This window comes from Streptomyces sp. NPDC041796, from assembly GCF_055590785.1.
This window is the reverse complement of record NZ_JBVJAH010000010.1, coordinates 1-56,164: the sequence shown is the minus strand read 5'-3', so window position 1 is coordinate 56,164 and position 56,164 is coordinate 1. Positions and strand designations below refer to the sequence as shown.

At 72.1% G+C, this 56,164-nt stretch carries 51 protein-coding genes and 1 tRNA gene (1 of these 52 cut by a window edge); 32 read left to right on the top strand and 20 right to left on the bottom strand.

Translation table 11 applies throughout. The features are described from left to right. Window positions 1-351, bottom strand: the beginning of a protein-coding gene (locus ACZ6C1_RS21255; protein WP_469242693.1) for an ABC transporter ATP-binding protein. 420 nt of this gene lie to the left of the window's left edge; the window shows 351 of its 771 coding nt (coding positions 1-351); it begins with the start codon at window positions 349-351; its stop codon lies off the left edge, out of view. Window positions 352-733: 382 nt separating this feature from the next. On the opposite strand from ACZ6C1_RS21255, the gene ACZ6C1_RS21250 reads away from it, so the two are divergent. After that, window positions 734-815 (top strand) — tRNA-Leu (locus tag ACZ6C1_RS21250). 174 nt (window positions 816-989) lie between these two features. Next, a complete protein-coding gene (locus ACZ6C1_RS21245) occupies window positions 990-1,868 on the top strand; it encodes a Bax inhibitor-1/YccA family protein (protein WP_469242691.1) in 879 nt (292 codons plus the stop codon). Window positions 1,869-1,946: 78 nt separating this feature from the next. Here the strand turns inward: ACZ6C1_RS21245 and ACZ6C1_RS21240 are convergent, their stop codons facing one another. Beyond that, a complete protein-coding gene (locus ACZ6C1_RS21240; protein ID WP_469242690.1) occupies window positions 1,947-2,177 on the bottom strand; it encodes a DUF4287 domain-containing protein in 231 nt (76 codons plus the stop codon). Between the two features lie 99 nt (window positions 2,178-2,276). Here ACZ6C1_RS21240 and ACZ6C1_RS21235 point away from each other — a divergent pair, with 99 nt between their 5' ends. Continuing rightward, a complete protein-coding gene (locus ACZ6C1_RS21235) occupies window positions 2,277-2,624 on the top strand; it encodes a hypothetical protein (protein WP_469242689.1) in 348 nt (115 codons plus the stop codon). Here the strand turns inward: ACZ6C1_RS21235 and ACZ6C1_RS21230 are convergent. The 3 genes from ACZ6C1_RS21230 to ACZ6C1_RS21220 form a co-directional block, all read right to left on the bottom strand. Beyond that, entirely contained in the window at window positions 2,608-3,516 is a 909-nt protein-coding gene (locus tag ACZ6C1_RS21230) for a hypothetical protein (RefSeq protein WP_469242987.1), read from the bottom strand. The genes ACZ6C1_RS21235 and ACZ6C1_RS21230 overlap by 17 nt on opposite strands. Before the next feature lie 221 nt (window positions 3,517-3,737). Further along, complete coding sequence (locus ACZ6C1_RS21225; RefSeq protein ID WP_469242688.1) at window positions 3,738-4,958, bottom strand: acetyl-CoA C-acetyltransferase; 1,221 nt, start codon at window positions 4,956-4,958, stop codon at window positions 3,738-3,740. A 375-nt stretch (window positions 4,959-5,333) separates the two neighbouring features. Continuing rightward, entirely contained in the window at window positions 5,334-6,320 is a 987-nt protein-coding gene (locus ACZ6C1_RS21220) for an SGNH/GDSL hydrolase family protein (protein WP_469242986.1), read from the bottom strand. Between the two features lie 119 nt (window positions 6,321-6,439). Here ACZ6C1_RS21220 and ACZ6C1_RS21215 point away from each other — a divergent pair, with 119 nt between their 5' ends. Then, a complete protein-coding gene (locus ACZ6C1_RS21215) occupies window positions 6,440-7,825 on the top strand; it encodes a cystathionine beta-synthase (RefSeq protein ID WP_469242687.1) in 1,386 nt (461 codons plus the stop codon). Between the two features lie 292 nt (window positions 7,826-8,117). On the opposite strand, the gene ACZ6C1_RS21210 is transcribed toward ACZ6C1_RS21215, so the two are convergent. After that, entirely contained in the window at window positions 8,118-8,537 is a 420-nt protein-coding gene (locus ACZ6C1_RS21210; protein WP_469242686.1) for a hypothetical protein, read from the bottom strand. A gap of 161 nt (window positions 8,538-8,698) precedes the next feature. Between ACZ6C1_RS21210 and ACZ6C1_RS21205 the strand changes: the two genes are divergently transcribed. Together ACZ6C1_RS21205 and ACZ6C1_RS21200 are read left to right on the top strand one after the other, a co-directional pair. Continuing rightward, window positions 8,699-9,544: a MurR/RpiR family transcriptional regulator gene (locus ACZ6C1_RS21205; RefSeq protein WP_469242685.1), complete on the top strand. Its 846-nt coding sequence runs from the start codon at window positions 8,699-8,701 to the stop codon at window positions 9,542-9,544. A 100-nt stretch (window positions 9,545-9,644) separates the two neighbouring features. After that, window positions 9,645-10,205: a hypothetical protein gene (locus tag ACZ6C1_RS21200; RefSeq protein ID WP_469242684.1), complete on the top strand. Its 561-nt coding sequence runs from the start codon at window positions 9,645-9,647 to the stop codon at window positions 10,203-10,205. Between the two features lie 7 nt (window positions 10,206-10,212). Here ACZ6C1_RS21200 and ACZ6C1_RS21195 read toward each other — a convergent pair whose 3' ends face one another. The 6 genes from ACZ6C1_RS21195 to ACZ6C1_RS21170 form a co-directional block, all read right to left on the bottom strand. Then, window positions 10,213-10,587, bottom strand: a complete 375-nt coding sequence (locus ACZ6C1_RS21195; RefSeq protein ID WP_469242683.1) for a hypothetical protein — start codon at window positions 10,585-10,587, stop codon at window positions 10,213-10,215. Window positions 10,588-10,592: 5 nt separating this feature from the next. Beyond that, entirely contained in the window at window positions 10,593-11,144 is a 552-nt protein-coding gene (locus ACZ6C1_RS21190; protein ID WP_469242682.1) for a roadblock/LC7 domain-containing protein, read from the bottom strand. Between the two features lie 25 nt (window positions 11,145-11,169). Then, complete coding sequence (locus ACZ6C1_RS21185) at window positions 11,170-12,015, bottom strand: transcriptional regulator (protein WP_469242681.1); 846 nt, start codon at window positions 12,013-12,015, stop codon at window positions 11,170-11,172. Next, the gene (locus ACZ6C1_RS21180) at window positions 12,012-12,578 is read right to left on the bottom strand and encodes a hypothetical protein (RefSeq protein ID WP_469242680.1); all 567 of its coding nucleotides are present in this window, start codon (window positions 12,576-12,578) and stop codon (window positions 12,012-12,014) included. The genes ACZ6C1_RS21185 and ACZ6C1_RS21180 overlap by 4 nt, the downstream gene beginning before the upstream one ends. Before the next feature lie 127 nt (window positions 12,579-12,705). Then, window positions 12,706-14,061: an APC family permease gene (locus tag ACZ6C1_RS21175; protein WP_469242679.1), complete on the bottom strand. Its 1,356-nt coding sequence runs from the start codon at window positions 14,059-14,061 to the stop codon at window positions 12,706-12,708. 38 nt (window positions 14,062-14,099) lie between these two features. Further along, window positions 14,100-15,422, bottom strand: a complete 1,323-nt coding sequence (locus ACZ6C1_RS21170) for a type III PLP-dependent enzyme domain-containing protein (protein ID WP_469242678.1) — start codon at window positions 15,420-15,422, stop codon at window positions 14,100-14,102. 124 nt (window positions 15,423-15,546) lie between these two features. On the opposite strand from ACZ6C1_RS21170, the gene hutU reads away from it, so the two are divergent. From hutU to hutI, 4 genes are read left to right on the top strand one after another with little or no spacing between them, the layout of a single operon-like run. Beyond that, a complete protein-coding gene (gene hutU, locus ACZ6C1_RS21165) occupies window positions 15,547-17,211 on the top strand; it encodes a urocanate hydratase (protein ID WP_469242677.1) in 1,665 nt (554 codons plus the stop codon). Between the two features lie 56 nt (window positions 17,212-17,267). Further along, the gene (locus ACZ6C1_RS21160; RefSeq protein ID WP_469242985.1) at window positions 17,268-18,458 is read left to right on the top strand and encodes an allantoate amidohydrolase; all 1,191 of its coding nucleotides are present in this window, start codon (window positions 17,268-17,270) and stop codon (window positions 18,456-18,458) included. After that, window positions 18,449-19,783 carry a formimidoylglutamate deiminase gene (locus tag ACZ6C1_RS21155; RefSeq protein WP_469242676.1) on the top strand — a complete coding sequence of 445 codons (1,335 nt, stop codon included), beginning with the start codon at window positions 18,449-18,451 and terminating at the stop codon, window positions 19,781-19,783. The genes ACZ6C1_RS21160 and ACZ6C1_RS21155 overlap by 10 nt, the downstream gene beginning before the upstream one ends. Before the next feature lie 17 nt (window positions 19,784-19,800). Continuing rightward, window positions 19,801-21,048, top strand: coding sequence for an imidazolonepropionase (hutI, locus tag ACZ6C1_RS21150; protein ID WP_469242675.1), 1,248 nt, complete (start codon window positions 19,801-19,803; stop codon window positions 21,046-21,048). 7 nt (window positions 21,049-21,055) lie between these two features. Here hutI and ACZ6C1_RS21145 read toward each other — a convergent pair whose 3' ends face one another. The 3 genes from ACZ6C1_RS21145 to ACZ6C1_RS21135 all read right to left on the bottom strand — a co-directional run bounded on the left by ACZ6C1_RS21145 (window position 21,056) and on the right by ACZ6C1_RS21135 (window position 25,220). Further along, window positions 21,056-21,265 carry a hypothetical protein gene (locus ACZ6C1_RS21145; protein WP_469242674.1) on the bottom strand — a complete coding sequence of 70 codons (210 nt, stop codon included), beginning with the start codon at window positions 21,263-21,265 and terminating at the stop codon, window positions 21,056-21,058. Window positions 21,266-21,459: 194 nt separating this feature from the next. Next, entirely contained in the window at window positions 21,460-22,320 is an 861-nt protein-coding gene (locus ACZ6C1_RS21140; protein ID WP_469242673.1) for an immunity 49 family protein, read from the bottom strand. Next, window positions 22,320-25,220 carry a hypothetical protein gene (locus ACZ6C1_RS21135; RefSeq protein ID WP_469242672.1) on the bottom strand — a complete coding sequence of 967 codons (2,901 nt, stop codon included), beginning with the start codon at window positions 25,218-25,220 and terminating at the stop codon, window positions 22,320-22,322. Before ACZ6C1_RS21135 ends, ACZ6C1_RS21140 begins: the two co-directional genes overlap by 1 nt. Window positions 25,221-25,353: 133 nt before the next feature. Between ACZ6C1_RS21135 and ACZ6C1_RS21130 the strand changes: the two genes are divergently transcribed. The 11 genes from ACZ6C1_RS21130 (at window position 25,354) to ACZ6C1_RS21080 (ending at window position 38,714) form a co-directional block, all read left to right on the top strand. Continuing rightward, window positions 25,354-26,466 carry a CapA family protein gene (locus ACZ6C1_RS21130; RefSeq protein WP_469242671.1) on the top strand — a complete coding sequence of 371 codons (1,113 nt, stop codon included), beginning with the start codon at window positions 25,354-25,356 and terminating at the stop codon, window positions 26,464-26,466. Between the two features lie 79 nt (window positions 26,467-26,545). Beyond that, the gene (locus tag ACZ6C1_RS21125) at window positions 26,546-27,409 is read left to right on the top strand and encodes an LLM class F420-dependent oxidoreductase (protein ID WP_469242670.1); all 864 of its coding nucleotides are present in this window, start codon (window positions 26,546-26,548) and stop codon (window positions 27,407-27,409) included. A gap of 121 nt (window positions 27,410-27,530) precedes the next feature. Continuing rightward, window positions 27,531-29,174, top strand: a complete 1,644-nt coding sequence (locus ACZ6C1_RS21120; protein WP_469242669.1) for an ABC-F family ATP-binding cassette domain-containing protein — start codon at window positions 27,531-27,533, stop codon at window positions 29,172-29,174. Window positions 29,175-29,695: 521 nt separating this feature from the next. Further along, window positions 29,696-30,574: a ribonuclease BN gene (locus ACZ6C1_RS21115; RefSeq protein WP_469242668.1), complete on the top strand. Its 879-nt coding sequence runs from the start codon at window positions 29,696-29,698 to the stop codon at window positions 30,572-30,574. Continuing rightward, entirely contained in the window at window positions 30,571-31,263 is a 693-nt protein-coding gene (locus ACZ6C1_RS21110) for an aspartate/glutamate racemase family protein (protein ID WP_469242667.1), read from the top strand. Before ACZ6C1_RS21115 ends, ACZ6C1_RS21110 begins: the two co-directional genes overlap by 4 nt. Window positions 31,264-31,398: 135 nt before the next feature. Beyond that, window positions 31,399-32,469 (top strand): GNAT family N-acetyltransferase, encoded by a 1,071-nt coding sequence (locus tag ACZ6C1_RS21105; RefSeq protein ID WP_469242666.1) that lies wholly within the window; start codon window positions 31,399-31,401, stop codon window positions 32,467-32,469. Window positions 32,470-32,479: 10 nt separating this feature from the next. Next, window positions 32,480-33,727, top strand: a complete 1,248-nt coding sequence (locus ACZ6C1_RS21100; protein WP_469242665.1) for a glycosyltransferase family 2 protein — start codon at window positions 32,480-32,482, stop codon at window positions 33,725-33,727. After that, window positions 33,724-34,521 (top strand): polysaccharide deacetylase family protein, encoded by a 798-nt coding sequence (locus ACZ6C1_RS21095; protein WP_469242664.1) that lies wholly within the window; start codon window positions 33,724-33,726, stop codon window positions 34,519-34,521. Before ACZ6C1_RS21100 ends, ACZ6C1_RS21095 begins: the two co-directional genes overlap by 4 nt. A gap of 154 nt (window positions 34,522-34,675) precedes the next feature. Further along, on the top strand, window positions 34,676-36,628 hold the full coding sequence (locus tag ACZ6C1_RS21090) for a hypothetical protein (RefSeq protein ID WP_469242663.1): 1,953 nt from the start codon (window positions 34,676-34,678) through the stop codon (window positions 36,626-36,628). Between the two features lie 581 nt (window positions 36,629-37,209). Continuing rightward, entirely contained in the window at window positions 37,210-37,605 is a 396-nt protein-coding gene (locus tag ACZ6C1_RS21085) for a hypothetical protein (protein WP_469242662.1), read from the top strand. After that, a complete protein-coding gene (locus ACZ6C1_RS21080; RefSeq protein ID WP_469242661.1) occupies window positions 37,602-38,714 on the top strand; it encodes a glycoside hydrolase family 26 protein in 1,113 nt (370 codons plus the stop codon). Before ACZ6C1_RS21085 ends, ACZ6C1_RS21080 begins: the two co-directional genes overlap by 4 nt. A 41-nt stretch (window positions 38,715-38,755) precedes the next feature. Here the strand turns inward: ACZ6C1_RS21080 and ACZ6C1_RS21075 are convergent, their stop codons facing one another. The 3 genes from ACZ6C1_RS21075 to ACZ6C1_RS21065 all read right to left on the bottom strand — a co-directional run bounded on the left by ACZ6C1_RS21075 (window position 38,756) and on the right by ACZ6C1_RS21065 (window position 43,050). Next, a complete protein-coding gene (locus tag ACZ6C1_RS21075) occupies window positions 38,756-40,870 on the bottom strand; it encodes a lipopolysaccharide biosynthesis protein (protein WP_469242660.1) in 2,115 nt (704 codons plus the stop codon). Then, window positions 40,863-41,999: a DegT/DnrJ/EryC1/StrS family aminotransferase gene (locus tag ACZ6C1_RS21070; RefSeq protein ID WP_469242984.1), complete on the bottom strand. Its 1,137-nt coding sequence runs from the start codon at window positions 41,997-41,999 to the stop codon at window positions 40,863-40,865. Before ACZ6C1_RS21070 ends, ACZ6C1_RS21075 begins: the two co-directional genes overlap by 8 nt. Before the next feature lie 154 nt (window positions 42,000-42,153). Then, on the bottom strand, window positions 42,154-43,050 hold the full coding sequence (locus tag ACZ6C1_RS21065) for an RNA polymerase sigma factor SigF (protein ID WP_469242983.1): 897 nt from the start codon (window positions 43,048-43,050) through the stop codon (window positions 42,154-42,156). A 240-nt stretch (window positions 43,051-43,290) separates the two neighbouring features. Here ACZ6C1_RS21065 and ACZ6C1_RS21060 point away from each other — a divergent pair, with 240 nt between their 5' ends. From ACZ6C1_RS21060 to ACZ6C1_RS21035, 6 genes are all read left to right on the top strand, one after another. Continuing rightward, complete coding sequence (locus tag ACZ6C1_RS21060) at window positions 43,291-43,659, top strand: STAS domain-containing protein (protein ID WP_469242659.1); 369 nt, start codon at window positions 43,291-43,293, stop codon at window positions 43,657-43,659. Between the two features lie 149 nt (window positions 43,660-43,808). Continuing rightward, the gene (locus ACZ6C1_RS21055) at window positions 43,809-44,390 is read left to right on the top strand and encodes an ATP-binding protein (RefSeq protein ID WP_469242658.1); all 582 of its coding nucleotides are present in this window, start codon (window positions 43,809-43,811) and stop codon (window positions 44,388-44,390) included. A gap of 129 nt (window positions 44,391-44,519) precedes the next feature. After that, entirely contained in the window at window positions 44,520-45,236 is a 717-nt protein-coding gene (locus tag ACZ6C1_RS21050) for a peptidase (protein WP_469242657.1), read from the top strand. Window positions 45,237-45,240: 4 nt separating this feature from the next. Next, a complete protein-coding gene (locus ACZ6C1_RS21045) occupies window positions 45,241-46,011 on the top strand; it encodes a COG1470 family protein (RefSeq protein ID WP_469242656.1) in 771 nt (256 codons plus the stop codon). Beyond that, a complete protein-coding gene (locus ACZ6C1_RS21040) occupies window positions 46,008-46,997 on the top strand; it encodes a hypothetical protein (RefSeq protein WP_469242655.1) in 990 nt (329 codons plus the stop codon). Before ACZ6C1_RS21045 ends, ACZ6C1_RS21040 begins: the two co-directional genes overlap by 4 nt. A 14-nt stretch (window positions 46,998-47,011) precedes the next feature. Next, window positions 47,012-48,334: a hypothetical protein gene (locus ACZ6C1_RS21035; RefSeq protein WP_469242982.1), complete on the top strand. Its 1,323-nt coding sequence runs from the start codon at window positions 47,012-47,014 to the stop codon at window positions 48,332-48,334. A 65-nt stretch (window positions 48,335-48,399) separates the two neighbouring features. Here the strand turns inward: ACZ6C1_RS21035 and ACZ6C1_RS21030 are convergent, their stop codons facing one another. Beyond that, window positions 48,400-49,905, bottom strand: a complete 1,506-nt coding sequence (locus tag ACZ6C1_RS21030) for a peptide MFS transporter (protein ID WP_469242654.1) — start codon at window positions 49,903-49,905, stop codon at window positions 48,400-48,402. A gap of 487 nt (window positions 49,906-50,392) precedes the next feature. Between ACZ6C1_RS21030 and ACZ6C1_RS21025 the strand changes: the two genes are divergently transcribed. Both ACZ6C1_RS21025 and ACZ6C1_RS21020 read left to right on the top strand, forming a co-directional pair. Further along, a complete protein-coding gene (locus tag ACZ6C1_RS21025; protein ID WP_351812876.1) occupies window positions 50,393-51,070 on the top strand; it encodes a response regulator transcription factor in 678 nt (225 codons plus the stop codon). A gap of 42 nt (window positions 51,071-51,112) precedes the next feature. Further along, window positions 51,113-52,390, top strand: coding sequence for an ATP-binding protein (locus ACZ6C1_RS21020; protein WP_469242653.1), 1,278 nt, complete (start codon window positions 51,113-51,115; stop codon window positions 52,388-52,390). 12 nt (window positions 52,391-52,402) lie between these two features. Here ACZ6C1_RS21020 and ACZ6C1_RS21015 read toward each other — a convergent pair whose 3' ends face one another. Further along, window positions 52,403-52,927, bottom strand: a complete 525-nt coding sequence (locus ACZ6C1_RS21015) for a GtrA family protein (RefSeq protein WP_469242652.1) — start codon at window positions 52,925-52,927, stop codon at window positions 52,403-52,405. A 60-nt stretch (window positions 52,928-52,987) separates the two neighbouring features. On the opposite strand from ACZ6C1_RS21015, the gene ACZ6C1_RS21010 reads away from it, so the two are divergent. The 3 genes from ACZ6C1_RS21010 to ACZ6C1_RS21000 are packed head-to-tail and all read left to right on the top strand — an operon-like array spanning window position 52,988 to window position 55,900. Then, window positions 52,988-54,184, top strand: a complete 1,197-nt coding sequence (locus tag ACZ6C1_RS21010) for a 5-(carboxyamino)imidazole ribonucleotide synthase (RefSeq protein WP_469242651.1) — start codon at window positions 52,988-52,990, stop codon at window positions 54,182-54,184. Window positions 54,185-54,188: 4 nt separating this feature from the next. Continuing rightward, complete coding sequence (purE, locus tag ACZ6C1_RS21005) at window positions 54,189-54,713, top strand: 5-(carboxyamino)imidazole ribonucleotide mutase (protein ID WP_469242981.1); 525 nt, start codon at window positions 54,189-54,191, stop codon at window positions 54,711-54,713. Beyond that, window positions 54,710-55,900: a dipeptidase gene (locus ACZ6C1_RS21000; RefSeq protein ID WP_469242650.1), complete on the top strand. Its 1,191-nt coding sequence runs from the start codon at window positions 54,710-54,712 to the stop codon at window positions 55,898-55,900. Before purE ends, ACZ6C1_RS21000 begins: the two co-directional genes overlap by 4 nt. Window positions 55,901-56,164: the final 264 nt, after the last annotated feature.

Genomic DNA, 56,164 nt, shown 5'->3' with positions numbered 1-56,164 from the left:
GATGTTCTCCTGCGCGGTCAGCGTCGGCAGCAGGTTGAAGGCCTGGAATATGAAGCCGATCTTGTCGCGCCGCAGCTGGGTGAGCTGCTTGTCCTTGAGGGAGCCCAGCTCCGTGTCACCGATGCGCACCGAGCCGCTGCTGAAGGTGTCGAGCCCGGCCACGCAGTGCATCAGCGTCGACTTGCCGGAGCCCGAGGGGCCCATGATCGCGGTGAACTCGCCCTGGTGGAAGTCCACCGTGACCCGGTCCAGGGCGACCACCTGGGTCTCGCCGTGTCCGTAGACCTTGGACAGATCCATGGCGCGGGCGGCTACCGCGGTGGCGCGGTAAGCGGTGGGTGTGGTGGTCACGAGGGGCTCCTGTCGAGGACTGTTCTTCGAGGACCTCTCCATCGTCATCGTCGAGCACCCGCCGGGCGTCCGCCCGCATGCCCGTATCCGGGGCCGCCTGGAGTCGGACCCGGCGGGCCCGCCCCTCCTCCTGAGGTATGACGGGACCCCTGAGACGCGCCCCCGGAATCACCGACCGGGTGACACGGGGCGACGACTTTCCGTCATTCCTTTGCGTACGTCTTTGCGGCCGCTAGCCGCGGGAGTCTGCTGTGCAACGCCGCTCACCAGCGCTGACGCTCACTCAGACGTCAATAAAATAAGACAACATCGTGCCACCGTTCCGCTGTTCGGGGGACGCGCCCCGATAGGCTCCTGTGCCAACGCGGAGCCGCGGGGTAACGCCCGGATGGTGGAATGCAGACACGGCGAGCTTAAACCTCGCTGGCCTTCGGGCCGTACCGGTTCGAGTCCGGTTCCGGGCACTCCCGACCCTCCTGACGGGAGCGGTCCCACAAAAAACCGGACGACCGGCAGGATCTGGCCACGGACGAGTGGCGGGGGAGAGGGAAAGATCCTCCCCGAGCACTAGGGTGTTTCTTTTGCTTGCCCATTACTCTTGTTCTCAAGGCCGCGCACGGCGGCCATGGAGGAGTGAGATGAGGAGCAGCAACCCGGTCTTCTCGCGACGGGGGTTCAGCCGCGACAACGGCTATGCGGGCTTCAACGCGCAGCAGCCGCAGGCCGGGGGCCCCGCCGCTGGAACGAACCCGTACGCGACGAACCCGTACGCGACCAACCCGTACGCCCAGGACGCCCAGCTCGGCGCCCCCGCACAGGCCCCGGCGCGCCCGGGTGCGATGACCATCGACGACGTGGTGTCGCGCACCGCGATGACGCTCGGTACGGTCTTCGTCACCGCGACGCTCGCCTGGTTCCTGCTGCCGGTCGACCCCGAGAACCTCGGCAAGTCGTACGGCATCGGCATCGGCGCGGCCCTCGTGGCCTTCGTCTTCGCGATGATCCAGTCCTTCAAGCGCAAGGCGTCCCCGGCGCTGATCCTGCTGTACGCGGCGTTCGAGGGCGTCTTCCTGGGCGTGATCTCCAACGCCGTCTCGACGTACGTCTCGCCCGGCGTCGTCCCGCAGGCGGTGCTCGGCACCATGGCGGTCTTCGCCGGTGTGCTGATCGCGTACAAGATGCGCTGGATCCGCGTCACCCGCCGCTTCTACGGCTTCGTGATGGCGGCCGCGCTCGGCTTCGTCCTGCTGATGGCGGTGAACCTGCTGTTCGCCGTGTTCGGCGGCGGTGACGGCCTCGGCTTCCGCAGTGGTGGCCTCGGTATCCTGTTCGGTGTCATCGGCATCATCCTCGGTGCCTGCTTCCTGGCCCTCGACTTCAAGCAGGTCGAGGACGGTGTCACCTACGGCGCTCCCCGAGAGGAGTCGTGGCTGGCCGCCTTCGGCCTCACCATGACGCTGGTGTGGATCTACCTGGAGTTCCTGCGACTGCTGTCGATCCTGCAGGGCGACGACTGATCGCTGTGACCGTACGAAGGGCCCGCCCGGCGATCGCCGGGCGGGCCCTTCGGCGTTGTCGGCGTTGTCGGCCGGCCGTCAGAGCAGCTTCCGGGCGGCCCGCCTCAGGTCGTACTCGTGGATGATCGCTTTGGCGTGTCCGTAACTGAGGTTGTGCTCGCCCCGGAGCCAGCTCACCTTCTCCTCGAAACGGACGAGGGAGGGGCCTTCCTCGACGGTGCGAAGCCAATCGGACACTTGCCGGCCTGTGCAGTGGGGAATGCGGGAGAGCAGATTTCGATGGGTCTCTTCGGAGAAGACTTGGGACATCGGCGCCTCCGGACGCTTTGCGCGTGTGCTCCTTCACGTCACCGTGCCTGAGCGTTCGCCCGTTGGCAACAGTTCCGTCGCGGCGCGTAGGGTCGCGGCGTGCTCGATACGACAGAACTGACCGCCGCCGTCGAACGCTTCGCCGACCGGCTGCGGGCCGCGCCGCAGAGCCGGCTCCAGCGGGGGGCGGCGGCCGAGGGACTGGCCCTGGCCAGGGAGTTGGCGCTGCGGGCCCAGCGGCTGGAGGCTCCGGACGCGCCGCCGCGGACCGTGCCGGACGCGGGGGTGTTCGTGGTCGCGGATCAGCTTGTGGTGGCCTGCAACGATTTGGCGGAAATTCTGCGAACGGCCCCGGCCGGCTCCCCGCTTCGGCAAGAGCTGCTGCGGCGGGAGCTGGACGAGGCCGTGGCGGCGGTGCGGCGGGCGGCGGCTACAGCGACGCTATGACGCGGTCGGCGAGGATGTAGACGTTCTCGGCGTCGGCGTCGCTGCCGCACGAGAAGGTCAGCGCGTACGCGCCGGACACCCCCGAACCACCCAGCAGGACGGGCGTCTCGCCCCTGCGCAGCGCCTCCGCGAGGCGCTCGGCGGTCTCCCGGTGGCCCGGCGTCATGCACAGGGTCGTGCCGTCGGCGAAGACGTACACGTCCAGGGTGCCGAGGGGGCCGGGCCGTACGTCGGTGAGCGCCGTGCGGGTCTCGGCGAGCTCCTCCAGGCGGGCCACGGTCCGCTCGTGGTCGGTGACGACCGGCGTCTGGACCGGGACGAAGTCGGGGTGCGAGGGGTGCCGGCGGCGGGCCGCGGCCAGCTCGGGGGAGTCTTCGGGGTAGGGGTTGTCGGTGATGCCGGGGATGTCGGGCAGCTCGGCGAGGGCGTCGAGGTCGTCGAGCCCGTCGGCGTACTCCGCGTACTCCGCGCTCAGGTCCATCGCGTCCATCGCCTCCAGGCCGGCGAAGTCCGCCTGCCGCGGGACGAAGAACGGGCCGTCCTCGCCCGGTCCGCCGGCCGTGGCGGCGCCGCCCAGCCCGGTCAGGCCACCCAGCCCGCCCAGCAGCGTCCCCGGCCCGTCGGTGGCGTCCCGCGCCTCCTGGGCGGCCCAGAACGCCCGCGCCTCGGCCAGCTCGCGCTCCCGCTCCTCGGCGAGGGCCTCGGCGACGGCCGTGCGTATGTCCTCGTTGGTGCGGGCATGGGGCACGGCGGGGGTGCGCTCGGCGGTGTTCGCGGCGGCGAGCTCCGTGCGCAGCGCGGTGACCTGCTTGCGCAGCCCGTGTGCGGCGTGCAGAGCAGCGGCGCCCACGGCCGTGGCGGTGGCCGTGGTCATCAGCAGGGCGAGAGACATGGCGCTCACTGACTTACTCCCGGTTTCAATCGATCCCCCGCACTTCCTACATCAGCTTGTCGTGCGCCCGCGCCCCCTGTCAGTGCATTACGTCACGAAATGGACAGGTCTTTTGTCTCGTGGTTTCCCGGGATCCACACGCTGACCTGCACAAACGAATCTCCCCCGGGAGATAGGTCACATCCTGGGGGAGATTCGGTCACGGCTGGGACGCGGTGCGGTTAGGAGAGCCGCTCGATGACCATGGCCATGCCCTGGCCGCCGCCGACGCACATGGTCTCCAGGCCGAACTGCTTGTCGTGGAACTGGAGGCTGTTGATCAGGGTGCCGGTGATACGGGCGCCGGTCATACCGAAGGGGTGGCCGACGGCGATGGCGCCACCGTTGACGTTCAGCTTCTCCAGCGGGATGTCCAGGTCGCGGTAGGACGGGATGACCTGGGCGGCGAACGCCTCGTTGATCTCGACCAGGTCGATGTCGCCGATGGTCAGCCCCGCGCGCCGCAGCGCCTGCTTGCTGGCCTCGACCGGACCGTAGCCCATGATCTCGGGGGAGAGGCCCGAGACACCCGTGGACACGATCCGGGCGAGCGGGGTCAGGCCCAGCTCCCGCGCCTTGGTGTCACTCATGATGACCAGCGCGGCGGCGCCGTCGTTGAGCGGGCAGCAGTTGCCGGCGGTGACGAGGCCGTCGGGGCGGAAGACCGGCTTCAGGCCCTGGACGCCCTCCATCGTCACGCCCGCACGCGGGCCGTCGTCCTTGGAGACGACGGTGCCGTCCGGGGTGGTGACCGGGGTGATCTCGCGCTCCCAGAAGCCGTTCTTGATGGCTTCCTCGGCGAGGTTCTGCGACCGGACGCCGAACTCGTCCATGTCCTGGCGGGTGACGCCCTTGAGGCGCGCCAGGTTCTCGGCGGTCTGGCCCATGGCGATGTACGCGTCCGGGATCAGCCCGTCCTCGCGCGGGTCGTGCCAGTCGGTGCCCTCCTGCTCGGCGCGGGCGGCGGTGCGGGCCTCGGCCTCGGCGAAGAGCGGGTTGTGGGTGTCGGGCAGGCTGTCGCTGTTGCCCTTCACGCTGCGGGACACCATCTCGACACCGGCGGAGATGAAGACGTCGCCCTCGCCCGCCTTGATGGCGTGCAGGGCCATGCGGGACGTCTGGAGCGACGAGGAGCAGTACCGGGTGATGGTGCAGCCCGGCAGGTGGTCCATGCCCATCTGCACGGCGACGATACGGCCCATGTTGTGCCCCTGCTCGCCGCCGGGCAGGCCACAGCCGAGCATCAGGTCGTCGATGTCACGCGGGTCGAGCTCGGGCACCTTGGCGAGCGCGGCCTGGATGATCGTGGCGGTCAGGTCGTCCGGCCGCAGGTCCTTGAGGGAGCCCTTGAAGGCCCGGCCGATGGGGGAGCGGGCGGCTGAGACGATCACGGCTTCGGGCATCACGGCTCCAGAGGGGCGAGGGGCAGGACTGAAAGGGAAGTTACCCGTACGTATGGCCTGGGTCATCGGGGCGGGCGTGTGATGCGGACCGCATTTCTAAGCGCTCGCTCAGCCCCCGGTCCGCCGCCCGCACCCGGTTCCTTCCCGAATCGAACGGTTTGACCCGTGGGGCCGCCGGGACGCACGGTTCCCCCGCCGGGGCCGCCGGGACGCGGCTCCCCGCCGGGGCCGTCCCGCACGCCACGGACCGGACCGGCGTCCGGTGCGGTGCGGCCACCGCCGGGGGCGCGGGCCGGACGCCGGCTGCGGGCCGGGAACGGGGGCTCGGGGCGGAGCCCACGGCCCCCGCGCGGGGCGTACCGCCCGGCGCGAGGGTCAGGGGCGGGCGTCCCGGAGGGGGGCGGGGTCCTGCACGGAGGGGAGGCGGCGACGCCGGCGGTGCTTGAGCAGGGCCCACGGGGCACGGGCGCCCGTGACCTCCGTACCGGCCTCCTCCACCGCCTCGGCCGCGGCCTTGGCGACCGGCAGCATGCCCTCCCGGCGGTCCGCCTCCAGCCGGTCCTGCTCCGGCCACAGGCCCAGGACGGCGCACAGGGTCGGGAGCACCGCCATCGCCGCCGTCGCGTACCCCTCGGCCGACGGGTGGTAGTTGTCGGCGCCGAACATCTCCCGAGGGTTCGCCGCGAACTCCGGCCCCAGCAGGTCACCCAGCGAGACCGTCCGGCCACCCTGCTCCACGACCACGATGGTCTGCGCCGCCGCCAGCTGGCGTGACACCCGCCGCGCCAGCCACCGCAGCGGCTGGTAGACCGGCTCGATGGTGCCCAGGTCGGGGCAGGTGCCGACCACCACCTCCGCACCCGCCGTACGGAGGCGGCGCACGGCCGTCGCGAGGTACCGCACCGACTGCGTCGCCGACATCCGGTGCGTCACGTCATTCGCACCGATCATGATCACGCACACATCGGGAATCCGCCCCGGATGGGCCAGCAGCAGCGCGACCTGCCGCTCCAGGTCGTCCGACCGGGCCCCCGGCAGCGCGACGTTCCGAAGCTCCACCGGGCGCTCGGCGACCGCGGCGAGCCCCGAGGCCAGCAACGCGCCGGGCGTCTGGCCCGCCCGGCGCACGCCCTGGCCCGCCGCCGTCGAATCACCCAGGAGAGCTAACCGCAGGGGCTCGGCGGCCCCCTCGTACCCCCGCCCGTACAGCCCGTCGGCCGCCGGTGGGAGGGGCGCCACCCCACCGCCCACCGAGCGTTTCGCCAGTCGCACCTCGGCCAGCAGCACCCCGACGGCCGCTGCCCCCAGCAGGCCGATGCTGCCGCCCCCGTACGCCGCACCGGCGGCGATCCGCCGTGCCACCCTCGCCCTCGACATAGGGGCAGCCACCTCCTTGTTGCCGTACACGAGTTAACTGCCCCGTACTCGACTCCGACTACGCATACGCTGGCGGCACCATTACGGAGACCCCGGAGATTACGGTGCAATACCACGACTCGATGATCAGCCTCGTCGGCAATACCCCGCTGGTGAAGCTCAACAGTGTGACCGAGGGCCTGCAGGCCACCGTCCTGGCCAAGGTCGAGTACTTCAACCCCGGCGGTTCGGTCAAGGACCGCATCGCCCTGCGCATGATCGAGGCTGCCGAGGAGAGCGGCGCCCTGAAGCCCGGCGGCACGATCGTCGAGCCCACGTCCGGCAACACGGGCGTCGGCCTGGCCATCGTGGCGCAGCAGAAGGGCTACAAGTGCATCTTCGTCTGCCCCGACAAGGTCTCGACCGACAAGATCAACGTGCTGCGGGCCTACGGCGCCGAGGTCGTCGTCTGCCCCACGGCCGTGGACCCCGAGCACCCGGACTCGTACTACAACGTCTCCGACCGCCTGGTGCGTGAGACGCCGGGCGCCTGGAAGCCGGACCAGTACTCCAACCCGAACAATCCCCGTTCGCACTACGAGACCACCGGTCCCGAGCTGTGGGACCAGACGGACGGGAAGATCACCCACTTCGTCGCGGGCGTCGGCACCGGCGGCACGATCACCGGCACCGGCCGTTACCTGAAGGAGGTCAGCGGCGGCAAGGTCCGCATCGTCGGCGCCGACCCCGAGGGCTCCGTGTACTCCGGCGGCTCCGGCCGCCCCTACCTGGTCGAGGGCGTCGGCGAGGACTTCTGGCCCAGCGCCTACGACCGGACCGTCACCGACGAGATCGTCGCCGTGTCGGACAAGGACTCCTTCCAGATGACCCGCCGCCTCGCCAAGGAGGAGGGCCTCCTCGTCGGCGGCTCCTGCGGCATGGCCGTCGTCGCGGCGCTCCGGGTCGCCGAGGGCCTGGGCCCCGACGACGTCGTGGTCGTCCTCCTGCCCGACAGCGGCAAGGGCTACCTGTCGAAGATCTTCAACGACGAGTGGATGGCCGACTACGGCTTCCTGGAGGAGGCCGGCCCGTCCGCCAGCGTGGGTGACGTCCTGCGCCACAAGGAGGGCGACATCCCCAAGCTCGTCCACATGCACCCCGAGGAGACGGTCGGCGAGGCCATCGACGTCCTGCGCGAGTACGGCGTCTCCCAGATGCCCATCGTGAAGCCCGGCGCCGGTCACCCCGACGTCATGGCCGCCGAGGTCGTCGGCTCGGTCGTCGAACGCGAGCTGCTGGACGCCCTGTTCACCAAGCGCGCCTCCCTCGACGACCCGCTCGACAAGCACATGAGCCCGCCGCTGCCCCAGGTCGGCTCGGGCGAGCCGGTCGCCGACCTCATGTCCGTCCTGGGCACGGCCGACGCGGCGATCGTGCTGGTCGAGGGCAAGCCGACCGGTGTGGTGAGCCGTCAGGACCTGCTCGCCTTCCTCGCGAAGGACGGCAAGTAGCCACAAGGGAACGGGGCTTCGTGCAATCGGTACGAGCACGACATGTAGTGGCAGCACCCGCTTAACACGTGTCGGGCATGGTGGTCTGTGTCGGCGTCACGGACCTCCGGAGCGGCTCCCGGAACCTCCTGATACGCCGCGGACGCGGAGACCGGCCCTGACCCGGGCCCGTGTCCCTCGCGGGGACCGCCGTCGTCCCGCCCCCCGGCAACGGGGGTGCGGCGGTCCCCGCGCACGATCCCCCGTCGCCCGGACGGCCCCCGTCCGCGTACCCCCGGCCGGCCGTACCGGGTCAGGTGTCCAGGACCCCGTCCCCGCCGCGCCGCAGCCGGGACACGCCCCGCAGCGAGTGCGCCGCGTTGACGCCGACTATGCCCGCCCAGGTGACTATCAGACCCTCCAGACCGGCGTTCGCGACACCGATCGCCGACAGCGGGACCGCGAGGATCAGCGAGACGATGGCGAAGCCGAAGCGCTCGCCGAAGTTCTCCCCGACCGCGGGGCCGCCGCCCGGGCGGGCGCCGCGGGCGACGATCATCTGCTGCTCGGCGATCTGGCGGCGGACACGGCGGTCGACCGTGGCGTCCAGGCGCTGCTCCACCTTCTCCAGGAACGACTCGACGAGGGCCGACTCGTACTCCGTCCCCAGTTCGCGGCGGGCCTGGAGGGTGGCGTCGAGCTCCTTTTCGAGCTCCGTGTCGCGGGCTTCCATGCCCCCAACGGTACGGATTCGGAGCCGTTGTGTCGGTGGGGCTAACCCCCGTCTCCGACCCCCTGGGCGCCCCCGGATTTCCCGTGCGGCTTGCCCGGCTGCATATCCTCATGCAGAGTCTTGGTTGACTGAATATTCGGGTCGGGAACGAGGGGGACGGGATGAGCGACAGCCCTGCCGCACGGCTGCAGGCGCTCTTCGAGGGGCACCGGCTGACGCCCACGCAGCGCCGGATCGCCCACTCGATGGTGCGGCGCGCCGGTGACGTACCGTTCCTGTCGAGCGTGGAGCTGGCCGAGCTGGCCGGCGTCAGCCAGCCGTCCGTCACCCGGTTCGCCGTGGCGCTCGGCTTCGACGGCTACCCGGCGCTGCGCAAGCACCTGCGCGAGGTCGCGCCCGCCGAGCCGGCCGGCGGCGCGGCCGACGACTCCACGTACAACGAGTACCAGCAGGCCGTGCTGGGCGAGATCGAGAACCTGCGCCACCTCGCCGAACTGCTCGCCGACCCCGAGCCGGTGGAGCGCGCCGGGCGGCTCCTGGCCTCCTCCCGGCCGCTGCCCGTGCTGGGACTGCGCGCCGCCTCCTCCCAGGCGCGCGGCTTCGCGTACTTCGCCGCCAAGGTCCACCCCGACGTACGGCTGCTCGACGAGGGCGGCACGATGCTCACCGACCGGATCGACGCGGCCGTGCGCGCGGGCGCCACCGTGCTGCTGTGCTTCGCGCTGCCCCGGCACCCCCGGGAAGTCGTGGACGCCCTCGCGTACGCGCGCGACGCCGGGCTGACCGTCGTGACGGTCGCCGACTCCGCGTTCGCCCCGGTCGCCAAGCACAGCGACCTGCTGCTCCCGGCGGCGGTCGGCACCGGACTCGCCTTCGACACGGCGTGCGCGCCGATGCTGCTGGGCCGGGTGCTGCTGGAGGCCATGTGCGACGGACTGCCCGACGCTCAGGCGCGGCTGGAGGAGTTCGACGCGGCGGCCGCGGCGCGGGGCCTGTTCGTGGAGTGACCCGCCGCACCGAGTCCTTTCCGGGCTTCTCAGGAGACTTTAAGGAAAGGGCGTTACCCTCCCGCCGCACCAAGACGGCCGTGAGACAGGGAGGCGGAAAGTGGCGCGTGGAGGGCAGGCGCTGGCGAGAGTTGCCGTGGTCGTACGGGCGGGGGCCGCGCCCCTGTGGTGGCCGGGACTGCTGGCCGCCGGGGCGGGGGCGCTGCTGCCCGGGCTCACCGGGCGGCGCATCGGACTGCTGACCGGGGCCGCGCTGTTCCTGGTGACCGCCGCCGTAGTGGCCCTGGCGCGGCGCGGGCGCTACACACGGCTCGCCGCACAGGCCACCAGGGCGGCGCGGGCGGACTTCCTCCAGGACCGGGCCGTGACGCTACGGGTGTGGCGGCGGGCCCACCGCTGGTGGCTGCTGGGCGCGTTCCTCACCGCCGTCGGCTCGTCGTTCGCGCTGCCCGGCGCGGGCGGGCTGTGGCTGGCGGGCGCGGGGGCCGGGCTGTGGCTGAAGGCCCTGTGGATCGGTCACCGGGAGCGTACCGAGGAGACCCTGTGGTGGGTGCGTACCGACTGGCTCGCCAAGGGGCCGGCCGGAAAGCCCGTCACGGCGTACCGGTCGACCGGGATCGCGGCGGGCGACGCCGCACCGGGCGGGGCGCGGCGTCGCTGAGCGCGCGTCAGACCTCCAGGTCCGCCTCGATCTTGCGGAGCTGGTGGCGTGCCATCGCCAGGTTCGCCCGGTCCTTGTCCAGTGCCAGGTAGAGGAACAGGCCGTTCTGGCCCCGCCCCTTCAGGAGCCGGATCAGGTGGTACTGCGTGCCCAGGGTGATCAGGACGTCCTCGATCTCCTCCTTCAGGCCGAGCATCTCCATGGTGCGCAGTTTGGCGCGTACGACGTCGGTGTTCCCCGCGGCGGCGACCGTCAGGTCGAGGTCCTTGCCGCCGCCGATCGTCCCGAGGGCCATGCCGCTGGTGTAGTCGACGAGGGCGGCGCCCAGGGCACCGTCGATGATCGTGGTGGCTTCCTTGAGGGCGGTCTCGGTGTTGGCCATGAGTGTCACGCTTCCTTCGGTTTGTGGGACGGGACGGGTGGAATGGCTTGTCGTGCGGGGGTGAGGGCGGACGCGGAGGCGGGCCCGTGCCGAGCCTCGCCGTCCGCCGTACGCCGGCGCAGGGCGCCGTCGACCAGTTCGCCGATGCGGGCGCTGGACCGCCGGGCCTCCAGGTGGAGCCGCCCCACGTTGATGCGGGGTTCGGCGAGGAGCGTCAGGACGGCGGACGTGCCGGCCGCGTACGTCGCGACGTAACCGTGTTCGCCACGGACCAGCAGCTCGCGGAAGCCGCCCTGCCCGGTGGCGTCGGTGAGCCGGAGCGCCACGCCGAGCGCGGCCGCGGTGAGCGCGGCGACACCCTCCGCGGCGTCCGCGTCCGCCGTGTCGCGGGCCAGGACCAGGCCGTCCGCGCTGGCGGCGAGCGCCCCGGTCACCTGCGGGACGCGGGCCCGCAGGCGTCTGAGCTCGCCGAGCACCTCGGCTTCGGCCGCCGTCATCAACTGTCTCCTCTCGCTCCTCTCGCTTCTTTCGGCGAGCTGTCGCAAGGCGCGCCTCATGAGCGTGTACGGGGCGTACGGGCGGTCACAGATGGGCCTCCAGGGCGTCACGGAGCCGGCGGAGCAGGGCGATGTCCGGGTCGGAAGCGGAGCCGACGGGGTAGTAGGGGGAGGTCTGGTACGGCGGCGGGTTCCGCGGGAGCACATCCGGTACGACCGTGCCCCGCACGACCGGTCCCGGCGCGACCGTGCCCCGCATGACGGGCTCCTGCGGCATCGGGTCCCGCACGACCGGCAGCGGCATCGGTTCCGGCGGGGTCGTCACCAGTCCGGCCGCGGCCAGCCGGCGGATCTCCAGCAGTGTGTGGAACGCGGGCCTGCCGACCGCCCAGGCGAGCTCCGCGGGGGTGCGGCGGCCGTCGGCGTGGGCCAGCAGGGCGCGTTGGCGGGCGGTGACCGACTGCCCGGGGGCGGCGGGCCGTGGGACGACGGGGGCGGCGTCGACGGCCGGGTAGGGCCACACGCTGTCGAGCAGCTCGCGCCGTCGCAGCGTCTCCCGCTCCACGTCGGCGGCGGACACGGGGCGTACGGCCTGCGCCCCGTCGACGGCGCCGTACTGGAAGCGGGCGGGGCCACGGCCGGGGGCGAGCGCGAAGAACGCCGCGTCGAACAGGGCGCCCAGGTGGCAGATCTCCAGTTCGCCCGGCGATATCCGGTCCTGGCGCCGCTGCCGGCCGCCCGCGGTCAGCAGGACGTCCGGTCCTGGCGCGATGGGGCTCTCCGCGTGCACGACCCGGCCGTCGACGAGGTAGAGCGTCCCGTGGTCCCGCAGCAGTGCCCCGGTGGCACGCTCGCGGGCGAGCCGCAGCAGCATCGGTGACACGACGGACCTGGTGGGGGCGGCGCCCGCCCCGGCGGTACGGGTGCTCATACCAGCACCAGCCGCTCGGCCAACTCCCGCAGCCGCAGCCGCGCGAGGGCGAGGTTCCCCGTGGACCGGTCCAGCCACAGGTGGAGGAACACACTGCTGTCGAACGTCGTCTCGACGAACCGCAGGACGTGGTAGCCGGTACGGGTGGTGACGATGACGTCCTCGACCGGCGGGGCATGGGGGTCCACGCCACCCGGCACCGCCGGGAGCAGGGCCGCCTCGCCGCTCGGCGCCGGTCTGCCGACGGGCACGCCCGTGGACGGGGCACCTGACCGCCCCGGCGCGTCCAGGGCCGCCGGGGCCGGGGCCGGCGGAAGGGCCAGGGGGAGGGCCTGGGGGGCCGGTACCCGGGGGTCCGCCGGTAAGGCGACGGGGGCGAACGACTCGTACTCCGCGGCCGCCCGGGCCAGTTCCGCCGTCTCCGCCGCCGTCGTCTCGTGGTCGCCCACGGGGGAATGGCCGGCCGTGCCGAGTGCGAGGCCACTGGTCCAGTCGACGAGTGCCGCCCCCAGCGCGCCCGGCAGGCTCATCGCTTCGCGCAGGCACTCGTCGATTCCGGGCACGCCGGCTCCCCTCCCAGATCCCCGTGGCGTCCAAGCTGTGACGGCGAGGTTACGCAACGTTCGCCCGCCTGGCGGGAGTTCTGGCATTTTCCAGAGGAACGTGCCCCTGAGGGGATAGGGTCGCCGGTTACGCCTCTCCGCGGGCGCGCATCACCACCTTGTTGAGCGCCCAGAGGACGATGCCGATCGCCACCAGCACCCCGGCCCGGATGTACACGTCCGCGTCCCGGTCGGCGAGCGGGCTGGCCAGGATCAGGGACGTGAGGGCACCGAGGACCGGCAGGGCCGTCGGCGTACGGAAGTGCTTGTGGGCGACCGGGTCGCGGCGCAGTACGAGCACCGCGATGTTGACCACCGCGAAGACGCACAGCAGCAGGAACGCCGTCGTGTCGCCCAGTCCCTCGATCTCCCCGGTCGAGACCAGTCCGATCGCCAGGAGCGACACGAAGACGATGCCGACGACGGGCGTGCGGCGCCGGGGCAGGACGCGGCCCATGGCCCGCGGCAGGATCCGTTCGTTGGCCATGCCGTAGCAGAGGCGCGAGGCCATCATGATGTTGATGAGCGCGGAGTTGGTGACGGCGAACAGCGCGATGAGCGCGAAGGCCTTGGGCGGGAAGTCGAGCCCGCCGGCCTTGACGACTTCCAGGAGCGGCCCGCTGGACTTCTCCAGGGTGCGGTGGTCGACCAGGAGCGACGAGACCAGCGCCACCAGGACGTAGATGGTGCCGGTGACCGCGACGCCCGTGAAGATCGCCCGGGGGAAGGTGCGGACCGGGTCCCGTGTCTCCTCGGCCATGTTGACCGAGTCCTCGAAGCCGACGAACGCGAAGAAGCCGAGCGCCGTGGCCCCCAATACGCTGGTGAGCAGCGCGTATCCGGTGCCGGTCGCCTGGAACTCGCCCAGCCGCGAGGGCTCACCGCCGCCCGTGAGGACCGCCCAGGCGCCGACGGCGAGGATGATCGCCAGACCCGTCAGTTCGACGACGGTGAGGACGACGTTCGTCTTCACGGACTCCGACACGCCCCGGAGGTTGAGCGCGGCGAGGGCGAGGATGAACAGAATCGCGACCAGGGTGGGCGGAATCACTCCTTCCGTGAACTCGGTGAGGTAGTCCCCGCTGAACGCGCGGGCGGCGGCGCTCGCGGACGACAGGCCCGAGCACATGACCATGAAGGCGACGATGAAGGTCAGGAAGGGGACCTTGAACGCCTTCTGGGTGTACAGGGCCGCCCCGGCGGCCTTGGGGTACTTGCCGACCAGTTCGACGTACGACGCCGCCGTCAGAACCGCGACGACGAAGCCGATCACGAACGGCAGCCAGAGCGCGCCCCCGACCTTTCCCGCCACCTTGCCGGTGGTGGCGTAGATACCGGTGCCCAGAATGTCGCCGATGACGAAGAGGATGAGCAGTTTCGGCCCGATGACCCGTTTGAGGGCCGGCTCCTCGTGAGCTCCCGCGGGCTGTTCCGTGGTGGTCATGGGAGGGTTCTGCCCTGGCGGCCCGGAGGAATGCCGGTTCAGGGCATGAGCAGGACGTCCGGGCGTCCGCCGCCTGCCTCGGCGACGATCTCGGCGACGGTCTGGGGCGGGCGTACGGTCGCGAAGGAGACCGACCCGTCGTCGTGGGTGACGAAGCCGTACACGCCCGGCCGGGCGAGGGAGTTGTACGCGTAGTGGTGCGCGAAGTAGTACGCCCCGGTGTCCAGCGCGGCCACGATGTCGCCCGGTTCGAGGAGCGGCAGCGGGCGGTTCACGGCCAGGAGGTCGCCGGCGAAGCAGGCCGGCCCGGCCACGTCCTGGTCGACGAGCGGGCCGCCCGTCCTGGGCATCCCCTTGGCGTCGTACGCGGCGATCCGCAGCGGCCAGGAGACGGGGTCGTAGACGGTACGGGTGGCGACCTGGACGCCCGCGTGGGTGACGGCGATGGGGCGGGACCCGGACGTCTTGGTGTACTCCACGCGGGCCAGCACGGTGCCGTGCTTGGCCAGCAGTGACCGGCCGAACTCGGTGACCAGGCCGTAGCGTCCGTCGAACAGCCCCGGTACCTCGGCGGCGAGCAGCCGGGCGTACTCCGCGTACGTCGGGGTCTCGTCGTCGGAGGCGAAGTTCACCGGCAGCCCGCCGCCGATGTCGATGGTGTCGATCTGGTGGCGCCCGGCGGCCGTGTTGATCTCCTCGGCCAGCTCGTACACCTCCCTGATGCCGGTGACGAGGAGGGACAGCGGCAGTCCCTGCGAGCCGGAGTGGGTGTGCAGCCGGGTCAGCCAGGGCCGGTCGAGATACGCCCGTACGACGCGGTCGCGGGCGCCCTCGTCGCGGATCGCGATGCCGAACTTGGAGGTGGCGGTGGCGGTGGACAGGGCGTCGATGGTGCCGCCGCCGATCTGCGGGTTGACGCGCAGCCCGAGCGGGGAGCGGGTGGGGGTCTGCTGGAGCAGGGCGTCGAGGCGGGCCAGCTCCTGCGGGTTGTCGGCGTTGACGGCGATCCCGAGGGCGAGGGCCTCGCTCAGCTCGGCGGGTGTCTTGGCGGGCGAGTCGAGCACGATCCGCGTCGGGTCGATCCCGGCCGCGCCGGCCAGGGCCAGCTCGCCGGGGCTGGCGACCTCGGCGCCCAGGCCCGCCGCGTACAGCAGGCGCAGGACGGGGACGAGCGGGGACGCCTTGACGGCGAAGGCGTGCAGCACGGGCGCGTCGGTGACCTCCGCGAAGGCGGTGTGGAGGGCGGCGGCGGAGGCACGGACTCCGGCGACGTCGAGGAGGGCGGCGACGGGTGCGGACTCGGTGAGGAGGGCTTGGTCGACTGCTGCTCGTACGGCCTGATCGCGACGGTCTGAAGCCATGTTCTCCAGCCAATCATCCGGCGGCGGGCACCGCAGCCGTTGACTACATCTATTCATCCGGTCAAGATGTGAATAACTGAATCTGCAACCGCAGCCGACCAACTGCGACCGAGGAGGCATCCCCATGTCAGGACCCCGCCCCGTACGGGCCCCGCGCGGTACGGAACTGAGCGCCCTGGGATGGCAGCAGGAAGCCGCCCTGCGGATGCTGCAGAACAACCTCGACCCCGAGGTCGCCGAGCACCCCGACAAGCTCGTCGTCTACGGCGGCACCGGCAAGGCCGCCCGCGACTGGCGCTCCTTCGACGCCATGGTCCGTACGCTGCGGACGCTCAAGCAGGACGAGACGATGCTCGTCCAGTCCGGCCGCCCCGTCGGCGTCATGCAGACCCACGAATGGGCACCGCGGGTCCTGATCGCCAACTCCAACCTCGTCGGCGACTGGGCGAACTGGGAGGAGTTCCGGCGGCTGGAACAGCTCGGTCTGACCATGTACGGCCAGATGACGGCCGGGTCGTGGATCTACATCGGCACCCAGGGGATCCTCCAGGGCACCTACGAGACCTTCGCCGCCGTCGCCGCCAAGAAGTTCAACGGCACCCTCGCCGGGACCATCACCCTCACCGCCGGCCTCGGCGGCATGGGCGGCGCCCAGCCGCTCGCCGTGACCATGAACGACGGCGTCGCCATCTGCATCGACTGCGACCCCCGCGCCATCGAACGCCGCATCGAGCACCGGTACCTGGACGTCAAGGCCGACTCCCTGCAGCACGCCCTCCAGCTCGCCGTCGAGGCCCGCGACGCCCGCCGCCCCCTCTCCATCGGCCTCCTCGGCAACGCCGCCGAGCTGCTGCCGCGCATGCTGGCCGAGGGCGCGCCCATCGACATCGTCACCGACCAGACCTCCGCCCACGACCCGCTCTCCTACCTGCCGCTCGGCGTCGACTTCGACGACATGGCCGACTACGCGGCCAAGGACCCGGCCGGGTTCACCACCCGCGCCCGGGAGTCGATGGCCCGGCACGTCGAAGCCATGGTCGGCTTCATGGACGCGGGCGCCGAGGTCTTCGACTACGGCAACTCCATCCGCGGCGAGGCCCAGCTCGCCGGCTACGACCGGGCGTTCGCCTTCCCCGGCTTCGTGCCCGCCTACATCCGCCCCCTGTTCTGCGAGGGCAAGGGCCCCTTCCGCTGGGCCGCCCTGTCCGGCGACGCCGCCGACATCCACAAGACCGACAAGGCCATCCTCGACCTCTTCCCCGAGAACGAGTCGCTGGCCCGCTGGATCAAGATGGCCGGCGAACGCGTCCACTTCCAGGGCCTGCCCGCCCGCATCTGCTGGCTGGGTTACGGCGAACGCGACCGCGCCGGCGAGCGCTTCAACGACATGGTCGCCTCCGGCGAGCTGTCCGCCCCCCTCGCCATCGGCCGCGACCACCTCGACTGCGGCTCCGTCGCCTCCCCGTACCGCGAGACCGAGGCCATGCTGGACGGCTCCGACGCCATCGCCGACTGGCCGCTCCTCAACGCCATGGTGAACGTCGCCTCCGGCGCCTCCTGGGTGTCCATCCACCACGGCGGCGGCGTCGGCATGGGCCGCTCCATCCACGCCGGCCAGGTCACCGTCGCCGACGGCACCCCGCTCGCGGGCGAGAAGATCCGCCGCGTCCTCACCAACGACCCCGGCATGGGCGTCATCCGCCACGTCGACGCCGGCTACGACATCGCCGAGTCCGTCGCGGACGAGCGCGGCGTCCGCGTCCCGATGCGGGAGGGCGACCAGTCGTGACCGGCTCCACGGGCGCACCCCCACCCACCGGTGTGCAGCCGCCCTCGTTCCACACCATGTGGGCCGACCTCGCCCCCATCGGCCGCCACGCCGGGAGCGGTGGCTACCGCCGCCACGCCTGGACCGGCGCCGACGCCGACTGCCGCACCTGGTTCCAGGAGCAGGCCGAGGCACGCGGGCTCACCTACGAGACCGACCGCAACGGCAACCAGTGGGCCTGGCTCGGCGACCCCCTCGGCCCGGACGCGGTCGTCACCGGCTCGCACCTCGACTCCGTCCCGGACGGCGGCGCCTTCGACGGCCCGCTCGGCGTCGTCTCCTCCTTCGCCGCGCTCGACGAACTCCGCCGCAGGGGGGCCACGTTCCACCGGCCGCTGGCCATCACCAACTTCGGTGACGAGGAGGGCGCCCGCTTCGGGCTCGCCTGCGTCGGCTCCCGCCTCACGGCCGGACAGCTGACGAAGGAGGCCGCGTACCAGCTCCGCGACGGTGACGGCGTCACCCTCCCCCAGGCCATGGAGGCCGCCGGATACGACCCGGAGGCCATCGGCCCGGACCCGGAGCGGCTGGCCCGGATCGGCGCGTTCGTCGAACTGCACGTCGAGCAGGGCCGCGCCCTCGACCTCACCGGCGACGCGGTCGGTATCGCCTCCGCGATCTGGCCGCACGGCCGCTGGCGGTACGACTTCCACGGCGAGGCCAACCACGCCGGCACCACCCGGCTCGCCGACCGGCGCGACCCGATGCTGACGTACGCCGAGACCGTCATCGCGGCCCGCCGCGAGGCGGAGCTGGCGGGCGCCGTCGCCACCTTCGGCAAGATCGCGGTCGAGCCGAACGGCGTCAACGCCATCCCCTCGCTCGTACGCGGCTGGCTGGACTCCCGCGCGGCCGACCAGGCGACGCTGGACGCTGTCGTGTCGGCCGTCGAGGCAGCCGCCCACGAGGCGGCCACCCGCCAGGGCGTCGACCTCACCGTCGTACGCGAATCCTTCACCCCCGTCGTCGAGTTCGAGCACGCGCTCAGGGACGAACTCGCCAAGATCCTCGGCGGCCAGGTCCCCGTACTCGGCACCGGCGCCGGGCACGACGCGGGCATCCTGTCGGCCTCCGTCCCCACCGCGATGCTGTTCGTCCGCAACCCCACGGGCGTCTCCCACTCCCCGGCCGAACACGCGGCCGAGGACGACTGCGTGGCCGGCGTCCTCGCACTCGCCGACGTGCTGGAGGGCCTGGCGTGCAGCTGACCTACTGGTGCGAACACGCCTGGCTCGGCACCCACGTCGAGCCGGGCGTCACCCTCGACGTGACCGACGGCCGCATCACCGCCGTACGCACCGGCGCCGACACCCCGCCGCCGGGCACCGTGCCCCTGCGCGGCCTGACGATCCCCGGCCTCGCCAACGCCCACAGCCACGCCTTCCACCGGGCGCTGCGCGGCACCGTCCAGGTGGGATCCGGCACCTTCTGGACCTGGCGCGAGGTGATGTACCAGGTCGCCTCCCGCCTGACACCCGACACCTACTTCGCGCTCGCCCGCGCCGTGTACGCGGAGATGGCGCTCGCCGGCATCACGGCCGTCGGCGAATTCCACTACCTGCACCACGCGCCCGGAGGCACCCCGTACGCCGACCCCAACGCCATGGGTGAGGCGCTGGCCGCGGCGGCCGGCGAGGCGGGAATCCGCATCACCCTGCTCGACACGGCATACCTCTCCTCCGGCTTCGGCGCCGCCCCCGACCGGCACCAGCAGCGCTTCTCCGACGGCACGGCGGACGCGTGGGCCGAGCGGGCCTCCCTCCTCAAGGACCGGGACGGCGTCCGCATCGGCGCGGCCATCCACTCCGTACGCGCCGTCCCCGCCGATCAGCTGTCCACGGTCGCCCAATGGGCCGCCGACCGGCAGGCGCCCCTGCACGTCCACCTCTCCGAGCAGACGGCGGAGAACGACGCCTGCCTGGCCGCCCACGGACGCACACCGGCCGAGCTGCTCGCCGACCACGGCGTACTCGGCCCGCGCACCACGGGCGTGCACAACACCCACCTCACGGACAAGGACATCGCCCTGCTCGGCGGCACCGGCACCGGCACCTGCATGTGCCCCACGACGGAACGGGACCTCGCCGACGGCATCGGCCCGGCCGTCGCCCTCCAACGGGCCGGCTCGCCGCTGTCGCTGGGCAGCGACAGCCACGCGGTGATCGACCTGCTGGAAGAGGCACGGGCGATGGAGCTCGACGAGCGCCTCCGCTCCCGCACCCGTGGCCACTGGACGGCCGCCGCACTGCTGCACGCCGCCACCGCCGACGGGCACGCCGCCCTCGGATGGCCGGACGCCGGCCGCCTCGAAACCGGGGCGCTCGCCGACTTCACGACGATCGCCCTCGACACGGTCAGGACAGCGGGACCGGTGCCGCGTCTGGCAGCTGAGACAGCGGTATTCGCCGCGTCGGCAGCGGATGTGCGCCATACGGTCGTGGGCGGTCGCCATGTCGTACGGGACGGGGTCCACGCCCTGGTCCACGATGTGCCCCGAGCGCTGACGGACTCGATCGCCGCGCTGCACGGCTGAAGGAGACATCTCGCACCATGAACAGCGGCAACGAGACGACGAACAACCCCCCGGCGACAGCCGCCCCCCCGACCGCGAACAACACGGTCGCGGCGACGGCCACCGTCATCACCAACATCGCCAGCCTGGTCACCAACGACCCCTCCCTCGGTGACGGATCCCCCCTCGGACTGATCCAGGACGCGGCCGTCGTCATCGAAGGCGACCGCGTGGTCTGGATCGGTGAATCAAGCAAAGCACCCGCCACTGACAATCGGGTCGACGCAGACGGCAGGGCCGTGATCCCCGGGTTCGTCGACTCCCACTCCCATCTGGTCTTCGCGGGAGACCGCACCGCCGAGTTCAACGCCCGCATGTCCGGGCAGCCGTACGCCGCCGGCGGCATCCGCACCACCGTCGCCGCGACCCGCGCCGCCACCGAAGAGGCCCTCGAAGCCAACGTCACCCACTACCTGCGCGAGGCGCTCCGCCAGGGCACGACCACCTTCGAGACCAAGTCCGGCTACGGACTCACCGTCGAGGACGAGGCCCGCGCACTGCGCATCGCCGCCCGCCACACCGACGAGGTCACCTACCTCGGCGCGCACATCGTCTCCCCCGACTTCGCCGACGACCCGGCCTCCTACGTCGCCCTGGTCACCGGCGAGATGCTGGACGCCTGCGCCCCGCACGCCCGCTGGATCGACGTCTTCTGCGAGAAGGGCGCCTTCGACGGCGACCAGGCCCGCGAGATCCTGACCGCCGGCAAGGCGCGGGGCCTGCACCCGCGCATCCACGCCAACCAGCTCTCGTACGGGCCCGGCGTCCAGCTCGCCGTCGAACTCGACGCGGCGTCGGCCGACCACTGCACGCATCTCACCCAGGCCGACGTGGACGCCCTCGCCGGTGGCCGTACCGTCGCGACACTCCTCCCCGGGGCCGAGTTCTCCACCCGCGCCGAGTGGCCCGACGCCCGCCGACTGCTCGACGCGGGCGTGACGGTGGCCCTGTCGACGGACTGCAACCCGGGCTCGTCGTTCACGTCCTCGGTGCCGTTCTGCATCGCCCTCGCCGTACGGGACATGGGCATGACCCCGGACGAGGCCCTCTGGTCCGCCACGGCCGGCGGCGCGGCCGCCCTCCGCCGCACCGACATCGGCCGCCTCACCCCCGGCGCCCGCGCCGACCTCGCGCTCCTCGACGCCCCCTCCCACGTCCACCTCGCCTACCGCCCGGGCGTGCCGCTGGTGTCGGCGGTCTGGCGGCGCGGTGAACGGGTCGTCTGACGACAGGTCACACGTTGTCGCCCTCCCGGTCGTGCCGACCGGTGGCGACCAGGTCGAGTGCGCCCGGCGGCTCCGGAAGGAGCGGGGCGCACTCGGTGCAGGCGTGGACGGTGACACCGGGTCCCCAACCGGCGTGCACCTCGGCCACGAGGACCGGGGAGGTCGCGCAGCGGTCACCCCGCACGCACATCCGCCGCGGCATTCGGGCGGCCGTCATGCCGGGCCCGGGCGCCGACGAGGTGCGCATCGAGGTCGCGCCCGAAGTCCGCCGCCATCACCGGTACGCGCCATGTGGTCTGTTTTTCTCCACCGGTTCAGGTGGATCACTGGACAGGTACTCCACCCCGGTACTGGACTGCCTGGTGGACAGCCTGCGTGCTCACCTTCCCCGACCGCCGGCCTGAGGACTCATCACGTTTCGAACTCGCCGGTCCATGAACGCTCCAGAAGGTGCTTGGGCAGGTACTCCGACTCGACCTCGATCGGGAACCCGGCATCGTAGGCGAAGCAGGCCATGGCCAGAGGACCGATAGCCACAAGGCCGTCACTGTCCTGTGCGCGCTCAGCATCAGCAGTCCAGAACTCTCTGTGCGATCTGAGGGCGTCGGCAAGCGAGTTGTTGAAGCCCTCGTGGTCGCCTGTGACGAACCGATGGAACAGGTCGATCGGCGGCCAGATGATCTTCGACAGCAACTCGGATCCCGCAATCTCGGTGGCTCCGGGGGCGGCGCCCCGAGCTGCCTCAACCAGCTTCTGGCTGAAGTCCTGGCGCCCCAGCCAATAGGACTGCAGTGCTTCCACCCAGGAGTAGATGTACTCGTCGTAGACCGAGCCGGACTCGCGCAGCAGCGAAACCGGCACCTGGCACAGTGCCGTCATGCGGTCCTGATCACGGCAGATGACGGCCAGCCAGAACGCCGTGACCCAGTTTCCCGCGTCCACCCAAGGCTTTGGACCTGTCGCCGGAATCGTACGCATCTCGTGGTGGATGCGGCATTCCACGCTCTCCCCCGACGTCGTAGCGGCAGCGAACATGGCGGAGCCGGACTGCATGGCTGTCACCCACGCCTCCCACGTCTCGATCCATTCTGCCGTGGGGTCCGCGGCCGCTCTGGCCCGAGCCAAGATCATCGACGAGCTCATGGCGTCCGCGACGGCCTGGGGCGACTTGTGGAGATCCTCCAGCGCCCAGATGGTGCCTCGGTCGAGTACCGGATCGCGCCCCGGGGCGTGGTCCGTGCGGAAACCATGGCGGGGGACGACGGCAGCCACTAGCGCTCTTCCCTGTAGAGGTCGAAGTACTGGAGTTCCGCCCCAGCATAGGTTCCGGGGTGCTCGTTCGCCCTCACCAGGACGTACTGCACCTCTTTGTTGCGGAGCCCCCGCAGCATTTCCTCGGCAGTACTCTTATCCGGGTCACCGCGTTTGGTCATTTCGTGGAGGATTGTCCGGACGTACTCAAGGGTTCCTTGCTTAACCATTTTCTGGCTCTCCGGACCGGCTCCCTTTCGCCAGTCCAGTCTGCCGTCAGGCGCCTTCGCTTCGACGATGACGAAGTCGCCCTTCCCCTCGTTGAGACGGTACAGTTGATCAAATCTCCTGGATCCGTTGCCGGTCTCCATGAGGTGTATTTCCTGGGCGTTGTCGAAAATCTCCGGAACCGCGTGAAGTCGTGCCGCTCCTTCGCCGAGGTTCTCCCCGATCTTGGAGTTGTTGGGTCGCCCCTCCATGGACTTTCGCGCCTCTTTGAGCGCTTCCAGTTTCTCAGGGGTCGGGTTCTTGTCATAGGCCCGCTGGGCGCTGCCGAGGTCCAGAAAATCTCTGTGCGCCCTTGCCAAATCGTCGAGTTCCCCACTGACTTCACGTTTCACCGAATCCAAGTCGAGCGCGACCGGCTTCAATCGGTAGTACTCGCGGTCCGCGTACGGGAGTTCATCAGTGGCGACAAGTCGTCCATCGGTGAGTTCCGTCAGCTTGGGCAGAAGTTGCCCATCGACGTATTCATTGGCTCTCCTGCGGTGCACCCGGGCATCGTAATGCGCCTTTCGCCATTCTGGATCCTCGTTGGCCAGGCGGACATGCTCGTCCCGGATGCGCTTCATCTCCTCCGGAGACCGGCTCACAGGCTGATCACCGGCATTACCCCCCGCGCCGTCGTCGGCGCCGTCCGCGCCACGGGAGGTCTCGTCCGGGCTGCCCGTGACCCGGTCCCGGGCTTCGTGGGGGGCGCTCACCGGTATGCCACTGTCGGCGGAGGAGCCACCAGGGTGGCTGTTGTCGGCCGTCGCGCCGCCGGGCACGTCATGTGCGCCACCGCTTGTACTTGCGCTGCTGGAGCGACCGCCGCCCGTCGGACTGCTGTCCATGTTGTTGGTCGGCATGTGGTTGCCCGCGCCGCCGCCCGGGCGGTTGTCACCCGCCTGGGCCGCCGGCTCCGACGGCGTCTCCGGGGCGCCGTTGGGGGTGTCGTCGCCGAGGCGGCCCATGTCGCCCGGGCCGGTGCCCAGGCTGTCGCCCACCCGCAGGACGTCGTCCGAGGCCGCGGCGCCCGCGCCGACCAGGGCCGGCTGCCTGGCCGGGGTGTCGGCGCGGGAGGGGGCCGCCGGAGAGGTGGCCGCTCCCGAGGTGGCGGGAGGATTCTCCTTCTGGGCCTTCTCGGCGTGCTGGACGAGGTTGCCGTCGGAGTCGTACAGATGGCCCTCGGGGTCGACGTAGACGGCCTGGCCGTTCTCGTCGGTGAGCCGGACCGTGCCTTCGGGGAGGGCGATCGTGCCGTCGGTGACCTTGAGGGTGCCCTCCCGCACGGGTACCGCTCCGGCCGGGGCCGGCGTGTCGGCGGGAAGGCGGACCATGCCGTCGCCGAAGTCGATGGAGCCCGGGGGGATCGGGGTGCCGTCCGGGAGGCGGACCGTGCCCGGGGGGACCTCCACGACACCCGGGGGGACCTCCGCCCCGTCAGGGAGGTGCAACGTTCCGTCTGGCAGGAGGGAGGCCCCGGAGGGCAGCTCGACCGTACCGGGCGGGAGGCTGACGTCGACGTGGCCCATGCCTCGCAGGCCGGTCATGACGTCACCGAGCTTGGACATGCTCGCGGTGCCGCCCTTGAAGAGGTACGTCGTGGGGTCGAGCGCCCGGTTCGCCTTGCCCGCGAAGGAGAGGGCCCTGGCGGCCACGCCGGCTTTGCCCGCGCCCGACACCGCGCCTCCTGCACCGGCCGTGAAGACGGTGCTGAGCACGTTGAAAGTCACCGTGCCGCCGGCCCGGGCGGGGTTCTCCTCCCACTGATCCCAGGCGACGAACGCCTTGCCCGCCTCCTTCATCGCGGTACGCGAGTCCCGCAGCCAAGGCGGGAGCTGGTCGTCGGATGCCGAGCCGTACCACCCACCCACGACCGGAATCGAGCTGATGGCCACTCCCGTGGCGACCATCCCCAGGCCCTTCCACGCCTGCCCCGCCTCGTCCCAGCCGTGGATGCCGACGAGGGTGCCCAAGCTCGTGACGGTGCCCCACACGCCGTCGACGAAGAAGCCCTCGAAGAAGTCGCCGGCGTGTTCCCACACCTGCCACCCCGGGGTGGACTCGGCGACCGCGTCGCCCCACGGCAGGCTCTCGGCCTGCTTGAGCATCTCGGCGTCGTACCCGTACATGCCAGGTTGGTGGGACCCGTCGTCGACCTTGAGCGGCGTGCCGTCGACAAGGGCAATGATCTTGTCGTGGCAGGCCCTTTCCGCGGCCTGGAACTGGGTCCAGACCTCGGCGATCTCGTTGCGGCGGTCGAGGTTCTCATCCGTCAGGTCGCCGTCCTCGCGCCACTTCTCGTCGTCGGCGACCTTGTTGCGGAAGTCGGCCGCGGCCTGGCGCAGGTCGTTCAATCGCTTCACCAGGGGACGGATGTCGTTGGCGTACGTCCCCAGCGCACCCGCGATCACACACAGGTCCGAGCCGACCTCAAGCGCCTTGTCATGGACCGGCTGCGTGGTGGCGAAGAGCTGCTCCGCCTCGGGGGCCTTGTAGAAGCCCCGCAGTCCACCGAAGGATGTATGGACGTCCCCTGCGGCCGTGGAGATCTTCACCCCGGCGCCGGACAGGGCCTTCACCTTCTCGTCCAGTAGAGCCTCGTTGCCGGTGAAGACCGGGACTTCGGCCGGGTCGACCGGTGCGTCGTTGCTCAACTCTTCTGCCCCCCGCGGCCCTTCGACAGGTCACGACACACCTGTCGAATGGATCATGTGTACGACATGACTATCAACCTGCTCGTCACGGGTGCAATCAGCAATCACGCCAGTCTCGAACTAGCCTGGAAGCATGACCGCCGACGCGGTGACGCTGTTCCTCTGCGGTGATGTGATGCTCGGCCGCGGGGTGGACCAGATCCTGCCCCGGCCCGGTGACCCCGCCCTCCAGGAGTCGTACATCCGGGACGCCCGCGCGTACGTCGAGCTGGCCGAAGCGGCGAACGGGCCCATACCGCGGCCCGTCGAGCCCGGCCGGCCCTGGGGGGACGCCCTGCGGGTGCTCGACGAGGTGGCGCCGGACGTGCGGGTGGTGAACCTGGAGACGAGCGTCACCGGCGACGGGGTGTTCGCGGCCGGGAAGGAAGTGCACTACCGGATGCACCCGCAGAACCTGCCCTGTCTGGCCGCCGCCCGGCCCGACGTGTGCGTGCTGGCCAACAACCACGTGCTGGACTTCGGCCGGCGGGGGCTGGAGGAGACGCTCGACGCCCTTGCCGGGGCGGGCCTGCGGGCCGCCGGTGCCGGGCGGACCGCGGACGAGGCCCGGCGGCCGGCCGTCGTCGAACCGGGGAGCGGTCCACGGGTCGTCGTCGTCGCCTTCGGGATGGAGTCCAGCGGCATCCCGCCCGACTGGGGCGCCACCGAAGAGCGGCCCGGGGTCGCCTTCGTACCGGGGCCGACGTACGAGGCGGCGGCCGAGATCACCGGCCGGGTACGGGAGGCCGCCCGGCCCGGTGACGTGGTGGTCGCCAGCGTCCACTGGGGCTCCAACTGGGGGTACGCCGTCGGCCGGGACCAGGTCCGGTTCGCGCACGCGCTGATCGACGGCGGCGTCGACGTCGTGCACGGGCACTCCTCGCACCACCCCCGCCCCCTGGAGCTGTACCGCGACGGGCTCGTCCTCTACGGCTGCGGGGACCTCATCGACGACTACGAGGGCATCACCGGCTACGAGTACTACCGGGACGACCTCCGTCCGCTGTACTTCGTCACTGTGGAGCCGGGCTCCGCCCGCCCGCCCGCCGTACGGATCGTGCCGATGCAGGCCCACCGCATGCGCCTGCGTCACGCCCCGCCCGAGGACCGCGAGTGGCTGCGGGGCACCCTGGACCGCGTCAGCCGCGGCTTCGGCGTCCGCGTCGGCCTCGACGCCGCCGGCGCGCTCGTCGTAAGCTCCCGCTGACCCCACACACATGAAGCACAGCCTGCCGACCCCGGCAGGCTGTTTTCGTCTGCCCGAAAGCCCTTGGAGGAGAGTGCTCATGAAGCTCGGTCTCACCTGCCCACGGTTCGTCTGGCCCGGCGGCGACGCCGCCATCGCGGCGCGGTTCGCGGATGTCGCGCGCGGCGCGGACGAGGCCGGGCTCGACAGCTTCTGGGTGATGGACCACTTCTTCCAGATACCGAACTTCGGCGCCGCCGAGGACCCCATGCTGGAGGCCTACAGCGCCCTGTCGTACGCGGCCGCCCTCACCCGCCGCGTCACCCTCGGCACGCTCGTGACGGGTGTGACGTACCGTCAGCCCGGGCTGCTGCTCAAGCAGGTGACCACCCTGGACGTGCTGTCCGGCGGGCGGGCCGTGCTCGGGATCGGGGCCGGGTTCCACGAGGAGGAACACCGAGGGCTCGGGTTCCGACTGCCGCCGGTCGCCGAGCGGTTCGAGCGGCTGGAGGAGACACTGCGCATCGCCAAGCGGATGTGGAGCGCCGAGGACACCCCGTACGAGGGCAAGCACTACCGCCTGGCCCGCACCCTCAACTCGCCCCAGTCCCTCTCCCGCCCCCACCCACCCATCCTCATCGGCGGCAGCGGCGAGAAGAAGACCCTGCGGCTGGTCGCCCGCTACGGCGACGCGTGCAACCTCTTCCTCGGCGCCGACGTACGCCACAAGCTGAACGTGCTGCGGGCGCACTGCGAGGCGGAGAGGCGGCCGTACGAGGCGATCGAGAAGACGCTCCACATACGGGTGCCCGACGGACAGTCCGTGGACGAGAGCGTCCAGCGCTGCGGCGAGCTCGCGGAACAGGGCATCGACCACATCATCGTCGCCATGCCGGACCCCTCCACCCACGCCTCCCTCACGCACCTGGCCGAGCTGGCACGGCAGGTGCGCGCAACGAAATGAGATGCGGCCGGAGGCGGCCGTTCCCTACTCTGGTGGACATGTCTACGCCCCGGATCTCCTAGCTCAGGACACACGCCCCACGCCACCCGTGTGTCCTTTTGCTTATCCGGAGCGTTAAACCATGCTTACCGTTCGTGGTGCCGACGTACGCGTCGGCGCCCGGCTGCTGCTGGCCGGCATCTCCTTCCACGTCGCGCCCGGCGACCGTATCGGCCTGGTCGGCCGCAACGGCGCGGGCAAATCCACCCTCATGAAGATCCTCGCGGGGCACGTGCGCCCCGCCGCCGGTGACGTCGTCGCCACGGGGTCCGTGGGCCACCTCGCACAGGACCCGCGCGCCGCCGACCCCGCCACCACCGTCACCGACCGGATCCTGTCCGCGCGCGGGCTCGACCGGGCGGTGCGGGAACTGCGCGCGGCCGAGGCCGCCCTGACGGACGCCTCCGGCGCCTCCGGCGCCCGCGAGGCGCCCGACGTCCGCACCGCGCCCGACCGGCGCCTGGAGCGCGCCATGGCCGCCTACGCCCGCGCCGAGGCGGAGTTCCAGGCCCGGGGCGGGTACGCCGCCGAGGCCGAGGCCGCGCGGGTCGCCGCCGGACTCGGGCTGCCCGGCCGGGTGCTGAACCAGCCGGTGGGCGAACTGTCCGGCGGGCAGCGGCGCCGGGTCGAACTGGCCCGGATCCTGTTCTCCCGCCACGACACGCTGCTGCTGGACGAGCCGACCAACCACCTCGACGCCGACTCCGTCGGCTGGCTGCGCGGCTTCCTCACCGGCCACCCGGGCGGGCTCGTCCTCATCAGCCACGACACCGACCTGCTCGCCGCCACAGTCAACCGGGTCTTCCACCTCGACCCGCACCGCGCCACCCTCGACGTGCACAACACCGGCTGGCACGCCTACCTCGCGCAGTGTGCCGCCGACGAACGACGCCGCGCCCGCGAGCGGGCCAACGCCGAGCGCAAGGCGTCCGCGCTGCGCACCCAGGCCGACCGGATGCGGGCGCACGTCGCCACCGCGACCGCCGCGAAGAACATGGTGCGCCGCGCCGACCGGATGCTGGCCGGCCTGGAACCCGCCCGCCGCGCCGACAAGGTGGCTCGCATCCGGCTGCCCGAGCCGGCGCCCTGCGGGCGGACGCCGCTCGGCGCGGTGTCCCTGACCAAGGCGTACGGCACCCACCAGGTCCTCACCGGCGTGGACCTGGCCGTCGACCGGGGCAGCCGCCTGGTGATCCTCGGCCACAACGGCGCGGGCAAGTCCACCCTCATGAAGATCCTCGCCGGCCTGGAGGAGCCCGACACCGGCCGGGTGGTGCACGGGCACGGGCTGCGGCTCGGCTACTTCGACCAGGAGCACGACACCCTGGACCGCGCCCGCACGGTCGGTGAGAACCTGTCGGCCGCCGCCCCGCACCTGACGGACGGTGAGGTACGCCGGGTCCTCGGCGCGTTCCTGTTCGGCGGCGACGACGCCGACAAGCCGGCCGGTGTGCTGTCGGGCGGCGAGAAGACCCGCCTCGCCCTCGCCCGCCTGGTCCACTCCGGCGCCAACGTCCTCCTGCTGGACGAGCCGACGAACAACCTGGACCCCGCCTCCCGTGACGAGGTCCTCGCCGCGGTGTCCGGCTACCCGGGCGCCATCGTGATGGTCACCCATGACGTCGGAGCCGTCGAGGCCCTGCGCCCCGAGCGGGTCCTGCTCCTCCCGGACGGCGACGAGGACCTGTGGAGCGCCGACTACGCCGACCTGGTCGCGCTCGACTGAGCCGCTGCCGATGGGCAGACGGCCGGGCATGGTGCGGTGACGGGAGGCGGTGGCTGAGGGGGAGGACAGGAGTCACCGCGCCCGGCCCGTCGGCCGTGATGGGGCGCCGGGTCACCCTCCGCCCGGCGGGCCCTGGCCGGGCGGGCCGTGGGCCCGGCGAGTCTCGGCCGGGCGCGTCTCGGGCTCGGCGGCCCCGTCCTGACGGGTCTCGGCCCAGCGGGCCCTGCGCTCGGTAGGTCCTGTCCTGACGGGCTGTAGGCCGGCAGGTCCCGGCCTGGCGGCCCCTGAGCTCGGCAGGTCCCGGCCGGGCCGTGGCCCCGGCGAGTCTCCGCCTAGCGCGTCCTCGGCCCGGCGAGTCTCGGCCTGGCGGGCCCTCCGCCCGGCAGCTCCGGGCCCCGGCGGGACACGGCCCGCCGGCTCCGGCCCGGCGGGTCCGCCGCCCGGGCGGATTCCCTGGTGGTGTTGCGCCGACCGGCGGACGGTGGCGCGACAGGCAGGGGGTCGCGGGCTTCAATGCCTTCATGGGAGGCGAGGCTCGCCGCAGGCGCAAAGGTCCGCTGCGGGCCGGGCAGTGGGGCCGGCAGGCGGTCCGGCGCTTCCAGAAGAGCCGGCCGGGCAGGTTGTGGGGCCGCATGTGGAGCCGGCTCGCGGCGGCCGACTTCTTCAATCACGCGCTCCAGCTGTCCGCGCTCGCGCTGCTGTGCTTCTTCCCGATGCTCATCGTCCTCACGGAGGCGACGGGCCGCGACACCGCCGCGGTCGTCATCCGGTGGCTGGGGGTGAACCAGGAGGCCGCGGACGCGGTGGCGTCGCTCTTCGTCCCCGGGCCCGGCTCGGACACGGTGACGGTGGTGAGCGGTTTCCTCATGGCCCTGGGGGCCGTGGCCGTGGCGGGCACCCTGCAGAGCTGGTACCAACTGCTCTTCGACGTCCCCAACCGGGGATGGCGCGACGTCGGGGTCCAAGTGGTGTGGCTCGTCTTCCTTCTGGTCTTCGGCGCCGTCCAGGGCGCGGTCGGCCGCGTGACCGGAGGGCTGCCCCTGAGGAGCCTGGCCGGGTTCGTCTGGGCGGTCGCCTTCTGGTGGGGCACGGCCTGGGTGCTCCTGTCCGGCGTGGTGCGGTGGCGCACCCTCCTCGCGCCCGCGCTGGCCACCAGCGTCTGCTGGTTGGGCCTGGGCCTGTTCTCCGCGCGCTTCTTCTCCGCGTCGATCGTGGCCAACGAACAGCGGTACGGCCCCGTCGGCGTCGTCATGATCATCATTTCCTGGCTGGTGGCGGTGGGGGTGGTCATCCATCTGGGCGCGGTGGTCGGCCGCATGCTCACCGACCGCCCGGACACCCCCCACCCCCCGCCCCGCACCCCCGGCAGCAGCGGCGATCATGGCAACCTGGCCCGATGAAGACCATCGGACTGATCGGCGGCATGAGCTGGGAATCCAGCGCGGAGTACTACCGCCTCCTCAACGAGCTCGTACGCGAACGCCTCGGCGGGCTGCACTCCGCGCGGTGCATCCTGCACTCCGTCGACTTCGCGGAGATCGAGCGGCTCCAGGTCTCCGGTGAGTGGGAGCAGGCCGGGGAGGTCCTCGCCGAGGCCGCCCGCGGGCTGGCGGCGGCCGGGGCGGATCTGCTGCTGATCTGTACGAACACCATGCACAAGGTCGCCGGCCAGGTGCAGGACGCGGTGCCCGTGCCGCTGCTGCACCTGGGGGACGCCACCGCCGACGCCGTACGCGCGGCGGGGCTGAAGACCGTGGGGCTGCTCGGTACGGCGTTCACCATGGAGCAGGACTTCTACCGCGACCGGCTCGCCGGGCACGGGCTCACCGTCCTGGTCCCCGAGGCGGAGGGGCGGGCCGAAGTGCACCGGATCATCTACGAGGAGCTGTGCCTCGGTGTCGTCGAGGACTCCTCCCGCGCCGCCTACCAGCGGGTCATCGACCAGCTCGTGGCCGACGGCGCCGAGGGCGTCGTCCTCGGCTGCACCGAGATCGAGCTGCTGATCGGGCAGGAGCACAGCCCGGTGCCGGTCTTCCCCACCACCCGCCTGCACGCAGAGGCCGCCGTCACCGCCGCCCTGTCCCTTTGATCACGTTTGATCATCCGTTTCCCTCACGTCACTACCTGGGCGACTGACCCTGTCCCGGAGTGATGTGGACCGGTACCGTCCTGTCCCAGCAAGACTCAGGGGGAGACCGGGGGGTCCGAGTTGAGCGCTGTACGCATGCATGTCGTGAAGCCGGGGGAGCTCAACCAGGAAGAGGCCGACGCCTGGCGTGAACTGCGCGGCAAGTCCGGCGCGCCCGCCAACCCCTTCATGGAGCCCGAGTTCACGCTCGCCGTGGGCCGCGTACGGCCCACCGCACGGGTCGCCGTCCTCAGCGAGGACGGCGAACCGGCCGGGTTCTTCCCGTACGAGACCGGCCCCTTGGGACACGGGCGTGCCATCGGGCTCGGTGTGTCCGACTGCCAGGGCGCGGTGCTGCGCCCGGGAATCGGCATCACCGCGCGTGAACTGCTGCGCGGCTGCGGGCTGTCGGCCTGGGAGTTCGACAACCTCGAGGCCGGGCAGGGCGCGTTCCTGCCCGGCGCCGTCGAGGAGTTCGCCTCGCCGGTCGTCGACGTGGGGGAGGGGTACGCCGCGTACGAAGCCCGCTTGCGCGTCCGGTCGCCCAAGTTCCTGAGGACGACCCTCGCCAAGGAGCGGCGCCTCGGCCGCCGCGAAGGGGAGGTGCGCTTCGTCCTCGACGAGCGCGACCCCGCCGCGCTGCGCACGCTCATGGCGTGGAAATCCGCCCAGTACCGCCGCACCGGCCGCCGTGACCGGTTCGCGAGGGAATGGATCAGCGCCCTGGTGCGCGACCTGCACACCACCCGCACGCCGGGCTGCTCCGGACTCCTGTCCGTCCTGTACGTCGCCGAGAGGCCCGTCGCCGCGCACTTCGGGCTGCGCTCCCGCACCGTCCTGTCCTGCTGGTTCCCGGCGTACGACACCGCGTACGCCCCGTACTCGCCGGGCCTGGTCCTCCACCTCCGCATGGCGGAGGCGGCCGCCGCGGCCGGCATCGGGATGCTCGACCTCGGCCGCGGCACCGCCGAGTACAAGGAGGCGCTCAAGACCGGTGACCTGCGCGTGTACGAGGGCGCCGCCGTACGCCCCGGGGTGCGGTCCGGCCTCCACCGGCTGAGCCGTGAGCCGGCTCGCCGCGCCCACCGGTTCGTACGCGACCGGCCCCGGCTCGCGGGATACGCCCAGCAGGCGCTCAAGCAGGTCGGCCGGCTGCGCGGCCACTGAAGGAGGTCCCATGCACACGCCCAGGCCCATCGCCGTAGCCGACCTCGATCTGGAGGACCTCGACAAAGACGTCATCCTGTCCTTCCGGTGCGACACCGACGGACCGGAAGGCGACGTCCACGCCCTCGTACGGCTCCGGGGCCGCCCCATCGGCACGGTACTCGGCCACGTCCCGCCCGGCGCCGACCCCGCCCGCACCCTCGCCGCGCTCGCCCGCGAGCGGCTGGCCGGCCACCGGCCGCCGCCGCCCGAGACGTACCGGGACCTGCCCCGTACCTCCGTCGTCGTCGCCACCCGGGAACGCGCCGGGCAGCTCTCCCGCGCCCTGGACTCGCTGCTCGACCAGGACCACCCCGACTACGAGATCGTCGTCGTCGACAACGCGCCCCGCACCGGAAGCACGCGCGAGCTCATCGAACGCAAGTACGCGGAAAGCGTGCGGTACGTGCGCGAGGACGTGCCCGGTCTCGCCGCCGCCCACAACCGGGGCGTCGCCGCCGCCGACGGCGCCGTCCTCGCCTTCACCGACGACGACGTGGTCGCCGACCCGCACTGGCTCACCGCCCTCACCGCACCCTTCGCGGACGACCCGCGCATCGGCTGCGTCACCGGGCTGATCCTGCCCGCCCGGCTGCGCACCCCCGCCCAGATCCTGCTGGAAAGCCACGGCGGCTTCACCAAGGGCTTCACCCCCCGCACCTACGACCCGGCGCGCCCGCCCGCCGACCAGCCGCTGTTCCCGTTCACCGCCGGCAGCTTCGGCTCCGGCGCCAACATGGCGTTCCGTGCCACCGCCCTCGAGGGCATCGGCGGCTTCGACCCGGCCACCGGCACCGGGACGCCCGCCAGGGGCGGCGACGACCTGTACGCGTTCGTCCGCGTCCTCGCCGCCGGGCACCGCCTGCACTACACGCCCGACGCCCTCGTCCGGCACCACCACCGCGAGACCTGGCAGGACCTGCGCAACCAGGCGTACGGCTACGGCGCCGGCCTCACCGCCTACCTCACCGCCCTCGCCGTCCGGCGCCCCGCCCTGCTGCCCGCCCTCCTCGCCCGCCTCCCGCGCGGCCTCGCCCACGCGCGCGCGATGACCGCGGCCCGCGCCGCCACCGGACCGGGCGCAGTACCCGGCGAGCACGCCACGCACGGCCACCCCTGGCCGCGCAGCCTCTCGCGGCTGGAACGGCGCGGAATGCTCTACGGGCCGCTCGGCTACGCCCGGGCGCGGCTGCGCACCAGACGACCGGAGGCGAGATGAGAGCCCCCATTCCCGTCCTGCTCTACCACGCCGTGATGGACGACCCACCCGCCTGGATCGCCGAATTCACCGTCACGCCCCGCGACTTCGCGGCGCAGCTCGACGCCGTCGTGGCGAGCGGCCGCACGCCCGTCCACCTCTCCGCGCTCGCCGGGCGTCTGACCGGGAAGGGCGACCTTCCGCCCCGGCCCGTCGTCCTCACCTTCGACGACGGCTTCGCCGACCTGCCGGGCCCCACCGCCGAGGCGCTCGCCGCCCGCGACCTGCCCGCCACCGCGTACCTGACCACGGGGGCGATCACCCCCGGGCGCGCCTGCCTCCTGCCACCCGCACCGATGATGGCGCTCCCCGAGGCGCCCCTGCTGGAGCAGTACGGGATGGAGGTCGGCGCCCACACGGTCACCCACCCCCAGCTCGACACGCTCCGGCCCCGCGAGGTCCGACGCGAACTGCGCGACTGCAAGGCGGTCCTGGAGGACGTGCTCGGCCACGCGGTCGCGCACCTGGCCTACCCGCACGGCTACAACAACCGCGCCGTGCGCCGGGCCGCGCTCGACGCCGGGTACGCGTCCGCCGTCGCCGTTCGGCACGCGCTCAGCTCCGACGCGGACGAGACGTACCGCATCGCCCGGCTCATCGTGCGCCGTACGCACACCGTCGCCGACATCGAGGACTGGATGGCGGGCCGCGGCGCGAGGACCGCCCCGTACCGGGACTCGCCGGCGACGGTCGGCTGGCGGCTGTACCGGCGGGCCAGGGCGACGGTCCGGGGCCGGCCCGAGTTCGCGGGCTGAGCAGCCGGGTCCGGCAGACCGGGAGTCCGGCAGTCCGGGAGTCCGGCAGTCGGGGAGTCCGGGGTTATCCACAAGAATCACCAACAGCCGCCCAAATCCGAAGGACATTCCTATACTTCGCTGAAGCGGCCACATTCGTGGGGGGAGTGGCACAGTGCAGCAGCAGCAACGCGCGCCCGCGCCCGCGCCGGTCGCGGGCCGGGCGACAGGTGACCGGGCGGCAGGAGACCGGGCGACAGGTGACCGGTCGACCGGGGAGAGGCCGACCGGGGACGCGACGACGGATGTCCGCTCCGGCGCGCCACCGCCCGCCCGGTCCCCGCACTGGCCCTGGCAGACGGCGCTCAGCTGCCTGCCGCTGCTGCTCGCCGCCGTCCTGTGGGTGTACGCGCTGCCACGCACCGGGTTCCGCGCCATCGGGGACTACGGGCTGCTCGACCGGTTCCCGGTGGCGTACTACGCCGCGCTCGCCGTCCTGACGGCCGGGTTCCTCGTCACCCTGCGCCGCGCCGGGACGGCGCCCTGGTGGCCGGCGGCCTACTGCGTGACGATGCTGGTGGCGCTCAAGGCCCCGCCCGCGGTCCTGTACGACTCGGTCCGGTACGCGTGGGCGGCCAAGCACGACGAAGTGATCACCCGGCTGCTGGCCGAGGGCACGGTCCACCCGTACACCGAACTGTCGGGCGGGATGTCGGCGTACGACCAGTGGCCGGGGTTCTTCTCGCTCAACGCCGCGTTGGTACGGGCCTTCGGCGTGGAGGCGGCCGCCTCGTACATCAACTGGGCGCCGGTGGCCCTCGGCGCCCTGACCCTGCCCGTGCTGCTGCTGATCTACCGCACCTTCACCGATGACTGGCGGCTGGTGTGGACCGGGGTGTGGATCTTCCAGCTCGCCAACTGGGTGGGCCAGGACTACCTCTCCCCGCAGGGCTTCTCCTACCTGCTGTACCTGACCGTCCTCGCCGTCGTGCTGCGGCACTTCGTGCGGCCGGGGTCGGCCGGGCGGCTGCGCGACCGGGCGTGGCTCGATCCGGCGGCGGCCACCGTCCCGCCGCCCACCGGGGCCCGGCAGCGCGCGGTCTGCGTGCTGGTCCTCGTCCCGCTCATCGCGGCCATCAACGCGTCCCACCAGCTCACGCCCGTGATGCTGTGCGCCACGCTGTTCGCGCTCTGCCTCACCCGCCGCTATCGCAACATCGGGCTGCTCGTTGTCAGCGGCGCCATCATGATCGTCTGGGACCTGACGATGGGCAGGGTGCTGTTCCTTGAGACGCTGAGCACGCTCCGCGACTCCGCCGGCGATTTGCTGAGCAACTCCCGCGCGGGATACGCCGGTGAGCCGACCGGACCGGGTCCCGAGCTGGTCGGCGCCGCCAACATCCTCATGGTGCTGGCCCTCGCCGCGCTCGCCGGTACGGCGGTGGTGCTGCGCCGCAGGCTGGTCCGCAGCGCCCTGCCCCTGCTGCTGGCCGCCGCCGCGCCCGTACCGATGTTCGCCGTCAACGACTACGGCGGCGAAATGCTCTTCCGGGTCTATCTGTTCGGCCTCCCCGGTACGGCCTTCTTCGCCGCCGCCGCGCTGGTCCCGGCGGCCGGCGCCGCGGGACGGGCCTCCCGGGTCGCCCGGCGCGTCACGGCCGTCGCCCTGCCCGTCACGCTGACGGCCCTTCTCGCCGGATTCCTTCCGTCGTACTACGGCAAGGAGGGCATGCACTACGCGCCGCCCGCCGAGGTGGCGCTGGTGAAGCGGGCCTACGACCGGGCTCCGGCCGGTTCGCTGATCCTGGCCACGACGGGGTCGTTCCCGGGCGCGTACATCCGCTACGACCAGTACGAACGCTGGTTCTTCACGGAACAGGAAGTGCCCGAGAACCTGAAGATGCTCAAGGACCCGGCGGGCTACCTGGCGCGCGGCATCCCCGAGGGGCGGCGGGCGTTCGTGATCCTCACCCCGACGCAGGAGGAGGCCGTGATCGGGGAGGGCTACCTTCCGCCCGGTGGCTTCGACGACCTGACGGCCGACCTCAAGGCCTCGCCGCTCTTCCGCGTGGTGGAGGACAGCGAGTACGGGATCGTCCTTGAGTACGGCCAGAACAGGCAGAGGTGACGGGGGAGATCGCCATGCAGCCCGACCGCGCACGACCCGACCGCACGCTCTCCGCTGCGGCCCAGCCGGACCGCACCCCTCCAGCCCCGACCCGGCGAGGCCATGCCCTGCCGAACGCGACCGCGCCGGACGCGACCCGGTCGGCCCCGACTTCACCGGACGCGACCGCGCAGGGCGCGAACTTCCCGGACGTGACTCGACCGGCCCCGACTTCACCGGACGCGGGCTCCCCGGACGGGACCGTGCCAGCTCCCACTTCGCCGGACGCGACCGCGCCCGAACCGGGCTCCCCAGACGGGGCCGCGCCCGACCCGGGCTCCCCGGACGTGACCCGGCACCGGACTCCGCCGGCCCCGTCTTCCCCAGACGCGACAGCGCCGGCCCCGACTTCCCCGGACGGGACCGCTTCAGCCCCGCACTACCCGGACGCGACCGCCCCGGCCCCGACCGCCCCGGCCCCGACCGCCCCGGTCCCGGGCTCCCCGGGCGGGACCGCGCCGGGTGCGCACTCGCGGGCCGGGGCCTCGGCGAACCCGGACCGGCCCGGTCATGGCTCGCCGGACCCGAGCTCGTCGGGCCGTGTGCGTCTGAGGCGGACCGGGCTCAGAACCGGCCTCGCCGCCTCCGGGTGGGTCGCGCTCGCCGCCACCGCGCTGCCCGGCGGCTCGCCGCTGCGCTGGATCCCCGTCCTGGTCTTCGTCGCCCTCGGGCCCGGCCTCGCACTGCTCCACCCGCAGCCCGCGGGGCTCCGGCCGGGGGCGAGGCTGGAGGCGCTGGCGCTGGCCGCGCCGGTCAGCCTGTCGTTGGCCGCGCTCACCGCGACCTCGCTGTTCCTGGTGGAGGGGTTCACCACGACCGTGTTCCTCGTAGCGCTGGCCGCGTTCGTCACGGTCGCCGCCGCTCTGCCGGGTGTGCCGCTGCCGGCGGCGACGCGCGGCGCGGCCGGACCGCCCAGGACCGGTGGGGGAGACGGATGAGGGGGCCTCGCACCGGTGGGTCGCGGGCGGGTACGTACATGGCGCTGGTGCTCGCCGTGGTCGGGGCGCTGCTCGTGGGGCTCGGTGTGTGGGTGGCCTCCCGGCCCGACGACCGTGGTGGCGACCTGCCGCGCGACGCCGCCTCCGGTGACGTACCGAAGGGCCCGTGCGCGCCGACTGCGTCACTGGAGCCCCCGTGCGGGGCTTGGTGGGGCGCTTACGTGCCGTACGCGGCCAACGGCTCCCTCAAGGACGCGGTCCTGACGTTCGAGCGGAAGATCGGCCGCAGGCTCGACCTCGTCTACAACTACCACGACATGTCGAACACGGAGCTCGACGGCCGGCTCCTCACCCCCGACGAGCAGGAACTGGGCCGTGACCGGCTGCTGATGCTGGCCTGGGAGTCCACCGTCTGGACCGAGCCCCACCACGCCAACTGGACCGAGCGGCAGCTCGGCTGGAAGAACATCGCCTCCGGCGCGTACGACGAGGAGATCATCGATCCGCAGGCCCGCCGCATCAAGGCGTACGGGAAGCGCGTCTTCTTCTCCTTCGACCAGGAGACCGACTTCCGCATCAAGGAGGGCGCGGGGACCCCGGCCGAGTTCGTCGCCGCCTGGCGCCACATTCACGACCGGTTCGAGGAACTGGGCGTGGACAACGTGGTGTGGGTGTGGACCGTGTCCGGGTACCTGGGCCACGCCGAGCAGATGAAGCGGCTGTACCCGGGCGACGACTACGTCGACTGGATCGGCATGGACCAGTACAACTACTACCTCTGCCACAAGTCGACCGACTGGCTGGACTTCGAGCGCAGCCAGCGCCCGTCCTACGACTGGCTGCGGGCCCACGTCTCCGCCGGCAAGCCCCTGATGCTGGCCGAGTTCGCCACCGCCCCCGACCCCCGTCAGCCGGAGCGCCAGCGCGACTGGTACGCGAAGATCCCCGAGGTCGCGCCGACCCTGCCCCGGGTCAAGGCGATGGTCCACTGGAACCGTCCCGTGCCGGGCGAGGGCTGTGACCTGACCGTCAACGACGGGCCGGGGCTGGAGGGTTACCGCCTGGCCGGGCAGGCCGACTACTTCAGACAGCCCGTCCCGCCCCGCTAGCGGCGGCCATCCGCCTCACCAGCTCGCCTCACCCGCTCGCCTCACCCTCCCGCCCCACCCCGCCGCCAGGCCGTCGCCAGGGCGGTGACGGCCGCCGCCCCGCAGCCCAGGAACACGGGCAGTGCCACCGCCGCGAACGCGCCCTGCGCCGCCCACCCGGTCACCGCCAGCACCCACACGACGCCCGCCACGACCCGCCCGGCCACCCCGGCCGCCCGCAGCGCCACCGCCGCCAGGGCCAGGCACAGCACCTGGAGCAGCAGCGGCAGCGCGGTGAGGACGGCGTCCCGCGCGGCAGGACCGGGCAGCCCCACCACCTCGGTGGCGAGCCGCGCCAGCGCCGACGTCCCCGGACCGGCCGCCGCCTCCGGGGCGATGCCGACCAGCGGCGGGGCCGAGTGCAGGGCGGCGACCGTCACCAGCAGGGCCGCGCCGGTCAGGGCGGGCCGCAGCCGCTCCAGGGAGACGGCCGCGCAGTACACGACGACCAGCAGGATGCCCGCCGTGACGGTGACCGGCGGCAGCACCTCCAGCAGTTCGGCGCCCGACAGCCGCTCCCGGGTCACGTCCCGGGCACCGGCCAGCGGCACCCAGAACAGCCCGGCGGCGAGCGCCAGCAGCAGCCACAGCCACCGGGCGAGCCACCGCTCGCCCCCGCCCCCCTCGGCGGGCCCGGGCTCCCGCACGTACACCGGCAGTCCGAACGCGGGCGTCGCCGTGTCGTGCCCGCCCCGCAGATAGCCGGCACCCGGGTAGCCGCCCCGCGACTGCTCCCGTTCCGCCGCCTCGCGCGCCCAGCTCGTGCCGTACTCCGGTGCCCGGGACCGCCGCCGCACGAACGGCTTCGGTTCCCGGCCCAGCAGCGCTCCGCGCAGCCCGGGTGCCGACACCAGTGCCATCACCACCATCGACAACAGCATCGCGAGCCCCGCGCCCGCGATGCCCGCCGGGCCCATCAGCACGGCCGCGCTGCCGAGCACCAGCGCGCACATGGCGCCCTGCACGAGGGCGAGCACGCCGGTGCGGCCCTGGACCCGCAGCACGCCGATGTACAGCTCGACCGCGACGCGCGGCAGGGCGGCGGCCGCCAGCAGCCGCAGCACGAGCGTGCCGTTCTCGGCGTACGCGGGCCCGAACGGTGTGAGGATCCGCGGGGCGAAGACCACCAGTACCAGCACCACCGGCACCAGCAGCAACGCCATCCGGCGCAGGGCGCCGCGTACGCCCTCGGCGAGGCTGTCGGGGCTGTGCGAGGCGTGGGCGGTGAGTGAGGAGGCCATGTTGATGGCCATGAACTCCATGGTTCCGCCGACCGTGTACGCGGTGTAGAACCACCCGTTGTGGGCGGCGTCGAAACGGACCGCGACCATCACCGGCAGCAGGTTGATCATCGCCAGGCTGAACAGCGCGCCGACCGAGTCACCGGCGAGGAACCGCCCCATCTCCCGTGCGGTGGGCGGCTCGCGGTGGCGGTCGGCGGTGGCCTGGCGCGGGATGAGCCGGCGGAAGACCAACCAGCCCAGCGGCAGGACCGACAGGGCGATGGCGAGGGCCCATGAGACGAAGATCCCGAGGGCGGGGAGCGCGGTGGCGAAGATGACCAGGAACAGCAGTTTGCCGATGGAGAAGACGGCGTTGCCGACCGGCACCCACACCGCCTTGCGCAAGCCGGTCAGCACCCCGTCCTGGAGGGTGAGCAGCGCCCACGCCACGCACGCGACGGTGAAGAACGCCCCGGCGGCCGGACCGCGCAGTGGCGCGTACGACGGCCCCCACAGGTCCAGCGTGCACAGGAACGCCACACTGGCCACGGCCACCACCAGCGAGCTCACCGTGTACGCGCGCCACACCAGGGGCCCCGTGGCCCGTCCCGCGCGCGGTACGTACCGGACCACGGCGCCGATCATGGTGGTGGCGGTGATGGAGGAGAGCAGCCGCATGGCCGCGATGGCGGCGGAGCCCTGCCCGACGGCCTCCTCGGTGTAGTAGCGGGCGGCGACCAGCCAGAAGCCGAGGCCGAGCGCGGCGGAGACGCCGGTGGAGAGCATCAGGGCGTAGGCGTTGCGGAACATCGAGTCGCCGCCCGGGCGCCCGCTCCGGGCGGCGCCGTCCGGTCCGGTCGGCTCGGTGCCCCGCCGGACCGCCGTGTCAGTCACCGTGCGGGGCGGCGGGCCGGGCACCCGAGGCGCGCAGGACGTCGAGGACCAGGTCCGCCCGGAGCGGGTCGGCGGGCAGCGCGTGCCGGGCGAACCAGCGGGCCGGGCCGGGGCGGGGCGACGCACGCGTGAAGGGCTCGCCCGCGTAGTCGTCCAGCGGCGGGTCGTACAGGTACCCGGTGGTGACGCGCGCCCGGGCGAGGGCGGCGATGGCCGCGTCACGGTCGGCGACCAGCAGCGGGACGCGGAACAGCGGCTGGGCGGGGCCTTGGTGGGGGGACCAGGGGGAGGCGAGGAGCTTCTCCGTACCGGCGCGGTGCGCCGCCAGCGTCGCGTCGAGGCGCTCCAGGAGCCGCCGTGTGCGCCGGAGCCGCGCCGGGCCGGGCGTGAGCCGGTAGTCGTGCAGGTCGACCCGCACCCAGGAGTGGAACGGTACGAGTCCGGGGGCGCCGGCCGTCGCGGCCTTCAGCTCGCCGGGGCGCAGCGGCATCCGGATCTCCTCGCGTTCCGCCGTGCCCAGCAGGCGCATCCCGGCGCGCGCGGCCCTGACCAGGCGCAGGTGCCGTACGGCGGCCTCGGCGTAGGGTCGGGCGGCGTAGGCGAGTTCGGCACCGACGCGGGAGGGGTGCAGCAACTCGTCACGGGCTCCGGCCAGTTCCTTGGCGACCCCCGCGTCCCGTACCGCGAGGAAGCCGCCGGTCTTGGCGCCGGTGTGCTTGGAGAGGCTGAAGACCGACGCGTCGCCGTACGTGCCGACGGGCCGGCCGCCGACCTCGCTGCCGATGGCGTGCGCCGCGTCCTCCAGGAGCGGGATGCCCAGTTCGGCGCATCTGGCCGCCAGTTCCGGCGCGGGGTCGGGGTTTCCGTACAGGTTGGTGGTGAGGACGGCCGACAGGCCGCGCCAGACGTCGTCGGGGACGGCCGACGCGTCGATCGACGCGTCCAGGGGTCTGAGCGGCGCCTGGACCGGGCGCAGGCCGGCGGCGAGGACGACGAAGAAGATGACGTCGTCGTTGACGGGTGACATCAGAACCCTGCCGCCGGGCGGGCACCAGTGGCGCAGGGCCACGTACAGCCCGAGCCGGCAGGACGGCACGTACAGGCACTCTCTGCCGAGGCGCCCGCGCATCAGCTCTTCCAGAGCGGCGTACCCCATGTGATCCCCCCTGAGCCCCGGCCAATGTCGCCCAATTGGGACGACCCCGTCAAGAAGGCGGAAGGGACGGCGGAAGGGCCCATCCCTTGACGGAACGGGCCCTTCCTCCAGGCGTGTGCACGGCCGGTCACTCGTCCAGGGTGAGACCCTTGCGGAGTTTGCCCAGGGTGCGGGAGAGCAGACGGGAGACATGCATCTGCGAGATGTTGAGCTCCTCGCCGATCTCCGACTGCGTGAGTCCGGCGACGAAGCGCAGGGAGAGGATCTTGCGGTCGCGCGCCGGAAGCGAGGCGATCAGCGGCTTGAGGGACTCGATGTACTCGATGCCTTCGAGCCCGTGGTCCTCGTAGCCGATGCGGTCCGCCAGCGCGCCCTCGCTGTCGTCCTCCTCGGGCTGGGCGTCGAGCGAGCTGGCGGTGTAGGCGTTGCTCGCCGCCATGCCCTCGACGACCTCTTCCTTGGTGATCCCGAGCTTCTCGGCGAGCTCGGCCACGGTGGGCGAGCGGTCGAGCTGCTGGGCCAGTTCGTCCCCGGCCTTGGCGAGGTCGAGGCGGAGTTCCTGGAGCCGGCGCGGGACGCGGACGGACCAGGAGGTGTCGCGGAAGAAGCGCTTGATCTCTCCGACGATGGTTGGCATCGCGAAGGTGGGGAACTCGACCCCTCGACTGAGTTCGAAGCGGTCGATGGCCTTGATGAGACCGATGGTGCCGACCTGGATGATGTCCTCCATCGGCTCGCTGCGGGAGCGGAACCGGGAGGCGGCGAACTTGACCAGGGCGAGGTTGAGTTCAACCAGCGTGTTGCGGACGTACGCGTACTCGTGCGTCCCTTCCTCGAGGGTCTCGAGGCGCGCGAAGAGCGTCTTGGACAGGGCTCTCGCGTCGAGCGGTTCGACTTCGTCGTACCGGGGGATGTCGGGCAGGCCGAGAGGTTCGGTCTCGAGCTGCTCGACGTCGTCGATCTGGTGGGGCGGAGTTGCCGACGGCGCGTGGGGGGTACGCGTTTCGTCGAGCCGGGGTGACATGGTCTCCTCCATCGTTCTCGGCATATGGCCGCCGATGCCCAAAGAATGTGGCTGCGGTGTGCGGCGCCTCCAAAGCCGGCCGTGTTGGTTGTGTCCCTACTAGCCCTACCCGCTTCACACGGATCGTTGCAAGTGTCAATTGTCCCATATGGCCGGCTTGTGGTTAAGTCTCGACTACCGGCCGCCGTTCAGAAGGCGTAGGGTTCTACCGACTCAACGGCATCGGCGAAGAGGGACGGAATGGACCGCGGGACGGTCGGCAGCGCGAATCAGGGCCGACTCAAGGTCGGGGTCCGGACGGAAGGCCGCAGCGAGGTTGTCACGCCGGCGGGTGAGCTCGATCACCACACCGCCGAGTTGCTGCGCGAGCCGCTGGACGCCGCGCTCGAACAGGGCCGCACACGCCTGGTGATCGACTGCTCGCAGCTTGCGTTCTGCGACTCCACCGGGCTCAATGTGCTGCTCGGGGCCCGCCTGAAGGCGGAGGCCGCGGGCGGAGGGGTGCACCTCGCGGGGATGCAGCCCGTCGTGGCCAGGGTGTTCGAGATCACTGGCGCGGAGGCGGTATTCACCGTCCACGACTCATTGGAAGCGGCACTCGCCGACTGAAGCGACAAAGCGGGTGTTGTCCTGGATCGGCCGGGCAGAAGAACCCCGCGGCAACTGTACGGAGGGGCTCCACACTCTCTGTGACGGCCATGTGGCTGCCCTGTGACGACGTAATGGCGACTTGGTGAATTCGGTGAGGTGAAGCGCTGATGGGTACCACCCAGCAGCATCCGCCGAGCGATCTCGGCCCCCAGCCGGACGGTTCCGGTCTCGGTGCCGGTGCCTCGGTCCCGGCTTCCTCCATCGCGTCCACCACGCCGGAGGTGAGGTCCGACATGTCAGGTGCGGCGGGCGGGGCGGGTCCCGGGGCCACGCCCGTGGGGCGCCGGACGCGGCGGCTCTCGCTGGGCAGTGCCAGCGGGATCGTTCCGCTCGCCCGGGACTTCACACGGCAGGCGCTGTACGACTGGGGCTGGCTCCCGGCTGCCACCGCCGACCGGCGGGCCGCCGCGGAGGACGTCCTCCTCGTCGTGTCCGAGCTCGTCACCAACGCGTGTCTGCACGCCGAGGGTCCCGAGGAGCTGCGTGTCTCCCTCGACGCGAAGGTGCTGCGGCTGGAGGTGGAGGACCGGGGCTCCGGTCAGCCCGCGCCGCGCACCCCGCACCGGGCCGGGCGGCCCGGTGGGCACGGCATGTTCATCGTCCAGCGCCTCTGCCTGGACTGGGGGGTGGCCCGGTCCGCCGGTATGCCCGGCAAGACGGTCTGGGCGGAACTGGCGGCGCCCGCTTAGCGCACGCGGATTTCCCCACTGATTGTGGAGCACGGCGATACGCCGTGCTCTTTGTCTTCCCTCCCCGAGGTCACGGGCGTACCTTGAGCGCCGATCTGATGAGCCGTCAGACAATGGGGTGATCTCGAGGTGTCGTACCAGAAGCGGACAACTCCGGCGCTGGCGGCGGCCGTCGCGGGCGCGATGGTCCTGATGGCCGCCCCCGCCTCCCACGCCACCGTGGTGGACGTCGACTACGCGTGCCGGACGCCGATCGGGCCCAAGGGGGCCGTGTCGCCGATCGACATCACGAGCGTCAGGAGCGGCAGCGGCTACAAGCTCACCATGACGTTCCGCAAGGGCGTCTCCTCCAGCCCGGTCGAGCTGGGCAAGGGCGCCATGAACCCGAGTGCGGTCATCAAGGTCGGCGGCGCGGACAGCGGGACGCTCACCGTCTCCGGACCGGCCAACACCGAGGCGATCCCGGCCAACACCCCCATCAAAATCAGCGACTTGACGGGTACGTACACCCCGCGCAAGAGCGGCAAGGTCACCTTCACCGCGGGAGTCCTGACCATCAAGGCGCTCGGTACGACCACCACCTGCACGCCCAAGAACAACCCCAAGCCGTCACTGGAACTGAGCGTCACGGCCCCCGGCTCCGGAACGGGCTCCGGCTCCGGAACGGGGTCCGGCATGGGCTCCGGCTCCGGTTCCGGATCCGGTTCGGCGCCCTCGGGCAGCGGCGAACTGCCCCGGACCGGACCGCTTGACTCGGCGGTCGCGCTTGGCACCCTCGGCGGCACGGTCCTGCTCACTGGCGCGGCCGGGGTGCTGTGGCTGACCCGCCGGACCCGCCGGGCGTGACCCCGTGCGCGCCCGGGCCGTGGCCGCCGCACTCACCGCCCTGCTGTGCGCCGGGGCGGTGACCTCCGCCGGCCCCGCGACGGCGGAGGGCCGGCCGTACCTCTACCTGGAGGGCGCGCCCGGCACCGTGCTCGAGGACACCCTGACGCTGACCAACCCGGGCAGGCGGCCGCTCACCCTGCGGCTGCGCGCCACCGCCCCCTGGGTCACCTTCGCCGCGAACCCGGTGACCGTGCCGCCCCGCACCCGCGCCGACGTGCCGTTCTCGGTCACCGTCCCGCCGGACGCCCCGCCCGGCGACCACGCGGGCGCCCTGCACGCCGGGGACGACGTCTCCGTGCCGGTACGGCTGCGGGTGGGCGGCCCACGGCTGGCGGCGCTCACCGTCGAGGACGTCCGGATCACGGACGGAACCATCCGCTACGCGCTGGTCAACCGAGGCAACACCGTCCTGGCGCCGCGTCTCGCGGTGCGCGCGGAGGGGCTGTTCGGCGAGGTGCTGCGCCGCGCGGAGCGTCCGCTGCGGCTGGAACTGCGGCCGGGCCGGCGGGTCGAGCTCAGCGAGCCGTGGCCCGGCCGGGACCGCCCCGCCCTGGACCGGGTCACCGTCCGGCTCGACGCCACGGGGGCGGACGGCGCACGGGCCGGGGCGGCGGCCACGAGGACGTTCGGCGCGTGGTGGGCGGCGGCCGTCCCGGTCACGGCGGCGTCGGCGGCGGGCGCGGTGATCTGGGTACGGCGCCGGGGGCGCGGGGCGAGGGGAGCGGAAGCGTGAGGGCGTACCGGTGGGTGGCGGCGGCCGTGCTGGTGGTGTGCGCGCTCGTCGGGCTTCCGGCGCCGGGCGGGGCCGCCGCCGAGAACCGCCCCGAGGTCACGCTCTCCCGCCCCGAGACGGCCAGGGGTACCGAGATCGCGGTGGAGGGCACGGGCTGGCGCCCCAAGACGCTGCTGATGCTCCTGGTGTGCGGCGAGGCTGTGCCCGATCAGGGCCCGGCGAGCGGCACCAACTCGTGCGCCAATGCCGCCGGGCGCACCGTCACCACCGACACGAGCGGCCGCTTCACCAGGACGCTGCCGGTCGTCGCGCCGCCCAGGCCCTGCCCGTGCGCGGTCCATGTGGCGACCGTGACCGGCGACCGGGCCATGGCCGACGCCCCGCTGAGGATCACCGGGCACCCGGTCGCCCCCCTGCCGGAACCGGCGGGCGACGGCAGGCTCGCCGTGCTGGCGGCGACCCGGCTCGAAGGGTCCAGCGGCGTCCTCGTGTGGTTCGGCGCCCCGGCCCGGCGCCGCCTCGTCCTCACCGTCGGCAACCTCGGCACGGCACCGCTCAAGGACCCCGTGTTCCAGGTCGGCACCGCGCACGGCGTGTTCGCCCCGCAGTGGGAGGAGCGGCAGTGGCGCGGCACCGTCCAGCCGGGTCGCAAGGCGCTGGTGGAGTTGCCGGTCCAGCTCGCGGCGGGCGCGCACGGCGATTACCAGGTGTCGGTGAAGTACGGCGGCAAGGTCCTGGCCGAGCAGCCCTGGCGGGTGGGACGGCCGTGGGGCGTGACGCTCTTCCGGGTGCTGCTCGCCGTGGTCGTCCCGGCGGCACTGTTCCGCGCCGGAATGGCGCTCGTGGACCGCGTACGCCCCCGTCGCCCCAGGCGCCACCGTGCCGCCGCCCCCGTGCCGGCCCCCGCCACCACGGTGGTCCTCCCGTGGTTCACCCCGGACTCCGCACCGTCAGAGAACCGACCGACGACGAAGGGACATTCGTGAGCAGGCAACGGAGGATGAGCGCGGCGGGCGTCGCGCTGATGCTCGGCGGCGCGGGGATCCTGCTGGCCGCGGGATCCGCGCAGGCGGCCGAGGTGGCGTACAGCACGGAGTGCATCCCGCCGCCCATCTCGGGCCTGCCACCGGTGCAGGGCACCACCAGGGTGCAGATCACCGCACCGGCGGAGGCGAAGGTCGGCGACGAGGTGGAGGTGGTGTGGAAGACGGTCGAGGCCGCGTCCAGGAACCCCGACGTCCTGGACCTGGAGAAGGACACCGTCAAGCCGACGGGCACGCTGAAGGTCGCGGGCGCCCAGACCGCCGACCTGGCGATGGAGGGCCCGCGGCAGAACCCGCCGATCCCCAAGAACAGCCCGATGGTCCTGCCGGACATGAAGGGCAGGCTGAAGCTGACGGCGCCGGGTGAGATCACGCTGGCGCCGGGGGCCTACACCATCAACGTCTCCAAGCCGCTGTCCACGGACACCAAGTGCACGCCGAAGGAGACGGTGCGGCCCGCCGCGACGATCAAGGTCACGGCGGGCGGCGGGGGCACGACGGGCGGTACGACCACGTCCGGTGGGACGACGACGTCGGGCGGTACGACCTCCGGTGGGACGACGACGTCCGGCGGTACGACCTCGTCCGGCGGTACGACCTCCGGCGGCACGACCACGACGGGCGGTACGACCGGCGGTGGTGGGGGCGGGACCGACTTCGAGGGCAAGGAGGTCTCCGTCGCGTACGCCTGCAAGACGCCCATCGGCGACAAGAACGCGACATCCCCGGTGAAGATCAACGCCAGGAGGAACGGCGGGACCTTCGACCTCACCGTGAAGTTCTCCAAGTCCGTGATGGACAGCCCCGCCGACATCCCCAAGGACTCCGTCAAGCCGTCCATGGAGGTCGGGCTGGGCGGCGCGGACAAGGGCTTCGTGCATGTCGAGGGCCTCACCAACAAGGAGCCGATCAAGGCGGGCCGGCCGATCGCGATCCCCGACCTCACCGGCACCTACAAGCCCGGCGCCACCGGCAGGGCGACGCTCAGCCCCGGCGTCCTCACCGTCAAGGCGCTCGGTACGACGACCACCTGCACCCCGCCCCCGAACGTCCAGGTCTCCCTGGAGCTCGACACCTCCGCCCAGCCGGGCGGCGCCTCGGGCGGGTCAACGGCAGCCGGCTCCACCGCGGGCGGGTCCTCGACGTCCGGCGGCGGCCTCGCCGACACGGGCGCCGAGGACGCCGGCGCGCTGCGCGCCCTCGCGCTGGTCGCCGGTACGGCGATCCTGCTGGGCGGCGCGGTGTTCACGTTCATGCCGTGGCGGCGCTCGGCGCGCTGACGGTACGGCGAAGGGCCGCCGCCCGGACGTGTCCGGTGCGGCGGCCCTTCGTACCGTACGGCTGCCTACTTCACGTCGCCCATCAGGGCGCGGATCTTCTTGCCGGCCGTCATGAAGGCCAGACCGGCGGCGACGGCGATGACGGCCCACAGGGTGTAGTACATCGCGTCACCCAGCGGCGCGTTGAGCTTCGTGGTCCAGCCGTTCAGGGCGTTGCCCGTCGCGGTGGCCAGGAACCACAGACCCATGATCTGGCCCACGAACTGCTTCGGTGCCAGCTTCGTGGACAGGGACAGACCGACCGGCGACAGGCACATCTCGCCGAGGGTCTGCACCAGGTAGACGCTCAGCAGCCAGAAGACGGTGACCTTGCCCGTGTCGCTGTTCGCGGCGGCGGCGCCGGCCAGGCCCATGATGCCGAAGGAGCCACCGATGAGGAGCATCGCCAGGGCGAACTTCATCGGGGTGCTGGGCTCACGGTTGCGCTGCGCCAGCTTGACCCACAGCGCGGCGAAGACCGGAGCCAGGACGATCACCATGGCCGGGTTCACGGACTGGTACCAGGACGCCGGGAACTCCCAGCCGCCGATCATGCGGTCGGTCTTGCCGTCCGCGAAGATCGTCAGCAGCGAGCCGGACTGGTCGTAGATCATCCAGAACAGCACGGCGGTGGCGAAGAACCAGGCGAAGGCCTGGATCTTCGGCTTGTCCGCGCTCGTCAGAGCCGGGTTCCGGTACATCGTCACGAAGTAGACGATCGGCACGACGATGCCGAGGACGGCCAGCACGTTGACGATGTGCTCGATGTCGTACGTGCCGAGCGCGATGTCCAGGAGCAGCGCGGCGACGGCGATGCCGCCCCACAGCGCGACCTTGCGCAGCGCGGAGCGCTTCTCCTCCGGCGAGGCCGGGGTGCCGGGCTGCTTGCCGACGTCACCGAGGTGGCGGCCGCCCAGGACGTACTGGATGACGGCGAGGGTCATACCGATACCGGCGACACCGAAGCCGAGGTGCCAGTTGACGTGCTCGCCGAGGTAGCCGACGACCAGCGGGGCGGCCATGCCGCCGATGTTGATCGCCATGTAGAAGAGCGTGAACCCGGCATCGCGGCGGGCGCTGGGCTGACCCTCGTAGAGTCCGCCGACCATCGCGGAGATGTTCGGCTTCAGCAGGCCGGTGCCGATCGCGATCAGGCCGAGGCCGCAGAAGAACGCGATGTCCGCGGGGATCGCCAGGGTGAAGTGACCCAGGGCGATGACGATGCCACCGACCAGTACGGCCTTGCGGGCACCCCAGAGGCGGTCCGCGACCCAGCCGCCGGGCATGGCGGCCATGTACACGACCGCGTTGTACACACCGTAGATCGAGGCGGCCAGGGCTTGCCGGCCCTCCAGAGGTCCGTCGAGGACACCCGCGATCAGGTAGAGGACGAGGATGCCGCGCATTCCGTACCAGGAGAAGCGCTCCCACATCTCCGTCATGAAGAGCGTGGCCATACCCCGGGGGTGGCCGAAGAAGGTCTTACCGCCGGTAGGTGCTCCGGCGGTGTCCTTCGTCAGGCTGGACGCCATGGTCGATCCTTGCTTGCTCGGGACGCGCCGCGCTTTGTGAGCGTTCACGCGCCCGGTGGGGGGGCGGCCGGCACCGGCACGGGGGTCCCGTCCCATCCCCACGCCCACAGGGATCCGCCCCCGTACGGCGTACGGAGGCGGGGGACAGGCCGCACCGGGATCCACGCCCCGGCGGCGACAACGCGCCACGGGGCCCGGCCCACAGGTCATTCACTGTCGCGAGACCGGCCGGGCCGGCCTCACGCAGAAAGAGACCCTTGGCGCGTAGTGGGCCAAAGGTCCCCAGATAGTGCATCAGGCGTCTCGCCACCATACGACACGACAGAGCGGCATATGGAAGGACTTGAGAGATGGATCACAGGTGTCGCGGGAACTGCCCGCCCTGTTTCGAAGGTCATCCCCAGGATGGCACCCCATACTCGCAAGGTGTGCCGATCATCGTGCGATCCCCCGGCGGGGCTTGTCCGGTGCGGACTACCATCACCCCATGACCCGTGTACTGCTCGCCGAGGACGACGCATCCATCTCGGAACCGCTGGCCCGCGCCCTGCGGCGGGAGGGTTACGAGGTCGAGGTGCGGGAGGACGGGCCCAGTGCGCTCGACGCCGGACTGCAGGGCCACGTGGACCTGGTCGTCCTGGACCTCGGGCTGCCCGGCATGGACGGGCTCGAAGTGGCCCGGCGGCTGCGGTCCGACGGGCTGACGGTGCCGATCCTGGTGCTGACGGCCCGCGCCGACGAGGTCGACACCGTTGTCGGGCTCGACGCGGGCGCCGACGACTACGTCACCAAGCCGTTCCGGCTCGCCGAGCTGCTCGCCCGTGTCCGGGCCCTGCTCCGGCGTGGCGCGAGCGAGCCCGCCCCGGCCCCGGCGACGCACGGTGTGCGCATCGACGTCGAGTCCCACCGGGCGTGGATGGGCGACGAGGAGCTGCAGCTCACCGCCAAGGAATTCGACCTGCTGCGCGTCCTCGTCCGGGACGCCGGCCGGGTCGTCACCCGTGACCAGCTCATGCGCGAGGTGTGGGACACCACCTGGTGGTCGTCCACCAAGACCCTCGACATGCACATCTCCTGGCTGCGCAAGAAGCTCGGCGACGACGCCGCCAACCCCCGCTACATCGCCACGGTCCGCGGCGTGGGCTTCCGCTTCGAGAAGAGCTAGCGAAGAGCCAGGGACGAGCCAGGAAAGAGCCAGGTACGCACCGTGCGCCGCCGACTGATCAACTCCACGCTCGCGGTGGTCCTCGTCGTCATCGCCGTCTTCGGGGTCTCCCTCGTGATCGTCGAGACGCGCACCATCAGCAGCAGCGCCCAGGAGAGCGTGGACTCCGAGGCCGTCCGGCTCGTCAGCATCGTCGAGTCGAGGCTCGTCGGCGGTGAGCCCGTCAACCCGGACATCCTCGCCCAGCAGAGCGGCGCCAAGCGGTACGCCCTGATCGAGATCCCCGGCCGGCCCCCCATCGAGATCGGCTCCCGCCCCGACGGCAGCGTCATCCGGGGCACCGCCGACGGCAAGCGCGGCGAGCAGGTGACCGTCGAGGAGTCACGCTCCACCATCGCCGCCGAGGTGGGCCGCACGTTGCTGATCATCGGTGCGGTGGCGCTGCTCGCCGTGATCGCCGCGGTCCTCCTCGCCGTACGCCAGGCGAACCGCCTCGCCTCGCCGCTCACCGACCTCGCCGAGACCGCCGAACGGCTCGGCTCGGGCGACCCCAGGCCCCGCCACAAGCGCTACGGGGTGCCCGAGCTGGACCGGGTGGCCGACGTCCTCGACGCCTCGGCCGAGCGGATCGCCCGGATGCTCACCGCCGAACGGCGGCTGGCCGCCGACGCCTCGCACCAGCTGCGTACGCCGCTGACCGCGCTGTCCATGCGGCTGGAGGAGATCGCCGAAACCGACGACCCCGCCACCGTGAAGGAGGAGGCGCACATCGCGCTCACCCAGGTCGAGCGGCTCACCGACGTCGTCCAGCGGCTGCTCACCAACTCGCGCGACCCCCGTACCGGCTCGGCGATCGCCTTCGACCTCGACGAGGTGGTCAAGCAGCAGATCGAGGAGTGGCGGCCCGCCTACCGCAGCGCGGGGCGGGCGATCGTCCGGTCCGGCAAGGTCGGCATGCGGGCCGTCGGCACCCCCGGAGCGGTCGCCCAGGTGCTGGCGGCGCTGATCGAGAACTCGCTGATGCACGGGGGTGGCACGGTCGCCCTCCGCACCCGGGTCACCGGCAACCAGGCCGTCGTGGAGGTCACCGACGAGGGCCCGGGCGTACCGCCGGACCTGGGGGCGCGGATCTTCGAGCGGACCATCAGCGGCCGCAATTCCACCGGGATCGGCCTCGCCGTCGCCCGTGACCTGGCCGAGGCGGACGGCGGGCGTCTGGAACTGCTCCAGCAGCAGCCGCCGGTCTTCGCGCTGTTCCTCAGCCGCGAGGTGCGCAGCCGCAAGGACAAGGCCTCGCACGAGCCCCCGACGATCCGCTGAGCAGCGCTCGCCCTAGCGGCGCGGGGCGACCGGCTCCCCGGCCGGCTCGGACTCGTGCCGCCGCTGTTCCAGGAACGATTCGGCGGTCTGCACGGCCTCGCGGGCCGGCAGCGTGCGGAAGACCCAGGTGCGGTACGACCAGAAGCGGAACAAGGTGGCCACACCGATGCCGAAGAACTTGAAGAAGTTGTTCTGCAGCGGGCTGTCCCAGCCGAAGCCGTACGTCGCGGTGTACAGCACACCGTTCTCGATGACCAGCCCCACCAGGCTGAACAGCAGGAAGAGCGTCAGCTCCTTCGTCCGCCCGCTCTTGTCGCGGTCCCGGTACGTGAAGTAGCGGAAGCCCACGTAGTTGAACGCGATGGCGACGACCGTGGCGAGCAGGCTGGCCCGGACGACCGGGAGCTCCGTGGTGTGGCGCACCAGGTTGAAGACCGCCATGTTGACCAGCAGCCCGAGACCGCCGACGAGACCGAATTTGGCGATCTCGCGGACGAGCTGGTCCAGCCGCACCCGCAGTGCGCCTCGTTCACTCATGGTGATCTTTCAGCCCCGTCCGGTCGAGTGCGTCAACCAAGCCATGCTAACCACCCGCCCATGAGCCCGCGCGGGGACGGAGAAAGCCCGGCCGCCGGGGCCGGATACCCTAAGAGGGTGACGTTCCCGGTAGTAGGCATGGTGGGCGGCGGTCAGCTCGCCCGAATGACCCACGAGGCGGGCATCCCCCTCGGTATCAAGTTCAAGCTCCTCAGCGACTCCCCCCAGGACTCCGCGGCCCAGGTGGTGAGCGATGTCGTCATCGGCGACTACCGCGACCTGGACACGCTGCGTGAGTTCGCACGCGGTTGCGACGTGATCACGTTCGATCACGAGCACGTCCCCACGGAGCACCTGCGGGCCCTGGAGGCGGACGGCATCCCCGTCCGGCCGGGGCCCGACGCATTGGTGCACGCCCAGGACAAGGGCGTGATGCGGGCCAGGCTCGACGAGATCGGCGCCCCGTGCCCCAGGCACCGCATCGTGACGGACCCGGCCGACGCGGCGGCGTTCGCCGCCGAGACCGGAGGGTTCCCGATCATCCTCAAGACGGTGCGCGGCGGGTACGACGGCAAGGGCGTGTGGTTCGTCCGCTCCGAGGACGAGGCCCGCGACCCGTTCCTGGCGGGCGTGCCGGTCCTGGCGGAGGAGAAGGTCGACTTCGTTCGCGAGCTGGCGGCCAACATCGTCCGCTCGCCGCACGGGCAGGCCGTGGCGTACCCCGTCGTCGAATCGCGTCAGGTCGACGGCGTCTGCGACACGGTGATCGCCCCCGCGCCCGACCTGTCGCCCGAGCTGGCGGGCCAGGCGCAGGAGCTGGCGCTCCGCATCGCCCAGGAACTGGACGTCGTCGGCCACCTCGCCGTCGAGCTGTTCGAGACCCGCGACGGCCGCATCCTCGTCAACGAGCTGGCGATGCGCCCCCACAACTCCGGCCACTGGACCCAGGACGGCGCGGTCACCTCGCAGTTCGCCAACCATGTACGCGCCGTTCTCGACCTGCCGCTCGGCGACCCCCGCCCGCGCGCACCGTGGACCGTCATGTGCAACGTGCTGGGCGGTGACTACCCCGACATGTACCAGGCCTACCTGCATTGCATGGCCCGCGACCCCCAGCTGAAGATCCATATGTACGGCAAGGACGTGAAGCCCGGCCGCAAGGTGGGGCACGTCAACACCTACGGCGACGACCTCGACGACGTGCTGGACCGCGCGCGTCACGCCGCCGGCTACCTGCGAGGAACGATCGTTGAGTAACCCGATGGACACCCCGCTCGTCGGCATCGTCATGGGCTCCGACTCCGACTGGCCCGTCATGGAGGCCGCCGCCGGGGCCCTCGACGAGTTCGAGATCCCGTACGAGGTCGATGTCGTCTCCGCGCACCGCATGCCGCGCGAGATGATCGCGTACGGGGAGCACGCCGCCGACCGCGGCCTGAAGGCGATCATCGCGGGCGCCGGCGGTGCCGCGCACCTGCCGGGCATGCTCGCCTCGGTCACCCCGCTGCCGGTCATCGGCGTGCCCGTGCCGCTGAAGTACCTGGACGGCATGGACTCGCTGCTCTCCATCGTCCAGATGCCCGCGGGCGTCCCGGTGGCCACGGTCTCCGTGGGCGGGGCGCGCAACGCGGGCCTGCTGGCCGCGCGCATCCTGGCCACCTCCGACCCGGACCTCCTCTCCCGGATGAGCGAGTTCCAGCAGGAGCTCAACGACCAGGCGACGGAGAAGGGCAAGAGGCTGCGGGCGAAGGTCGAGGGTTCGGCGTCGTTCGGTTTCGCCAAGTGACGGCCGGCCGTTTCCGGGACGAGGCGCGCGCTCTGCTCGCCTCGTACCCCGTGGTCGACGGCCACAACGACCTTCCGTGGGCGCTGCGTGAGAACGCCGGCTACGACCTGGACCGCCTGGACATCGGGGCGGACCAGACGGGCCGGCTCCACACCGACATCCCCCGGCTGCGGGCGGGCGGGGTCGGCGCCCAGTTCTGGTCGGTGTACGTACGCACCGGCATGGCCGGCGACGACGCGGTCAGCGCGACGCTGGAACAGATCGACTGCGTCGACCGGCTGCTCGCCCGCCATCCGGCGGACCTGGCGCCCGCGCTGACCGCCGACGACATGGAGGCGGCGCGGGCCTCGGGGCGCATCGCGTCGCTCAAGGGTGCCGAGGGCGGCCACTCCATCAACAACTCGATGGCCACCCTGCGCGCCCTGTACGCACTCGGGGTCCGCTACATGACGCTGACCCACAACGACAACGTCCCCTGGGCCGACTCGGCCACGGACGAGCCGGGCGTCGGCGGCCTGTCCGCCTTCGGCCGCGAGGTCGTACGGGAGATGAACCGGCTCGGCATGCTGGTGGACCTCTCGCACGTGGCCGACACGACCATGCGCGACGCCCTCGCCACGTCCGAAGCCCCGGTGATCTTCTCGCACTCCTCCTCCCGGGCGGTGTGCGACCACCCCAGGAACATCCCGGACGACGTGCTGGCCCTGCTGCCCGCCAACGGGGGTGTCGCCATGGCCACCTTCGTACCCAAGTTCGTCCTCCCGGCGGCCGTCGAATGGACCCGGCGGGCCGACGAGAACATGCGGGCGCACGGCTTGCACCACCTGGACACCACTCCGGAGGCGATGCGCGTCCACGCGGCCTTCGAAGCGGCGAACCCCCGCCCCGCCGCCACGGCCGCCACGGTCGCGGACCACCTCGACCACATGCGGGAAGTCGCGGGCATTGCCCACATCGGCATCGGCGGCGACTTCGACGGCACGGCGTTCACGCCCTCGGACCTGTCGGACGTCTCGGCGTACCCGAACCTGGTCGCCGAGCTCCTCCACCGTGGCTGGTCGCGCGCCGACGTGGCCAAGCTCACCTGGCAGAACGCGGTCCGGGTGCTCCGCGACGCGGAAGCCGTCTCCCGTTCCCTGTCCGCCCGCGCGCCTTCCACCGCCACGCTCACCGCCCTGGACGGCTGACCGCCCGGTGCGGCGGGCCGGCGGCCCTTGGGTCTCTGCGGTGCGGCGCCCGCCGGCGCGGTGCGGTGCCTGCCGGTGGGTGGGGGTGTGGCCCCTCCGGGCTCACCTCCTCGGCGCCGGCGGCCTTGGGTCACGAGCAAGGTGGCCCGCATAGGCCGCCAACGCCTGCGGGGGCGACCCTGCACGGCCGCACCCCGGTCGTACGCCGGGTGCGGGCGCGCTTTTCGTCGACCACGGCGAGGAGGGGCCGTGCAGGGTCGCCCC

What these genes read in the sequence shown, in the direction of transcription:
- ACZ6C1_RS21160 (WP_469242985.1), top strand. Translation starts at nt 17,268, where the DNA reads ATGTGGGCCGACCTCGCCCCCATCGGCCGCCACGCCGGGAGCGGTGGC.
- purE (WP_469242981.1), top strand. Translation starts at nt 54,189, where the DNA reads ATGGACACCCCGCTCGTCGGCATCGTCATGGGCTCCGACTCCGACTGG.
- ACZ6C1_RS21080 (WP_469242661.1), top strand. Translation starts at nt 37,602, where the DNA reads ATGAGGGGGCCTCGCACCGGTGGGTCGCGGGCGGGTACGTACATGGCG.
- ACZ6C1_RS21015 (WP_469242652.1), bottom strand. Translation starts at nt 52,927, where the DNA reads ATGAGTGAACGAGGCGCACTGCGGGTGCGGCTGGACCAGCTCGTCCGC.
- ACZ6C1_RS21225 (WP_469242688.1), bottom strand. Translation starts at nt 4,958, where the DNA reads ATGCCCGAAGCCGTGATCGTCTCAGCCGCCCGCTCCCCCATCGGCCGG.
- ACZ6C1_RS21105 (WP_469242666.1), top strand. Translation starts at nt 31,399, where the DNA reads ATGCATGTCGTGAAGCCGGGGGAGCTCAACCAGGAAGAGGCCGACGCC.
- ACZ6C1_RS21145 (WP_469242674.1), bottom strand. Translation starts at nt 21,265, where the DNA reads ATGACGGCCGCCCGAATGCCGCGGCGGATGTGCGTGCGGGGTGACCGC.
- ACZ6C1_RS21110 (WP_469242667.1), top strand. Translation starts at nt 30,571, where the DNA reads ATGAAGACCATCGGACTGATCGGCGGCATGAGCTGGGAATCCAGCGCG.
- ACZ6C1_RS21010 (WP_469242651.1), top strand. Translation starts at nt 52,988, where the DNA reads ATGAGCCCGCGCGGGGACGGAGAAAGCCCGGCCGCCGGGGCCGGATAC.
- ACZ6C1_RS21055 (WP_469242658.1), top strand. Translation starts at nt 43,809, where the DNA reads ATGGGTACCACCCAGCAGCATCCGCCGAGCGATCTCGGCCCCCAGCCG.
- ACZ6C1_RS21035 (WP_469242982.1), top strand. Translation starts at nt 47,012, where the DNA reads ATGAGCGCGGCGGGCGTCGCGCTGATGCTCGGCGGCGCGGGGATCCTG.
- ACZ6C1_RS21240 (WP_469242690.1), bottom strand. Translation starts at nt 2,177, where the DNA reads ATGTCCCAAGTCTTCTCCGAAGAGACCCATCGAAATCTGCTCTCCCGC.
- hutU (WP_469242677.1), top strand. Translation starts at nt 15,547, where the DNA reads ATGTCAGGACCCCGCCCCGTACGGGCCCCGCGCGGTACGGAACTGAGC.
- ACZ6C1_RS21130 (WP_469242671.1), top strand. Translation starts at nt 25,354, where the DNA reads ATGACCGCCGACGCGGTGACGCTGTTCCTCTGCGGTGATGTGATGCTC.
- ACZ6C1_RS21230 (WP_469242987.1), bottom strand. Translation starts at nt 3,516, where the DNA reads ATGTCTCTCGCCCTGCTGATGACCACGGCCACCGCCACGGCCGTGGGC.
- ACZ6C1_RS21185 (WP_469242681.1), bottom strand. Translation starts at nt 12,015, where the DNA reads ATGAGCACCCGTACCGCCGGGGCGGGCGCCGCCCCCACCAGGTCCGTC.
- ACZ6C1_RS21025 (WP_351812876.1), top strand. Translation starts at nt 50,393, where the DNA reads ATGACCCGTGTACTGCTCGCCGAGGACGACGCATCCATCTCGGAACCG.
- ACZ6C1_RS21190 (WP_469242682.1), bottom strand. Translation starts at nt 11,144, where the DNA reads ATGAGGCGCGCCTTGCGACAGCTCGCCGAAAGAAGCGAGAGGAGCGAG.
- ACZ6C1_RS21245 (WP_469242691.1), top strand. Translation starts at nt 990, where the DNA reads ATGAGGAGCAGCAACCCGGTCTTCTCGCGACGGGGGTTCAGCCGCGAC.
- ACZ6C1_RS21175 (WP_469242679.1), bottom strand. Translation starts at nt 14,061, where the DNA reads ATGACCACCACGGAACAGCCCGCGGGAGCTCACGAGGAGCCGGCCCTC.
- ACZ6C1_RS21115 (WP_469242668.1), top strand. Translation starts at nt 29,696, where the DNA reads ATGGGAGGCGAGGCTCGCCGCAGGCGCAAAGGTCCGCTGCGGGCCGGG.
- ACZ6C1_RS21065 (WP_469242983.1), bottom strand. Translation starts at nt 43,050, where the DNA reads ATGTCACCCCGGCTCGACGAAACGCGTACCCCCCACGCGCCGTCGGCA.
- ACZ6C1_RS21100 (WP_469242665.1), top strand. Translation starts at nt 32,480, where the DNA reads ATGCACACGCCCAGGCCCATCGCCGTAGCCGACCTCGATCTGGAGGAC.
- ACZ6C1_RS21060 (WP_469242659.1), top strand. Translation starts at nt 43,291, where the DNA reads ATGGACCGCGGGACGGTCGGCAGCGCGAATCAGGGCCGACTCAAGGTC.
- ACZ6C1_RS21030 (WP_469242654.1), bottom strand. Translation starts at nt 49,905, where the DNA reads ATGGCGTCCAGCCTGACGAAGGACACCGCCGGAGCACCTACCGGCGGT.
- ACZ6C1_RS21170 (WP_469242678.1), bottom strand. Translation starts at nt 15,422, where the DNA reads ATGGCTTCAGACCGTCGCGATCAGGCCGTACGAGCAGCAGTCGACCAA.
- ACZ6C1_RS21095 (WP_469242664.1), top strand. Translation starts at nt 33,724, where the DNA reads ATGAGAGCCCCCATTCCCGTCCTGCTCTACCACGCCGTGATGGACGAC.
- ACZ6C1_RS21195 (WP_469242683.1), bottom strand. Translation starts at nt 10,587, where the DNA reads ATGGCCAACACCGAGACCGCCCTCAAGGAAGCCACCACGATCATCGAC.
- ACZ6C1_RS21210 (WP_469242686.1), bottom strand. Translation starts at nt 8,537, where the DNA reads ATGGAAGCCCGCGACACGGAGCTCGAAAAGGAGCTCGACGCCACCCTC.
- ACZ6C1_RS21205 (WP_469242685.1), top strand. Translation starts at nt 8,699, where the DNA reads ATGAGCGACAGCCCTGCCGCACGGCTGCAGGCGCTCTTCGAGGGGCAC.
- ACZ6C1_RS21120 (WP_469242669.1), top strand. Translation starts at nt 27,531, where the DNA reads ATGCTTACCGTTCGTGGTGCCGACGTACGCGTCGGCGCCCGGCTGCTG.
- hutI (WP_469242675.1), top strand. Translation starts at nt 19,801, where the DNA reads ATGAACAGCGGCAACGAGACGACGAACAACCCCCCGGCGACAGCCGCC.
- ACZ6C1_RS21125 (WP_469242670.1), top strand. Translation starts at nt 26,546, where the DNA reads ATGAAGCTCGGTCTCACCTGCCCACGGTTCGTCTGGCCCGGCGGCGAC.
- ACZ6C1_RS21070 (WP_469242984.1), bottom strand. Translation starts at nt 41,999, where the DNA reads ATGCGCGGGCGCCTCGGCAGAGAGTGCCTGTACGTGCCGTCCTGCCGG.